Origin of the sequence: Levilactobacillus angrenensis, assembly GCF_003946085.1 — a bacterium.
Lineage (GTDB): Bacteria > Bacillota > Bacilli > Lactobacillales > Lactobacillaceae > Levilactobacillus > Levilactobacillus angrenensis.
Map to the genome: position 1 here is coordinate 57,672 of NZ_RHOB01000010.1, position 57,671 is coordinate 115,342.

Genomic DNA, 57,671 nt, shown 5'->3' on the forward strand with positions numbered 1-57,671 from the left:
CCGCCGGAGGCAGCCAGAGATGGAGCCAGCTGTGTCGACGGTGTTGGCTGAGGTTCTTTCTCAGCCTACAGCGTGGGACGACTTGAGAGCCTGGCGAACTTTGTCAGGTTCTTAAGCGAACCGGAAGACCGCTTCTCAGGCTGGAGGTGTTCCCCAGAGCAGGCGGAATCTCTGGCTGACGCAGGCTTTGGTTTAGCACGTTTTACCGGTCAGTACGCACCACAACAGAAAAAGCCGCTCACCAGAAGGCAAGCGGCCGAAGATTTTTAGATTAAAGGGGGTTACTCGGCGGCATAAGTCCAGTCATAGGACAAGAGCTGGTGGAACCGTTCACCGATGGGCACCCACAGCTTAGCTTTCGCGATGTTGCGAATGGATTCCCAGAACAGTGGGTCCTGGCGCTCCTTGTCGCTCAGGTTAATGTTGACGTAACTCCCGGCTTCCGTTTTCGCGATTACGTAGGGATAGAACACCTTGGTAATTTGTGCGGGAGTGATGCTCTTAATTTTCGGGTTGTCATCAATCAGCATAAGCACGCTTCCTTTCACTTGATGAATTCAGTATACCGGTAAAAGGTAGCGATAACCACCAAGTTTCTTTAAAGATTTCCTGAGAATTTCTTAGTTTTTTCGGTGAGCTGCTTAACGGCTGATGATGAGCAATTCTTTTGCTTCAAACGTTCGCGCAACGGCAGGCGGACAGCCTAGTGCATCAGACCAGCTATTTCGCTGCCGTGGCGTTTTGCAATGTCACCGTGAAGCAGGCGCCGTGGGGGTCGTTGTCCGTGATGGTGATGTGCCCGTGGTTCAGTTGAACCAATTGTGACACGATGGCTAGCCCCAGGCCGCTACCGGCAATCTTAGTCGACCGGGAAGCGTCCATGCGGTAGAAACGTTCAAAAATGTGCTCGCGGTCGGCTATCGGAATGCCGGGACCGTGGTCAGCGACCGTCACGGTACTGGTCGTCGCCGTTTGCTTGACGATGACGTGAATCTGTTGGTCGGATGGTGAATATTTATGCGCGTTATCCAGTAACGCAATCAAGATTTGGTGAAGCATGTCCGCATCGGCGTTGACCATGACAGGCTGGTCCGAACTGGCAAAGGTCACGCGTTGACTGACTAGTGGCTGGTAGTGGGTGACCACGGCTTGCGCTAATTTGGCCAGGTCTAGCGGTTTGAGGTCCACTTCGGCGCGGTCCGCCCGGGACAAATGCAAGAGGTTTTCAATCAGATGTTGCATGCGCAGGGATTCTTGGTCGATGAACCCGAGTGATTCGGGGATGACCTCGGGATGTTGCTGGCCACGGCGTTCAATCAATTTCAGATTTCCACGGATCGTCGCGATGGGCGTCCGGAGCTCGTGGGAGGCGTCGGAAATAAATTGGCGTTCGCGCTCCAGTCGCCCATTTTGTGCCGCCAGTAACTGGTTGAAATCCCGCGCCAATTGGGCGACCTCGACGGGTTCTTGTGGTTGGGGCAGTTCAGGTTGACTGACGTCGGGATTAGCCGCGGCTTGTTGGGCGGCGGTCGCCAGCGAAATGGTCGGCGCACTCAGACTTTTGGCCAAGCGGCGGACGTACAACAGTCCAACCAGCAGGCTCAAGCCAATTGCGATGATCAGGACGGAAATCAAGACGTGCAGGTTGCCGACCAACACATGCATGCCAATGAAGAGATAATACGTGTGGCTGCCGGTCTGTAGCGTTTCCGAGAAATACAGCCCCCAGCCCTTGATGTAGACCAAGTGGGTAAAGGGAATCGACCAGTTGCTGGCCTTGACCAGCTCTGAGCCGTGCGGCAGTAAGGACGTGGTCGACCCGTCGTTATTTTTGATCAGCACAAACGTATTGTGTGAGTTCAGGCCACTACTACGATTGACCGTCAGCCAGTCCTTGAAATTACTGACCTGCGTGGTTTGTAAGCTGGCGCTGAGCCGTTCTGCTTGGTCCTGGGCGCGCAACAGCTGGTCGACGGTCAACGTGATACTGACCGTCAGCACGATGATGAGGCCAATCGTGATCAGTAGGCTGGTAAATGAGTGGCGAATGATATCCGCGTAGGTGCGCGGTGTGCGGTTAGTGCTCATCGGGATCATCTTCCTTTAGACTGTAGCCGACACCGCGAATCGTGTGGAAAAGGTGCGGGGCATCGGCCATGTCGATTTTATTGCGCAGGTAGCCGATGTACACGTCGACCACGTTTTGCTGGCCCAGAAAATCCACGCCCCAGACGTTGTCGAGCAATTCGTCGCGGGTGAAGACCTGGCCGGGATGTTGCATGAGAAATAGTAGTAAATCATATTCGCGTTGTGTCAGTTGAATCGTTTCGCCAGCACGGTCGACTTGTCGAGTCTTGGTGACCAGGGTCAAGTCGCCCAGCCGATACGTTTGGTCCAAGCCGCTTTGATGAGCCGTACGGCGTTGAATCACCCGAATGCGGGCGAGCAGCTCTTCGATTTCAAAGGGTTTGGTGATGTAGTCGTCGGCGCCGTTGTCCAGGCCAGTGACCTTGTCGCCCAGGTAATCACGGGCGGTCATCATGATGACGGGCAGTTCGTCGTGCTTGCGGATGCGGCGCAGCACCTCCATGCCGTCCATCTTCGGCAGCATCCAGTCGAGTAAGACCAACAGTAGCTTGTCTTTTTCGCGCTGGTAGGTCTCCCAAGCGGCTTCACCGTCCGCAGCGGTCAGGACATCGAAGTCCTCGAAGGTCAGCTCCTTAGCCACGTAACTGGCCAGGCCTTCCTCGTCTTCTACAAGTAAAATGGTATTTTTCATGATTAGTCAAACTCCTTAATCGGCATGGGTTGTCAACAGTGTACCAAAACAAGTGAAATAAAATCTAAGAAATTCATAGATTAAGCTTAACTGGCCTTAAAGATTTCGTCGCGCTCAGCATGGTATAACTAAGACATTAATTAAATGGGCAACGAAAAATTTGAGGAGTGGTTTAAATGACAAATGTAAAAACGATGATGACTAAAATTTTACTGGGTGCCATGACCCTGGCCACGGTGAGCGCAACGTCAGCAGGCGCAGCCGCCGCAACGAATCCCGGCATGGCGGTGGCCGCGCCCAAGATTGAGCGGACCACGATTACGTTACAGCCACGGCCCAATACTGAGGTCCAGGTCATTAAGATTCGACTGAAGAAGCCCACCACGACCAAGCAACTGTCAAAGCAGGTCCAAACCAACGTGGACGCCAGCGCCTTGAACCTAGACCAGAAGCACACGGATAGCCAACTCAAATAAGCATACTAAACGAAGCTTAACGTGGTATTTGAAAAAGAGTGTGACAACGGGCGATTAACTGATGAGCATTAGCAGTACCGGGCAGCCAGTACGCGCAATCAATATGTACGGCAGACTCGTCAAAAGCACGATGGCGAGTCACAATTATTTTAGCATAACGGGTTAGTCTTGGTGGTAGTCGCTGGTATTCAAAATCGCGAAAAATTCAGATCTAAAGGTTGAAAGTAGCACTAACGTGGTAATTCCCGGAACGGCAATGTTCTGTCCACTAAAATTAGTGAAACTAGGAGCCTGCGTCAGCCAGGGTTCCGCCTGCTATGGGGGAACCTCCAGCCTGAGAAACGGGCTTCCGGCTCGCTTTGAAGCCTGACAAAACCAGTCAGTCTCCAAAGTCGCCCCACGCTGTAGGCTGAGACAAGACCTCAGCCAACACCGTCGACACAGCTGGGGTCATCTCTGTCTGCTTCCGGTGGGTTGGCGATTATCAGCAACGCTGTGTTAGAGACTAGACGCTAGCTCAACTGTCACCTGGGGCTAAGCCGATTGTTATTGGTACGCACTCTTGTAGCCGAGAGTTCGCCAAATATGGGTTCAGCCGTGGGAGTTTACTTAGCGGTGCGATTCTCACCGCTTAGAAAATTGGCGTCTTTGAGACGCGACCTTCGGCTCAAAGCGAGGCCGAGACCGCTTTTCAGGCTCGGTCCGGTCCGCCCACCGCGTTCCAACCCATAGTTGGCGGACGGTAGGCGGCCAGTCCACACTAGGATGCTATAAACGACTAATTTTTTGCCATCAGTTGCGCTGATAGCTATCTTTCAACCTTCAGTTCAGATAGCTAAAGCAAAAGGAGCGTCGGGACAAAGTTGTCAGACGCTCCTTTTTAATTCAATAAGTCAGGGATTAAACGCTTTGGACCGCGTCGACCACTGGCACGTCGCCATTGACCAGTTCAATGATCTTGCCAGGGAGAGGATGCTGCACGACGGCCACGACCGTTGCGGCCACGTCCGCCCGTGTGATAGCACTGGTGTCGCTGTTGGCTGGGTCCAAGGTAATCTTACCAGTGGGGTCATCGTTGGTCAGCATGCCGGGGCGTAAGATGGTGTAGGCCAAGTTCGTCCGGTGGCGTAACCATTGATCGGCATAGTATTTGGCTACGTAATAAGGCCGAATGCCGGATTTTTCCCAGAAGGACCGGTCGTCGGTCCCCAGGGCACTGACCATGATAAAGCGCTTGATGCCAGCCTTTTCGGTAGCCAGCATCGCCTTAATAGCGCCATCCAAGTCGATGTTTAAGGTCATGTCATCACCAGTACTGCCGCCAGAACCAGCGGAGAAGATGACCGTATCGATGCCATTCATGGCGGGAACCATGGCGTCAGCGGTGCCCATCAAATCAAACATCCGCGGCTGGCCACCGAGGCTCTTGATCGTATCGGCCTGTTGGGCGTTGCGAATCCCACCATAGACGGTTTCACCAGTAGCGGCAAGTTGTTTGACGATGTGTTGACCGACGTGGCCATGCGCACCAATAATTAAAGTTGTCATGAAATTCCTCCTAGTTTTGCGATTGACTTAACTAAAGTCTACTTTAACGGTTTCACCCGTAAATTTCAGCTAAAACGACTTCTGAGTCACGCGTAAACGCTTTAGCGAAGGGTCAGTTGGGCGGTAGCGAAAAAGGCGGACGACTAATCTCAGTTCCAGGAGGCAAATTGGTGGCAGAAAATGGTGATTCTCGGTATAATTTTTAGTAATTAGCAGCGGCAGTTTGTCAGGTGGAAAACCGTTTAAACATTGACGTAACGGCGATTGAATTGTGTGTGATTAATTGTGAAAAAGATTACGATTGTTTCAAGCTGGTTTTTCACCTGATAAGCCGTATAATAGAGATAAATCATCCCTGACAGTTAGAACACCCACTGATTTCCAAATGGGGGGAGTAGTGGTCACTGGTTAAAATGTAACCGTTTTAACCATCGGAAATGTTAACGACTGGCTGCGTTCGGGGAGAACTTCTAAAACAGAAAAGGGGTCGTTTCATTATGGCAACGATTTTAGTTCTAGGTGGCGGGTACGCCGGTATGCGGGCCATCAAGTTCTTACAACGCGAGGTTCCTAGCGAAGATCAGATTGTGCTGGTCGATAAGACGGGGACGCACACGGAAAAAACCAACTTACATGAGGTTGCGGCGGGGACCATCGCGCCGGAACGGATTACTTATGAGATCAACGATGTGATCGGTAGTCGGGTCAACTTTATCCGCGACACGGTCACCAACGTTGACGTCGACCAAAAGCAGGTCACGTTGGAAAATCATGCGCCATTGACCTATGACTATCTGGTCTTGGCACTGGGCTTCCAGTCCGAAACGTTCGGGCTGAAGGGGGCGGCTGAAAACGCCTTACCAATGGATGACTTGGCCACGTCCGAAGCCGTTTATCGCCATATCGAAGACAAAGCTAAGAATTACGCGCAAACGCAAGACGAAAACGACTTGACGATTGCCGTTTGTGGCGCCGGCTTTACGGGAATCGAATTGCTGGGTGAACTCAGTCAATCCTTGCCAAAGCTGCAGACACGCTACAACACACCGGCCTTCAAGGTCGTTTGCTTAGAAATGGGCAAGAGCATCCTGCCAATGTTCGACAAGTCACTGGCTGACTACGCCTTAGCCTTCATGTCCAAACATCACATTGAAATGAAGCTGGGGGCAGCGATTACTGAAATCAAGCCGGGCGCGGTCGTTTACCAAGATAAGAACAGCGATGACGAAGCGGAACACGAAGTCAAAGCTAACACGATCGTTTGGACCGTGGGGGTCAGCGGCTCACAAGTCATTGCGGACTCTGGCTTTGAACAACGGCGGAACCGGGTCGTCGTCAAGGATGACTTGAGTTTGGAAGGTCACCCTGAGGTCTACATCGTGGGGGATGTCTCCGCGGTCATGGATCCCGACAGCGGCCGGCCGTACCCCACGACAGCGCAAATCGCGTTGGCTTGTGGCTCACATGCCGCTAAGAACATTGGCTTGGCCTTACGTGGTCACGAGACGCGGCCGTTCGTCTACAAGTCCAGTGGGACCGTGGCTTCCTTGAGTGACCGCGACGGTATTGGCGAAATCTTCAGTAGTAAGAAGAAGATTCATGGCTACGTGGCCTCGGCCATGAAGAAGATTATCACCGACCGTTCCTTAATGGAAAGTGCCCATTTGAGTACCACGTTGGCCAAGGGTCGGTTTGATTTATACCACTAAAATTCAGCTAAATAAATCAGCGAGTGGGCAAATTAGCCCGCTCGCTTTTTTAATGGTAAAATAAGACAAAAAGGTGGAATCGCCATGCTACAAAAGCAGCTCAACACGCCGTTGGGGCCGATGACAGCCCTGTCAGACGGCTTGTCATTAAACGGTCTGTGGTTTGTGGATCAGAAATATTACGGGAGTACGTTGCCCAAGCTGACCTTGCTGGGGCAACGACCAATTTTTACCAAAGTGCAGGCGTGGCTGGACGCCTACTTCGCTGGTGAAGATCCGACCGTTGATTTTCCGGTCCAACCCGCGGGCACGCCCTTTCGACAGGCGGTGTGGACGCAGCTACGGCAGATTCCTTATGGTGAGGTGACGACGTACGGGACGCTGGCTACGGTGGTCGGTGACCAACTGGGGCACTTGGTTGGGGCCCAGGCGATTGGTGGGGCGGTCGGCCATAATCCGATCAGCCTTGTGATTCCGTGTCATCGGGTGGTTGCCGGTGATGGGAATTTGACCGGCTACGCTGGCGGCTTGGCGCGTAAACAAGCGCTTTTGCGGCTAGAGGGTCAGCTAAAAACGAACGAAGATCACGTTAATTTCCCAGGAACCCCCTGAATTTCCAAAAAATAGCGTGCGATTTACTCGTTGTACACAAAACTATCGCACAATCAGTCCGGAGATATGCTATAATCAATCCTGTTCAATTACTTTAGAGCAAGATTATTAATGGACATAATCGGTTGATAAAATTAACGGATTTTTCACGAAAGGGGTTTCTTCTGCCGTGAGAACGCGTATAATTTTAATCAGCTTAGGACGCGAGTTCAGGTTACTAGTTTCCGGGGGGGATTGCTAGTAACGCTTGATACTTAAATATAGATAGTGTGTAAATGATTGGAGGTATCACGATGGCTGCATCAGAAACTAAGGAGCGAATTGCGGAGGCCTTGGCTTCGTTGTTGAACCACAATACGTTTGATAAGATCACGGTCCGTGAGATTGCGGACGAGGCGGAAGTCCACCGGAAAACGTTCTATTACTATTTCGCGGATAAATATGAGTTATTAGCATTTGTGTACGAGCACTTCATCGTTGAAGCGCCGCGGCACGAACAACCGATGACTTTGACCTTAGAGAACTGGCGACCAGCAGTGATTCAACTGTTGGAACGCATCGCTGACCATTCGAAGATTTTCTTAAATGCTTACCCGTATGATGACGGGGTTTGGCGTCAATCGATGAATGAATTTGTGGCATCACGATTGTCAATTTTGCTTCACGCAATGCCCGAGTACCGGTACTTAAAAGAAGATGTCATTGATACGTCCGCAGAGTTCATTGCTGCCGGGGCGTTAGGCATCATCAATAAATGGGCTGGCGACAACTTCACGGCGAATCCGCGGACTGTCTTAGACCAAATTACGACGGCTAACCGGCTGTTCAACGGGATTTTGGATCGTTGGAAGTTGAGTTAGGCATCTCATAATTGTATGCAGCATTTGTGGGGGACCTGGAAAATTTTCCGGGTCTTTTTTGGTGCCAGTCAACTTGTCAAATTTGCCGGTTGGTTAAGGGCCAAGATTACCGCTGATTTGGTAGACCAATTTTGTAAAATGCAACCGGTTGAAAGTGGATAAGCTGGGCAAATTCACAAACAATTTGCTGGAAAACTCACAAACAAAAGGCTGGTATTGCAGTGATGACACGGGTATAGTAGTTCTCGTAAGGGGTTACATTGTGAATGACGGAGAACCCCATAAGGAGGAAATAAGATGGCCTACCAAACTACCAATCCCTATACCAATGAAGTTGTTAAAACTTATGAAAACGCGACACCAGAATACGTTGAAGAAAGCCTCGCCAAGGCCCAAAAACTGTACAAGCAATGGCGCAACGACCCGGTCTTTACTCGGACGCCGGTATTACACAAGCTGGCGCAAATTTTCCGTGATGAAACGGATAGCCTGGCTAAGGTCTTGACGACTGAAATGGGTAAACTCTACATCGAAGCAAAGGGTGAAGTGATTCTGTGTGCGATGATTGCCGACTACTATGCCGACCACGCCGCAGAACTCTTGACACCACGGAAGATTGACACGATTGCCGGGGAAGCACAGCTGGAAAATCACCCACTGGGCGTCCTGCTGGCCGTAGAACCGTGGAATTTCCCTTACTACCAAATGATGCGGATCTTCGCCCCTAACTTTGCTGTGGGTGACCCAATCGTTTACAAGCACGCGGCCATCACCCCGGCTTCAGCGTTGGCCTTTGAAGACGCTGTTCGCCGTGCTGGGGCCCCAGACGGTGCGTTGACGAACCTTTTCCTGTCCTATGACCAAGTGTCTGACGTGGTCGCTGACAAGCGGATTCAAGGGGTTGCACTGACGGGTTCCGAACGTGGGGGTACCGCGGTCGCTGAAGTGGCCGGTAAGTATTTGAAGAAGAATACCATGGAACTCGGTGGGGTCGATGCCTTTATCGTGGCGCATGACGCGAATATGGCCGACGTGAAGGCCATCGCACCACGGGCGCGGTTGTACAATGCGGGCCAAGTCTGCACGTCATCCAAGCGTTTCATCGTGACGGCTAACCACTACGATGAATTCCTGGAATCCTTGAAAGCCGCCTTCTCCGCAGTTAAAATGGGTGACCCGATGGACCCAGAAACGACGCTGGCACCAATGAACTCCAAGAAAGCCAAGGATAAGTTGCAAGCACAAGTCAATGAAGCCATCGCTGGCGGCGCAACGGCTTACTACGTTCACGAACCCATCGACGATGACGGTCAATTCTTCATGCCAACCATCTTGACGGACATCGACAAGAATAACCCGGCATACGGCAAGGAAATGTTTGGCCCTGTCGCGCAAGTCTACAAGGTCGCCGATGATGACGCCGCCGTAGAACTGGCCAATGACGCAGATTACGGCCTGGGCGGTATCGTCTTCGCCGGCAGTCAAGAAGCAGGGGCCGAGTTGGCTTCTCGGATTGAAACGGGAATGGTCTTCGTCAACACCTTCTTCAGCTCATTGCCAGAACTAGAATTCGGTGGGGTCAAGAAGTCCGGCTTCGGCCGTGAATTAGGCCAAACCGGGATTTCCAGCTTCGTCAACCAAGAACTGGTCGTTAAGCGCGACCACCCGAATGATGATGAGACTGGTGGATTGATTTTGCCGCATAAGTTTTAGGGAAACGGCATTGTAATCCTGATTAATTAGGCGATTTTTCACTATAAAATAAACGACGTAGCATCGAGGGGCTGGTCATCAGCCCCTTTTATAGTGCCTTCAAACTCTATCAATCACCCTTAATCATTAAGTATCGCAACATAATGTGCAAAGAAGCCATCATTAGGCAAAATTATTGTAAAAATCAAATAAGATGTGATAGTCTGAACAAGTACAAAAAGCTGAAAGGGTGATTGATGATGACAGATCGTTTAAAAGGGAAAGTCGCAATTATTACGGGCGGTGTAGCCGGAATTGGCTTAGGTATCGCGAATTGCTACGTCCGTGAAGGGGCCAAGGTCGTGCTAACGGCCAACCACAACGTTGATGGGGGCCATGCCGCTGTCGCCAAATTTGGTGAAGATGTGAGCCTATTCGTGCAACAGGATGTGGCGCAGGAAGCCGACTGGCAAAAGGTGATCGATGCCACGGTGGCCAAGTTTGGTCGCGTCGACATTCTGGTCAACAATGCCGGTATCGGTGGCGTGAATGGTGCCATCGAGGACCTTTCTTTGGCTGACTGGCAGAAGGTCATTGACGTTAATTTGACGGCGAACTTCTTAGGCGAAAAGGCGGCCATTCATGCCATGAAAGACACCGCCGACGCCAAGGGTTCCATCATCAACGTGTCTTCCGTTGCTGGGTTGGTAGGCCTGCCATTTGCCCCCGCTTACTCCGCTAGCAAGGGTGGCACACGCCTGTTGACGCACGCGACGGCCCTGAACCTGGCCCAACGGAAGATTGACATTCGAGTCAACTCCGTCCATCCTGGCTGGATCGACACCGCCATCGTTCCTGAAGCGGCGCGCAAACAAATCATTGCCGGCATCCCCGTCGGCCACATGGGCGAACCCGAAGATATCGGTGAAGTCTGCGTTTACTTGGGCAATGACGAGTCCAAATTTGCCAACGGCGCCGAATTCACAGTCGACGGTGGCCAACGCGCTTAGCATTTTTAGTTGAAAATAAAGACGTAAAAGAGGTCTGTGACCGTTGCTGTCACAGACCTCTTTGTCATGTCGTTGTTAGTGTTCAGTCGCCAATTTTGAATAGACCGCCGCGTCGGTAAAGCCCGTGGCAGTGGGGATGTGCTGACGCAAGACGCCGTCCAAATGATAGTGGTTACGCTCGGCGACCTGGCGGCTGGGGTGATTGCCGGTGGCCGCGAGGATTTCTAATTTGACCAGATTAAGTTGGTCAAAACCGACCGCTTCCACTTGGGCCAAACTGTCGCTAACAATCCCGCGCCCACGGAAATCACGACCGAGCCAATAGCCCACGTCGGCGTGACGGTCCTGCAAGTTGTGCAGGTCAATCATGCCAGCGGGGTGTTGATCGACCCAGATGACGGCCAACCAGAGCTGTTTATCGGCGATGCGTCCCTGGCAATAGCGCAGAAAGATGCGCTCGTCTGCCACTGAATTCGTCGTTGCCGCCCAGGGTAGCCAGCGAGCGAGGGTGGCTTGGTCTTGTTGAATCAGGGCAAATAGGGCGGGGGCGTCCGCCACGTTGGGCGAGCGCAGTTCAATTTTTGCTTGAGTCATTGGCACACCTCCTGAACCTTTGCTCTCGTTATACACGCTGCTAGGCGGAAAGTCAACGCTACCTGATAAAGGGCGGGGCACGCGCGTTGTGGCTAATCTGGCGTTGGGACGACAGGTGTATTCTGACAATAAAAAAACGGCCGGGAACGCGTCCCAGCCGTTGCGAAGCGAGCTACTTGACGATGCCCACCGTATTTAAAATCAGGTAAATGTTTAAAATAATCAGGATGACCGCGATGATCCAGCCGAGAATCTTACTCCAAGTCCGGTTGGCGAATTCGCCCATCAGCTTCTTACTACTGGTGAAGATGACCAGTGGAATCATGGCAAATGGTAACGCGATACTCAAGAAGACTTGGGAGAACGTCAGTAAGTTTTCAATCTTGGCTTCATTACCGTGGTAAATGATGGCAAAGATGATGACTGGCGTCACGGAGAGTAACCGGGTAATCAGCCGTTGTGCCCAGAGTGGCATCTTCAGGTTGATGAACCCTTCCATGATGATCTGCCCAGCCAGCGTCCCGGTGATGGTTGAACTTTGCCCGGATGATAAGAGGGCTAAGGCAAACAGCATACTCAGGATTGGACTGGCAATGGCACCGACGATTTGGCTATCGCTCAAAGCGTTGAACAAGTCCACGAAGCGCCCCAGGTCACTGTTGGTACCGAAGAACAAAGCGGCACCCAAGATCAGCAACAGACTGTTGACGACGAAGGCCAAGGTCAATTGAATGTTGGAATCGATCGTGGTGAACTTAATGGCTTGGGCCACACTCTTGCGGTCCTTGCGGTCAAAGCTCCGCGTCTGCGAAATTGATGACCCCAGGTACAAGTCATGGGGCATCACGGTCGCCCCGACGATCCCTAAGGAAAGATAGAGCATCCCGTTGTTGGTAACGACCTTGCTAGAAGGCAAGTAGCCGGCCAACACTTCGTTCATGTGCGGTTGCGCCAAGATGACTTCGTACAAGAAGACGAAGAGGATAACGGCCACTAAGGTCGCCACGATGGCTTCGATCTTTCTGAAACCTAATTTCATCAAGACCAACAGGACCAAGACGTCCAAGGCGGTGATGATGATCCCGACAATCAGTGGGAAGCCGAATAACAGCTTCAAGGCGATGGCCGACCCAATGATTTCGGCGATATCGGTCGCCATAATGGCTAATTCAGTGATGATCCACAGGACAAACCCGGTTCGTCGCCCAGTATGTTCCCGGGTCAACTGGGCCAAGTCTTTACCAGTCACGATCCCGAGTCGGGCCGACATGGCTTGCAGCAACATGGCCACCAAACTAGACAGTAAGACCACGGTCAGCAGCGTGTACTTGTACTGCGCCCCACCGGCGATCGACGTGATCCAGTTCCCGGGGTCCATGTACCCCACGGCGATTAACGCCCCGGGGCCGGTATAGGCCATCAACGTTCGCCAGAAGCCCGCGTTTTGCGGGACTTCCACCGTTCCGTTGACTTCGTCCAGGCTCTTTTGGTTACTCCCGGTTGACTCGATCATATGGTGCTTCTTCTCGTTGGTTTCATGATTCTTCATAAAATCCCTCTTTTCTATTGGCTTAGAAATTCAGGTAGTCGATTGACTTTCTGCTTTTCCTGGTAAACGCGATTCAGCGTCAGCGTGGCGAAAATGGTGCGAATAATGGCAAAATTTACGAAACTAACGTTAATGACGCGCTTTAATTCCACCCGTAAGTATAGGCTATTTAGCCGTAAAGTCAACCGTGCTAGAGATAATTTTTGGTGGGCCAAAAAAGTTTTTATATCCGAGTGATTAACTTTTTTAAATCGCAAACCGGTGGGCCGATAACGACAGCAATTATTTTGGTGCCGTTTCCATGCGGTCTCTAGCGACTCGTGTGAAGTTTGCACAAATTTTGTAGGCACCGGTTGGCCGGCAGAAACTAGTGGACCGGTCTAATTATAGGATTAGGTGTCGCTTAATTTATGGGTAAAAAACTTTTTTCATTGAAATGGTGTGGACCCTAGCAGATTGTTTCTGTAACCAGGTGAAAAAGCAAATAATGCGATTGGTTTCGGCACGTTTGGAACTAATTTCAGATGACCTAGTTTTCAAAACTAGATGATTGCGATATAATAGCAGTTATTATCGAAACGTGAAACTAGCAGAAATGAGGGTAACTCTTATGCAACCAGAAAAAATCGCCATTTTAGTGGATTCATGTTCAGACGTCCCGGCAGAAATTCTGAAGGCTGCCGACATGGCGCTGATGCCGATGAACGTGATTTTCCGTGACCGGGTCTACGAAGACCGGTTAACCATCACGCCAGCCGAATTTTACCGGCGGCAGGCCACCGAGCCAGCGACGACCGCCAGTCCCACGGGGAAAATGATCGTGGATGCCCTCGACCGGATTCAGGCGTCGGGCTACACCCACGTGATTGCCGTTTGCATTTCCGCTGCGCTATCGGGGACCTTTCAGGAGACACAGTTATTGGCGGCTGATTCGCCGCTGACGGTCCATGTCATTAATACCCGTAGTGTCGGTATCGGCAGTGGCTTTGCGGCCATTTACGCGGCCCAATTACGCGATGCCGGCCACAGCTTTGATGAAATCGTCCAGGAAGTGGAACGCGTGACGGCCCAGACCAAGGTTTTCTTCTACGTGCCCAGTCTGAAATACTTGCAAGCGGGCGGCCGTATCGGTAAGGTGGCCGGCATGGCAGGGACCCTGTTGAACGTTAAGCCGATTATTTCCTGTGATGACGAGGGGGTCTACTATCCTATTGCCAAGGTGCGCGGGGAAAAACGCACGATTACCAAATTGTTGTCGCTGATCGATGCGGCTGTGGGTGACGCCAAGCGGGTGAACATTGCCGTTTGTGATGGGGTCAATCCGGCGTTGCGGCAAAGCGTGCTGGCCCAACTCCAGGCCAAGTATCCGCAGGTTGAGCAGTGGTATTCGGGTGACGTGTCGCCCGCGCTGGGGGTGCACACGGGTCCCGGCCTCATCGGTGTCGGCGTCCAAGTCTTGGACTAACTTAAAGATGACTGCGTAACGCAACGGTTGATGAGAGCTGTCGCCTACCGTTCGCCAAATATGGGCTGGAACGCGGTGGGCGGACGGGTCGAGCCAAAGCCCGGTCTCGACACCTCGCTTTGAGCCGCAACCCACGTCTCAAAGACGCCAGTTGCCTAACCGGTCCAACCCACCGCTAAGGCAACTCCCACGGCTGAGCCCATATTTGGCGAAGTCTCGGCTGTGGTGGGTTGGTCCAGAAACACTGGTTAAGTTAGACCAATTCATCGGTCCGATTGCTGTTGACCAAGTCGGTGACTGGTGAAGGGGCACTAGCTTCTGCCAAGCAACGGGCAGACGGCTTGAAAAGTTGGCGAGTCCTGCCAGAGCTTCAAAGGAATCGGCGTACCTGCCAGGTTCAAGCAGAATGTAATCTGAAGATAAAAAAAGCCACGATAAAGGTCGTGGCTTGAGGGGGGATACGAGCAGGCTTAGATACTTTGGGGGAGTGCTAATTACTGCTCGTAAAGAGTATTAAGATTTGGTACGACTTCGTTAGTAACTCTCGTTGTTACTAACTTGATTGTAGTGTAACGCCAATGGCAATTAGGTGCAATTGATTGGTTTCATAAATTTATTAATAACGACGTTGGCTGTCAATCGTTGGTAAATTGAATAGTGGTTTCCACCTGATAAGGCCATTTTTCTGCGTGGTCGGGTGAATGCTAAAAGTGACAGTAAGCCCTTGGTGACGGGGATACTGTCGCTTTTTATTGAGTTGGGTCTAATCAAAATTTTAGAAATTACTGACAAACTTATTTTTGGCCGTATAATAGGAATAGTCAATTGAGTAGCGTTAGTCACTGGCGACACTTTGCCTGAAATGCGGCTAGTTATCCGACGAAAACAGATTTATTCGAAACCGTTTACTTAAAGGAAAAATCATCAGCTAAGTGAATTTGGTGGTTAATGTGAATTTTTATAAAAAATGTGATAACCGAGACCCGTTAACCGTTCACAGTACTATAAAGGACTTTGCCAGTGGTGGCAAGGGTTGCGGGCACTGAGAAAAATAAGGGAGGCAATGGCGTGAGCAGCATAACGATGATCTGGGATGTCATTTGGCATCCCCTCACAGTGCTGGTGCCGCTGACCAATCAGTTGGGGACCGGAATCTATCCAGTACTGTTCTTTTTGATTTTTTTGGAATCGGGAATGCTGATTTTCTCATTCATTCCCGGTCAATCCCTCTTATTCATGGTGGGGTCGATTGCGGCCAATCCGCATTCCGAGCTAAATATTTGGTGGCTGGTGTTGATGTTTACGCTGGCCGCGACGGCGGGGTCGGCGGTCAAGTATTTCACGACGCGCAAGTGGGGCGACCTGCAAGATAAGTTGATCGACCGGTTGCCCGCGGAAAAGGTCGCCCAGGCGACGGCAGTCTTCACCCGCAACCAGGACCAGACGCTGTTGATTGGGCGCTTCATCCCGTTTGTGGGGTTGTTCGTGCCCATCATTGCGGGGACCACGGACATGAATTGGCGGCAATTTCGCCTGTTCAATCTCTTGGGCAGCTTCATCTGGGTCGTGAGTTGTTCGGCGGTGGGCTATTTCTTTGGGAACACGCCGTTCATCCAGCAGAACTTCACGTGGCTGTTCATCGGCCTGCTAGCGGTGCCATTTCTGGCACGCCAGGGCTGGCAGTATTACCGGCAGACGCGCTCGACGACTAGCCGAAATTAGACCAAAAGAAAGGACCCTAGACAACATGCGGATTGTCTAGGGCCACTATTTAGGAATCTGTTAATAAATCACTTGTTTTGGGGGGAGTGCATCTATAGACAGTGATTCCTATCATCTATCACAGTGCTTAAGGTCAGAACGTATCACGAACCAACTACCCGTATCATAGTGATTTTAAAGTGAGTTAGCAAGCTAATTGTAACTTATCCTGAGGAATGGCTAAAAACAGGCGTGCACGAGTGATTGGCTCAATTAGCGGGTGATTAGTGAAAGCTGAACAGACCGGCCTTTCAGTCATACCTGGGGCGTCCCTTATCGACGACATGCCATGTGTGGGGTGGATTTACCAGCGGAGTATACGGGTTACGGTATAGACGTTCGCAAAGAAAGTTAACAAACTTTGTGTGACAGGACCAGTTGGGCAGGAATCAGTGGTCGTTATTTTAACGCTTTCTCGTTTATAAAATTGCTTATGGAAGAATAACAATTTTACAAATATAAAGAGTGCACAATGCACATTCACTCACCATTTTCCTATAAGTGTGAGGTTTTTGCCGGAAACAACGGGTTTTTCGAGACGAAGTCATTTATCTTTCGCTAACTTTCAAGTAGACTAGCTTTAGAATTGTTTTTCATGTAGGAGGGTAAACATGAAAGTCATCATTGTTGGTAGTACACACGCTGGAACCAATGCAGCGCTACAAATTTTGCGTGATCATCCAGAAACAGATGTGACCATTTACGAACGACACACGAACGTTTCTTTCTTATCTTGTGGGATTTCTTTGTTCCTTGATGGGCAAGTCAAGCATCTTGAGGACATGTTCTATTCTTCACCTGAACAACTTGCGGAAGCCGGCGCCAAGGTTTTGACCCGGCACAACGTGATTAAGATCGACTCCGAAAATAAGTCGGTCGAAGTCGTTGATATGGAGTCTGGGGACGTTTCAACGGACACTTATGACAAGCTGATCATGGCAACGGGGTCTACCGTGACGGTACCACCAATCTTTGGTATCGATGAAGATAAGGTCATGTTATGTAAGAACTATGAGCAAGCGGTCGCCATTGATAAGGCCGCTGCCGGTAACAAACGCATCGCAATCGTCGGGGCCGGGTACATTGGGACGGAATTAGCTGAAAGTTATGCACGGACTGGCCATGAGGTTCAGCTGATGCAGTCTCGCGATATCATTTTGAACCACTACGTCGACAAGGGTATGTCCGATCACATCGTCAACCTGTTGGAAGACCATGGGGTCAAGGTCCTGTTGAACCGGCGTGTCACGTCCTTTACGGGAAATGACAACGGCGAACTGGTCATCGAAACCACGAACGGTGATTTCACGGCTGACTTAGCGGTGGTCTGCACCGGGTTCGTGCCCAACACGGAACTGTTGCGTGGCCAAGTCGACATGGATCGGCACGGCGCCATCATCATCAACGACTACGTGCAAACGTCTAATCCAGACATCTTTGCCTGCGGGGATGCCAGTGTGGTTAACTTCAACCCAACTGGCAAGCCAGCCTACACGCCATTGGCGACCAATGCGGTACGTCAAGGGATGCTGGCCGGCATCAACGTTTTCGGCAATATTCAAAAATACATGGGCACCCAAGCCACTTCTGCCATGCAAATCTTTGGCCGGACCTTGGCTTCAACTGGGCTGACCATCGATCATGCGGTCAATGCTGGCTTCGATGCTGACATGGTTACCTTTGAAGGGACCTGGCGGCCAGGGTACATGCCATCTACGGATGATTTGACCATCAACTTGGTCTACAACCGGGAAAACCGGCGTATTCTGGGGGCTCAGCTCTTCAGTAAGCATGAAGTTGCCCAATCGGCCAACGCTATCTCCATTGCGATTCAAAACCGCAACACGATTGATGATTTGGCCTTCGTGGACATGCTGTTCAACCCGAACTTTGACGACCCATTCAACTACTTGAACTTGGTCGCCCAACAGGCCGTGGAAAAGGAAACTAAGCGCGGCAACAACAAGCCACGGTTGACGGCCGGTGTGGACGCTGATCCCGAATTTACGGATAGCAAAAAATAAACTTTAGAGTAGGAAAGACGCCTTGCCGATTGGGAGGGCGCCTTTTTGTTTGGAGTGATAGGCCAGAATTGGGCCGGCGAGGATCACCCCCACACCTGTGGGGAACACACAAGAAGAGTAGCACCAGAGTTCGATTTACCGGGATCACCCCCCACACCTGTGGGGAACACCCTAAACAAATCCCGTCACACCTGCATTATATTTTTCACAAATCCAGTATTTTGTTTAACTTGCTAAAGCCATCATACAGGGTTCAGCGGATTTGTACAACCAAGAAATTGCGTCTAATTTGCCAAGAATTCCATGAGAAACTGGCTCGTATTTGAGCGGATAACGGCAAGCGTAAGCATTTTCCTTGGCAACTTCATACCCCTTGGGGTATACTACAATCATTGATTAAATTTGAGGAGGAAATTTTCGCATGCAAGCAATTACGAGCAAGGACTTTGAACATATTGGGGACGACACGGCGGTCACGGTCGTTGATTTTTGGGCGACCTGGTGTGGTCCATGTAAGATGCAAACGCCCGTCTTGGAAAAGCTGGACGAAGAGTATGGTGATCGGGTGAAATTTGCTTCCCTCGATGTTGACCAAAATCAAGAACTGGCGCAATCCCTGGGCATCATGAGCATCCCCTCACTGGTAGTCTTTAAGAATGGGATGCCGACGGAAAAGGTCGTTGGCTTTCACCCCAAGGCGGCCCTCAAGAAGTACATCGATGAAAAGCTGACTGAGGTGAGCGCTTAGTGGTACAGACGACAGCGACTCAGCTAAAGAATCGCTTGCGCCGCGCCGATGGCCAACTACAAGGCATCTTGAAGATGGTGGAAGAGGGCCGCGATTGTCAAGACGTCTTGACTCAGCTGGCGGCTGTGCGTTCCGGGGTCGACCGGATGATGGGCGTGGTCGTTGCGGAAAACGTCAAGCAGTGTGTGGCCGATGGGCAGCTGGATGACGACCAACAAGCCAAGCTACAAGCAGCGTTAGATTTAGTCGTTAAAACGCATTGATTATGCAAAAGTCGCCGAAATGGCGGCTTTTTTGGTATAATGGGAAAATACTTTTTCGGGGGAGGCTGTGACTTGGCGAACGTATTTTCAATCATGATTTTTGCTTTTATCGGTGGCAGTGGTCGATACCTGCTGGGGCAAGCGATACCCGTGACAACGGGATTTCCCTGGATGACGCTGTGCATTAATTTAGCTGGTAGCGGTGGCTTAGCTTGGCTATCACATGCCAAACGTCTCACCGCAACTTGGCCCACTGCCCTGACCGTGGGGCTAGGGGTCGGTGGTTGTGGCGCTTTTACGACCTTTTCGACGTTTGGCGTGGAGACCGTGCGGCTAGTGGTTGCCCATCAGTGGGGTATTGCCGCGACTTACGTGGTGGTGACCTTGCTCGGCGGCGTGCTTTGTAGCGCAGTCGGCGTGGGTATCGCTCGGCGGTGGGGAACCTTCCGTCTGGAGGAACAGTGATGGCGGGGCTGGCCGGCCTGGGTGCCGCGCTGGGCGCATTAGGCCGGTACGGAACCACCCGCTGGCTCCAAAAGGTTTCTGGCAATTGGCCCGTGGCCACGCTGCTCATCAACTGGGTGGGGTGCGCGCTGCTGGGCCTGCTAACGGGCTGGCAAATTGCCCATCTCTGGTTGGTCTTGCTGGGGACCGGTGTTTTAGGCGGCTTCACGACCTACTCGACCTTTAGTCATGAGGTCGTCATGTTGCTGGACCAACGCCGTTTCGCTGCCGCTGCCGGGTACCTCAGCTTGTGTATTGGCGGCGGTCTCTTGCTGGCGGCCGGTGGCTTGTGGCTGGGATGGCAGCTGACTTAGTCGTAAAACTAGTGGCATTTCGCCACCAACTTCCTTATCATAGGATAGGAAAGTTAACCTTGAGAGGAGTGGCCAAATTGGCGAACCGCTTAACGATTGCGGAACAGAATCAAGAATTACGCGAACAATTATCGCCGGAAAATCAAGCGTACTGGGACGAACTCGTCACCGCACTGCAGCAACAGCCCCGCTTTGCGGATGAGGGCAAACGCCAACGTTACTTGCGTGAGCAGTTGCCGCAACTCTTAGTCGCCCAATCGAATGGTCAAACGGCGGCAGAATTTTACGGTGCCGACCCCCAGACAGCGGCCGCTAAAATGGGCAGTACTGCGCGGAAACGACCGACGTGGTGGACCTGGGATCTGCTGGTTCCCGTCCTGATTTTCGTGCTGGGAGTGATCTTACCCGCCGCCATTTTACCGGCCGTGCCACTACAGGGGCTGTTGATTGCGATTCAGTTTGGGCTATTTATCATTGCCATGGCGCTGGGCATCTGGTTGTCGCAACGGGTAGCGCCGCAGGGCCAGGTGATTGGCTGGTTAGTCATTGTCGTTGGCCTGGTGTTGGCCATGTGGGTGGCCGCGCGGACCGTTCCGGCGGCTGGCCTGCTTTACTTGACGCGGGTCGGTGGCAGCGTGGCGTTGCTCATCTTTGCCGTTGCCATTACCCTTTTGACTTGGTGGCATCACTGGCGTCATGCGGATTCCTGGTTCCCCGCCATCTTGGGGAGTCTGTGGATCACAACGTTGTTGGCCTTGCTGGCCCGGTTCCCGTTGACGTCAGGCCTGATGGTCACCGCCTCGGGTAATTTCTTGATTGCCGTGGGCACAGTCCTGGCCGACGCCAGCATCCTGATTATCGGCTGGCACATTTGGCAGGTGCGTCAGAATAAGAAGTAAGTGAAAAAGTCTGGACCACGTGTTGTGGCTCAGACTTTTTTGGTGGCATGCAAACGGTGAGTAGTGACATCAGAGCTTGCATCAGCCAGAAATTCTGCCTGCTCTGAGGAACACTTCCCGTCCACCACGTCCCACCCCATCGGCGGCGACTAGTTCACGTTACAAGGCGGTAAACCAGCCATCTTGCTAGAACCCGGCAGGCTCCAGCGCATCTGTTTCAAACGCATTGACCGCTGGCAACCCCAGCTCTTGTCGCAGTTGATTGGCGACCGCGGTGATTTCGCTTTGGGGGGCGATTTGGTAATCGATGCCATTAATGGTGGCTGGTTCGCCCTGTAGCGTAGCGGACTTGATGTGGCGGCTAGTGTGGCCATCTTTGGTCCGCAACCACATCAGGTCGTTAAAGGTCAAGTTGGTCTGCAAGTTGTGCGACAGCGATTTGAGGACCGTTTGGTAGCGAACCAGTGAGCTGAGACTGGCTTCCTTGAGGACCAAGGCCTTAATGATTTGGCGTTGGCGCGCTTGGCGGCCGTAGTCGCCCAGCGGATCTTGGTCGCGCATCCGCGAGTAGGCCAAAGCGCTGGCCCCGTTCAAGTGGATCTTGGTGCCCTTGGTGACGTCGGCCTGTTCGTAGTGGAAGGTGAGCAGCGGGTCGACCGTGACGCCGCCGACCGCGTTGATCATTTTTTCCAGACCGCCCATGTTCAGTAAGACGTAGTAGTGAATCGGCACGTTGACCAGGTGCGACACGGTCTTGAGCGTGGTCGTGGCGCCATACAGCGGATAAGCCGCGTTGATTTTTTCATCGTCTTGCTGGCTGCCGTAAATATCGACTAAAGTATCACGGGGGATGCTAGTCAGTGTGGCCGTCTGCTGCTTGGGATTGATGGTCGCCACGATCATGGTATCCGTGCGGCCGACCTGATGCCGCCCCAGTGCACCGGTGTCAGTCCCCAAGAGTAGGATGGCAAATGGTTTACCACTCGTGAGCGCCGTATCGCTGGGGCGTCCCGCCGCGTGGTACGTTTGTGAAAAGGTTTGTTGGGCTGCATGCCAAGCGCGCCACCCCCAGACGCCGCCGACTAGCAGCAGGCAACTCAACACCGCTAAGAACACGTGTAACCGCCGATGACGCCGGGGGGCAAATGTCCGCCGCCGTGGTGGTAATGGTGTATTTTGCATGATAGATCCCTCCCCAATTACGTGGCCCATTATAGTCAAAGTGGTTGGCTGTGATAATCAAAGCGACCGGAATCTTCAGCATTTTGGCAATTTCTTAACCAAGTGATTGGTTGGTTAAATTCATAACGGAAATTATTGGTCGAAGCGCTACCATTTGGTGTACAGTAGAAGAGTACCGAAACCTAACAATGAAAAGGGAGTTGGCAAATAATGGCAAAAGTTGAAAGCTTTACTTTGGATCATACGGCCGTTAAGGCACCTTACGTACGGCTGATTACACGGGAAACGGGCACGAAGGGTGACGTTATTTCTAACTTTGATTTACGGTTAGTTCAACCTAATGAAAACGCAATCCCAACGGCGGGTCTACATACCATCGAACACTTATTAGCAGGTTACCTGCGTGATGAAATGAGTGGGGTCATTGACTGCTCACCATTTGGCTGCCGGACAGGCTTCCACCTGATTACCTGGGGGGAACAATCCACTGAAGAAGTTGCCAAAGCATTGAAGGCTGCATTACACCGCATCGCATTTGATACGGAATGGAAAGACGTGCAAGGCACGGACAAGTACAGTTGTGGCAATTACCGCGACCACAGCCTGTTCTCCGCTAAGGAATGGAGCAAGGACATCCTGGACAAGGGCATCTCAAAGGATCCATTTACCCGCGAAGTCGTTTAGATTATCCGTTTTGGCTGACCGCTGTCGTTAATGGCCGGGTCAGCAGAAACTGACTGCCCAGAGACATTGGGCAATTGAACCGCGTCATGAAAGCGTACCTGAAGGAGCCTGAATCCCGGGCTCCTTTTTTAGCGCGCTCTGTTAGGTGAGCTTGTTATGCGGCCGCGATTACCGGTGGTGGGGGCACCACACGGCTGAGCGTGGCGTGTAAACTAAGTAGTAAGTAAGCCAGTTGATGAAAAAATCTAGTATCCGTTAAAGTGGGGGATGAATGAACCGTGAAAAAATTAAACTGGTGGCTGGTGCTTCTGGCGACGTTAGGATGGGGCCTAACCGACAGCACGACCGTCCAGGCGTACCACACGTATCACCAAAAAACGTCGGCCTTGAGCGTGGGTTCGCGGCGCACCGTTAACGATAGCCACGTCCACTACGTCAAGGCCCCTAAGAATTATCACCATGCCAAGAATACGCATGGGCACAACGTTATCAAGCATACCCGGGGGTCGGCGATAACCTTTAAAACCAAATACCTCTTGCCGCTACCGGGCTATCACAAGCAGGCCTGGGGCAATCCGCAGGGGATGACGACGAACGGCCGTTATCTGTACGTGCTGTACACTCCGACGGCTTGGCACAACCGCGGTCGTATCGTGCGCTACGATATGCATAAACTGAATAAACTAGGCCTGACGCCCCGTCAATTACAGACGGCGTATGTCAGTCACGCCAAGGCCCAGAGAGCTGCTCACGCGGCCATCAAGGTCGGCAAGCCCTTTGAGACCGGCCACGGCCAGTCGTTGGCTTACAACTGGAAGAACCACCACCTCTACATGTGGTGTGACCGAGAAAAATCGGCGGCCACGCCCGTCAATCAATACGGCTACATCAAGCAGATCAAGGCCAGTAGTCTGACGCCGCGCTATCAAATTCGGTTCCGGCTAAAGCATCACCACTTTGCCGCTCCCGGTGGCCACGTCTTGACGTTTGACAAGCAAGGGCGGGCCTACTTCTGGAGTCGGCCGACGACGCATACGACTTACATTTACCGTGGTAGCATTTCGCGGCATCACGTGAAATTTCACCTGACCCATCAGGTGCTCAAGCACGGGCCAGGAACGCACGTCCAGAGTATGGCTTACAATCCGCATACGAAACGCCTCTACTTGGTGGCGGACGACTCGATTGCCAGTCTGCCCGTCAGCAAGCTCGCTGGCAAAGGCCATCTGACCAAACACAACGTGAAATGGACCAAGTTCGGCTCCAAGCGGGAGTTTGAAGGTCTGACCTTTACCAAGAGCGGGCACGCTTATCTGTTGAGCAATCACAATCCGGAAATTCTGCGGGGCAACCGCGTCAGTTGGTAAGTTTAGCAAGTTGAAAAAGTCTTTTGTCGCCCAGGTTTTGGTCGGTAGTTTTATACTGACTGAAAACATTGGGGGATGAGGGATTATGAGAAGAATCAATTTACTGGGGGCATTAATTCTGAGCTTCGGCATGGTCGCAACACCGGTGACCGCTAACGCTATGGTTCAGGTGCGGCAATCTTCCGCCGCGCTGGCAACGCCCAAAAACTTAACGTCGATCGATGATAGTCAGGTTCATTTCGTCCCGGTACCCAGCTCATATGCCCAGGCAGCCAATCCACACGGCACCAATACGATTGCTAGCAATCAAGGCAGCCCGGTGACCTTTACCACGAAATACCAACTGCCGATTCCCGGCTACCAACACCAGGCCTGGGGTGATCCCCAAAGCTCGGCCGTCGTTGGCCAATACCTGTACGTGGTCTACTGCCCAACGGCGTGGCACAACCGCGGTCGGATCGTGCGCTTTGATATGGCGGCGCTCAACAATCTGCAGGCCACTCCCCGGCAGGTCCAACGGGTCTACACGGATGCCGCGGCCCAGTCGCCACAGGAACAAAAAATTCGTGCGGCGATTAAAGTGGGACCGGCCTTCACCACGGGTCACGGCCAGTCCTTGGCCTACGACTGGGCGACCGGTAAGTTCTACATGTGGTGTGACCGCGAGTCGGCCCCACGGGTCAATTTGAGCAAATACGGTGTCTTGCAGCAAATCAGTGCCAGTTCACTGAAGCCGGTCCATCAAGTTCGTTTCCGGCTGAAGTCCAAGTCATTAGCGGTTCCTGGCGGCCACGTGCTGGCTTTTGACCGGACGGGCCACGCCTACTTCTGGACGCGCCCTGATCCGGTGAATGTCTACGTTTACCAAGGCACGGTTCACCGCAACAACGTGCATTTCCGCTTGACCAAGCAAATTTTGGAACATGGCCCGGGCACCTGTGTGCAAAGCATGGCGTACAACCCCCACAACAACCGGTTATACTTGGTCGCCGACGACTCCATTGCGAGTCTGCCAGTCGCCAAGCTTGCGGGCAACGGTTCATTGACGGCGGCCGACGTGACCTGGACGGGCTTCGCTTCCACCCGGGAATTCGAGGGCTTAACGTTTGGCAACGATGGGCAAGCCTACCTGATGAGCAATCACAATCCAGAGATTTTGGTGGGAAATTCGTTGAATTGGTAGGCAGTGAAAAGTCACTAGGAGAGTTTGGGCAAATCGCTCAGACTCTTTTTTCTTTGCCAAAAGGGTAGCCAGCAGTGAAATTGGAATGGGCGTTTGCCAGCTTTTAGTGTATGCTTAATGATATGCGGGGCGGGTAATTAAGGAGACGGATTATCCGGCCGTTAATGACTTGTGGCGAATAAATGCTGGCGAAATCAAACGTCAATCGGGGGAAATAGTCAGCCCATGATTAACGGGTCTAAGCAGCATACTTCGTGAAAAAAGTGGTCACTAAACCGCCAGACTAGTTTAGGCTAGAGATAACTAAAAAATTTGCGGAGGGTGAGTGCAATGGAAGCGGACAAGCAGGATTGGCAGGTCATTTATCAGGAGTTGGCAGACTTAATTGGCGAGGAGAACACGCTCAAAATTTTCCGCGACTTTCGTGGTAGTACGGTCAGCTTTCCGATGCGGTTAATGCGGCGAGAAGCCCTGCTGAGCCATGTACAAAATGACTATTTGGCCGGTATGTCGATCCATGAGCTCAGTGCGCACTACCAACTGGCTGAACGCACAGTCTGTAAGTATATTCACAAGTAATCGTGCAAGCAATTTAGCGGGCAAACCCGCGTGCATGACCAAGGTGTCGCAGTGATTTTCACCTGCCAGCAGAATTTGCTATCTTAAAGATATAATCTTGGCAGCAAATGGAGGGGATTAGGGATATGGGCGTTGATACGCAGGCATTACAAGGTATTTATAAGAAGTTAAATGAATTGTTGGGTACAGAAGAAATGATGAAGTTTTACCAGGAATTTCGCGGTACACAGCTAAATTTACCCATGAAATTGTATGGTCGGGATGGCACTGTGGCGGCAATCAAGGAAAAATATCCCCAGATGACGGAAAAGGAATTGGCTGACCGCTATGGATATTCGCAGCGTTGGGTCAAGCGCGTCATTAGCGAGGCCGAAAAGCAGCAGTCAGCGGGGGAATAAAGAAGGGTGTAGCAATGAGCAGTCTTAAACGGTTTGGATTATTGTGCGTATTGATAGGTGGCCTGATTGGCGGGTGGCCGGCAGTGACGGCCCAGGCGCAGTCAACGGCCCATCCCGCGGCCATCAAGCGGTTGGCTAAACGTGATTTTCACGCGGTCCACGGGCGTTGGTCGGTCAAAGTCACCCGCTTGGGAAAGCATCCCGTGAACGTGACCACCGGCAATCGCCACGTCCAAGCACAGCGGTCTGCCAGTACCATCAAAGTCTACGTGATGCTCACGGTTTTCCAGCGGGCGCAGGCCCACCACCTGAAGCTGACGCGGACGGTCAAAGGCAACCTCAAGCGTATGATTTATTATTCTGATAATACGGCGACCAATGCCTTGATCCGGCAGCTAGGTGGGTTCAAGCGGGTCAATCAAACGGCCAAGCGGTTTGGCTTCAAGCAGACCCATCTGCGCCGCTACATGTTAGACACCGCTGCGTTGCGCAGAGGCCATGACAACTACACGTCAGTCCACGACCTCACGCGGTTTTTGACCCGCACCTATCAGCATCGGTTGCTAGGCAAGACCTACGACCGGAAGATGCTGGCGCTGTTGCATCACTGCCGCAATCACAGTAAGCTCCCCAAGCTGGTGACTCACGCGAAGATTTACAATAAGACCGGTGAGTTCCCGTTGAAAGGGGTGCAAAATGATGCGGCGCTCTTCAAGACCAAGCGGGGCGTCTACACCATCGTGGTCATGGCCCAACAAGGTCAGCAGTTCGCGCAGTATCAGGCGATGAATCGTCTGGGGCGGGATACGGTGCGCTATTTAAATGCGCATGCTGAGTAGCAGAGTAAGCGGAACCGACCGTCTGCTGGCACACGGTTCGGCCATTTAAAGGAAATACACACGAGCCTGGGCGGGGTTGTCCTAGGCTCGTTTTGTTATCCGCTCAATTATTAAGAAAATAGTGTTTTCATTATTACAAAATTTTTATGTAAATGTTGTGTAAAGCCCCTGTACGCCGGGCTTTTTCTCCGGTAAGATGGGAGTTAATCATTAGCGACTGGGGTGATGGTTCGGGGCCACTCTCCAACGAATCGCGAAGACGAAGTGACAGTAACCGCCAAGAACCTGGGGAGGAATTTTGATGGACGCAACGAGCTATCCTTACTTTCGTAAAAAATTAAAACACTACATGAAAACCGTCACCAACAATCAAGAACCGTTAATGATCACGCGCAAAAATAAGCGTAACGTGGTCTTAATTTCGGTGGAGGAGTACAGCACGCTTTTGGAAAACCAGTTTATTTTGAGTCACCTGGAAAGTCGTGCTTGGCTCCAAACCGCTGAACACGTCACCCCTACGCCAGAAGTGGTCGCTGAATCCATGGCGGAATCAGCCGCTGCTGAAGTCGAAGAACCTTAAGGAAGAAGTCTGGGATCAAAACGCCCAGGCTTTTTTAGACAGGTCATCACTTAGAAATGGGGGATGGACGTGACGAGTAGAATCGTGTACCTGGAACAAAAGGCACCGGACAACGCACCCGCTCAGACGCATAATCTGTTTTTGGTCGGCTATGCGATTTTTCAAGTGGAACAGGGAACGACGCTGCGACCGGCGTTAAACAGTTGGGGCAAGGTCCAAACGATTATCGTGGACCACAAGGATCGTTTTCGGATTACCTTTAATTCGGGCCGTATCTTTGTGCTCAGCCAAAAGAAGGTGCTGACTTACGAAACGGACCGAGACGAGTTGACGTTGACGGAACGCCTGCAGGATCATGGACTCAAACTGCCGGAGACGACGCCCCTGCCGACAGCCCAAACGCCTAATTATTTAAAACGCGTGTGGCCCCAAGTCCGCCGTTTGACGAGCATCCCCCGAAGCTACGTGGTTATTGACTGTGAGTTCGGTGTCTTATTTAAGACGCAGCGGACCGGCGACGATATTACCATGACGCGGACCACGATTGCGGGAGAAAAGGCGGGCATCTTTCAGTTGGCGGCACTGGGCTATCAGGACGCCCAACCATTGGATATTTTCTTTAACCGCTATTTAGACAACCCCCATTTTTCGGCGAACATGAAATTACGGGGACTGAAGGAGACCGGGCTAACGTTGCCACAATTTGAGCAACAGGCCCAGCCACTGGCCGTCGTCCGTGCCTTCATCCAACAGGTCTTGCAACGACGGTTACCGCTGGTCTTTTGGGACCAGGGCAATGATTTTCGGCTACTACAAAATACGCTAGCACTGTACTATGAACAGTTGACCGCAGCCGAGCGCACCGTGTTACAGGCGCCACTCACTGTCTTTGATGGTAGTCTGTACACCAATGAGGTCATCAATCGCAGCAATCATCAGCATGATAGTCGCCATTTCTTGCCGCTAAACGGGGTGGCGGGACTCCTAAATATCTTTAATCCCCACCAGCACGATGCGTTGTGGGATGCGCAGACCACCCATTACGTGGTCAATGCCTTGGCTCGCTTTAAACGGACGACGCCGCTGATCTTGACGGCCCCACAACCAGCCGTGCCACTACAACTGCCAGCCCCTAAGTCAGCGCCAGTCGCGCAATCGGCGGATCCAGTCAATTTGACGAGGCTACGGGCACTGCGCGCGGCTGGGCAGACCTACCGAGAGATTGCCGGTCAGCTCGGGATGAGTCCCAGCACGGTTTGGCGAGCAGTGAAGCGGCATCAAGAACGTTAGGCTTGATAATTAAATTTATAAGACGTTTAGTACGAACCTCACCTGGAAACTCGTATAATAAAGAGTAATCAATGGGTGTAGGGGGTAAGTGTCAATGACGGGAAAACGTGTACCGCTGCGGGGATTGTGGCGGCTTAATCAGCGAATTGAACAGTGGCGGGCCATCCGCGCCATCAAGGAAGCGCTGCGCGTCGCGTATCCGTTCATCTTAGTCATGACCTTGATCGACGTGGTCGGGCAAGGGGTACTGACGAAGAGCGGCTTCTTCTTTCAGATTTATCACGTAGGCAGTTGGCTACCCGGATTAGAAATCTGGCGGCAACTGTTTCAGGTCATTAGTCTGGTCATCAACGGGATTGTTGCCGTCATGGTGGCCTTTACCACGGGACACTATCTGGCGCGTACCTACCGGGGGGATGCCCTAGCCGTTGGCGTGATGAGCGCGCTGGCCTTTCTCACGCTAAACGTGAATTATGACGCGCTAAATGTGCCCATGCGGGGCAACGGCGAGGATATCCCGCAATTCATGGAAAATAACTTGGGTCCTCAGGGGATTTTCCTGGCCATTGTTGTGGGGCTTCTGGTCGGTTGGTTTGGCTGTCATCTGATGAATTGGCTGGGCAAATGGGCTTTGAAACACCCCCACTGGGGCCAATTGTCCTGGACCAGTCGCGTTGCCTGGCCGCTGGTGGTCATTTTGACGATCACGGTCGGTATCGGCTATGGCCTGAGTTGGTTGAATGACGGTGGGCTAAACGGGCTGGTTTATCAGGGGCTAAGCGCTATGGTCACCAATCCGGGACACCGGGGGCTGATGATCTTAGCGGTGACTGCCATTAATAATGGCCTCTGGTGGCTGGGGCTGATTGGTCCCGTTTCACTGGCCGGCAATAGTTCCGTGACGTCGTTGCAGAATTTGGCGTACGCGGTGCAACACGGTTCGGGCTGGAACGCGCCTAATCCAATTACGTTACATACACTGGGCGATGCCTACGCCAACTTTGGTGGGGCGGGGATGACCCTAGCGTTGTTGCTGGCGATTTGGATTGGTTCGAAGCAAGCCAGTTACCGTCGAGTGGCCAATCAGACTTTCTTACCCAATCTAGTCAATTTGAATGAACCCACCTTACTGGGCTTGCCGCTGCTCTACAACCCGCTCTTGTTGATTCCGTTTATCGTGGCACCGGCCGTGAACATCGTGGTGGCCTGGTGTGCGATTACTTGGAAATTAGTGCCGCCCATTGTCTACCCGGTCCCGCGTACGACGCCGGGGCCGTTGATCGCGTATTTGGGAACTGGCGGCGACTGGCGCGCGTTATTGTTGAGCCTGGTCTGCCTGGCGTTGTCCGTGGCTATTTACCTGCCATTCGTGCGGCTCGCTAATCTAGCGGGGGGTGATGAGCATGCGGCGTAATTGGTGGCGCTGGGTAGTCGGTGTGTTGGTCGTGTTAGCCATCTTCTTTCCTAGCACGGCGTGGATGCATCAACGTATTACCCAATACAAATCAAATTATAAAACCCCACTGAACCCGACCATCATGGTGCCGGGCTCCAGTGCCAGTCAAAATCGTTTCGACAGCCTGATCACGCAACTGCGCCAGGAGACCAAGGTGGCCCACAGTGTGCTAAAGGTCAAGGTCGCCGAGAACGGTCAGTTGTCCTATACCGGGTCCATTCGTCGCGGTGATAACCAGCCATTCATCGTAATTGCCTTTGAAAATAATCGGGACGGCTATGAAAATATCAATAAGCAGGCCCGCTGGCTGAACGTGGCGTTTAAGGACCTGGTCAAGACGTATCACTTCAACCATTTCTCGGCATTAGGTCATTCTAATGGTGGCCTGATTTTGAGCCTATTTTTGGAAAAATACTTTGCCCAGACACCGCGGGTGGACATCGACCGGTTGATGACGATTGCGACGCCGTACAACATGGAATCTAATAGTACGACTGAACAAACAGCCATCTTAAAGGAACTGATTGCTGGTCGGCGCCAATTGCCGAAGAAGCTGACCGTGTATTCGGTCGCTGGCACTGAAAATTATTCAAGTGACGGCACGGTGCCCGCTAACAGCGTGAATCAGGGGAAGTACGTCTTCCAAAATCAGGTGGCCCACTACACGCAGATCACAGTGACTGGGGATAATACGACCCACTCCGATCTGCCGCAAAATAGACAGATTGTCCTGTTGATTCGGCAATATCTCTTGCAAGAAAATCTTCCTGCCAAGGAACGGGCCCAGAACCAAGCCGATACCAAACGCCGCTCGATTACCGGCGAGACCGGCCTGCCATAAGTATTCTGGTATAATAAGAAAAAATGGTGGGAGGCTTTCACGTGAATTTTCGGCAATTGGAGTACTTTTTAGCGGTGGCGAATGCTGGTCAGATTACGGCCGCAGCCCAACAACTGCACATGGCTCAGCCGCCCTTGAGTTATCAACTCAAGCAATTGGAAGCAGAGCTGGGCGTGACGCTTTTGAATCGCTCGGCAACTGGCACGACCCTCACGCCGGCCGGCCAATTGTTGCGCGACTATGCCCAGCAATTGCTGGACTTGCGGGAACGGGCCGACAGTCAGGTTCGGTCGCTAGGTCAAGGCTTAGCCGGAGTGTTGTCAGTTGGCGTCATCTCCTCATCTATCGGTGCCACGCCTAACGCCAAGCTACGGACCCTGACGCGACACTATCCCAAGGTGCAAATTCGCTTGTTTGAAGACAACACCTATGGGCTGATTGATCGGTTGGCGAAGCGCTTGATTGATGTGGCCATCGTACGGACGCCGTTTACCGCGCCGGGACTGGCTAGTAAGGAATTGGCGACGGAATCCATGGTCGCGGTGGTTCCCAAAAAATACGACCATTTTGCGGCCGCGACACTGAAGGTCGAGGATCTGGCTAACGTGCCGCTGATTATCTATCGCCGGTTTGAACACCTCTTCCAGACGACCTTTGAATCCAAACAGATGGCACCGTTCATTGCCTGTACTTGCGACGATGCTCGTACCGCTGTTCAATGGGCAGAGTCACGGATGGGAGTGGCCGTGGTGCCCCAGTCAGTCGCGGAGCAGACCAGTGGGGCCCAAACGGCTGTCCGGTTGATTCGCTACCAACCGTGGCGAACCACCTTGAAACTAGTCTGGCCGGAACAAATTACGCCCAGCCCACTATTGCAGCGATTCATTGATAGTTATTAAATATATGCTAAATACAAAATAAGCCACCCAGCCATATTTATTTTATATGGCTAGGTGGCTTTGTGGTGAAAGCGATTCACCGCTAGTGAGGTGGCTGCTACTCATGGCTGGTCACGTGCAGTGGGTAAGGGGTAGTCAAAAACCTTATTTGGTATTTAGTACACAAACAATAAGAAATATCCTCAAAACTGCTGGAATATCAGGATGAACAATAGTGAACATAATCACAATAAAATCAAAAACAGCAAGTTGGCAAACTTGCCGCCAGCCCAGCAAAGGTTGATAATCAATTAAGTAATTTGGATTGATTAGGAGGGACAGCACACTTATGATTCATACAGCTATTATTATGTTGGCCGTGGGTATCTTCGCCGGAATCGCCGGGGCCATTCTCGGAATTGGTGGGGGCATGATCATCACGCCAATTCTGACCCTGGGGATGGGATTAGATATTAAATATGCCATTGGGGCCAGCATCATTGCCGTGATTGCGACCAGTTCCGGGTCGACGATTGCTTATTTGCGCGACAACGTCCTTAATTTACGGGTCGCGATGTTCTTGGAAATCGCGACGACCATCGGGGCCATTGTCGGCGCCCTGTTGACGGGGGTCTTGGACCCGAAGTACCTGTACTTACTCTTCGGTTGCCTGTTGGTCTTCTCAGGGTGGAACATGTACCGCAAGCTGCGGCGGGGCCAGGAAGTCTTACAACGGGTCGAACCCGATAAGATTGCGGCCAAGCTCAAGCTAAACGGCACCTACTTTGACAAGGCGGAAATGAAAGACGTCGATTACCAAGTAGAAAACGTCCCCGCCGGCTTTTCCGTGATGTTTGGGGCCGGGGTTGCCAGTGGCCTGTTGGGCATTGGCTCCGGGGCCTTCAAGGTGATGGCCTTGGATACCTTCATGAAAATGCCGTTGAAGCCTTCTAGCTCAACGTCGAACCTGATGATGGGAGTTACTGCGGCCGCTAGTGCAACGGTGTACTTCTTCAACGGTGCCATCTTGCCAGGAATCGCGGTGCCGATGGCCTTGGGAATCTTGGTGGGGGCTGTGATTGGCTCACGCATCATGCAAGTCTTACCTGCGCGGTGGATTCGCATCGCTTTCATCCCCATCATTTTGTACATTGGGTTTGAAATGCTATTTAAAGGATTGGGGGTTCACTTCTAATGGAGGAAAAACCAGCAACGGCCAGAGAAATGGCCCAGGTCGAAACAATTATTGGCCGCATCTTACAAGTCGGCGTTATCTTCTCAGCTATCGTGATGTTGATTGGCCTGGCCCTCTTCTTGATTACGGGCTATTCAGGCTACGCGGGTGATTTTGTGCCCCGACAAATGGGGATGATTCTCGCCGGCACTTGGCAACTGAAACCTTACGCCATCATGATGTTGGGCGTGTATTGCCTGATTTTAACACCGGTCTTACGGGTCGTCGTGTCAATTTATGCCTTTTACAAAGAAAAGGATCATTTATACGTGGCCATCACCACTTTGGTTTTAATTATTTTATTAATTGCCTTAGTGATTGGGGTCAAGGGTTAACCACAGAATAGAAGCGTGTCATAGAGTTTGGGACAAAGCCTCCCAAACTCTTTTTTGTGCATCAACTTTTAATGGCCGAAACCTGCGAACTGCCTTTTGGCTCACGCTATTTTGTTGATCAAATTACTTGATTCTGACGGCGGTATGCTAAACTATTAGTAATGAGATTACGAGAGAGGCGACGAGCGTGGGGACACGAAAAACGGAACAGTGGCGGCGAAATTTAGCGGTATTGTGGCTGGGAACTTTTATTGCCGGGATGGGGTTCAGCGAAATCATGCCCTTCATCTCGCTATACGTGGATGATCTGGGGACTTTTACCCGGGGGCAACTGACCATGTACAGTGGGGTGACCTATGCGGCGACCTTCCTGGTGATTGCGGTAGTTTCCCCGTTGTGGGGTAAATTAGCGGACCGTAAAGGCCGGAAATTGATGCTGCTACGGTCCTCGTTGGGGATGGCCATCGTGATTGGAATGATGGGCTTTGTCAGCAATGTGTGGGAACTGATTGGTCTGCGGTTTCTGCAGGGCTTTTTTGCCGGCTACATTCCCAATGCCAGCGCGCTGATTGCGGCGGAAACGCCCAAGGCCAAGAGTGGTAATGCGCTGGGCATCCTGACCACGGGGTATGTGAGTGGCAACTTGATTGGACCGGTGCTCGGCGGGATCCTGGCGCAGGTCTTCTCGATTCGCTGGACGTTTATTTTGACCGGGATCTTCTTGATCATTGTGTTCTTCTTAAGCGCCACGCTGGTTCACGAACATTTCACGCCTGTCAGCAAGGAGAAGCAGGCCCAGGCTGGCTTTTGGCTGAAACAGGTCAAGAACCCGACATTGATCGTGGTCCTGCTGGTCTCAACGATGTTTATTCAGATGGGCAACAACTCCATCACGCCCATCATCAGTCTGTACGTGCGGGAACTCATGCACCACACCGGCCCCATCACGCTGGTCGCCGGGATCATTGCGGCACTGCCCGGGATTTCGACGCTGCTAGCGGCACCTAAATTAGGTGAGTACGGTGACCGTCACGGGACCCAGCGCGTGCTGATCTTCGGCTACATCTTTGCCGTGATTATGTACTTCCCTCAGGGTTTCGTTACCAGTATTTGGCTACTGGGCATCCTGCGTTTCATGATTGGGGTTTCCGACGGGGCCTTGTTCCCCGCAGTGCAAACGATGTTGACCAAGAACGCGCCGCAGTCGTTGACTGGGACCGTTTTCAGTTGGAACCAATCCTTTCAAGCCCTCGGCAGTATGCTGGGCGCGATGCTCGGTGGGGTCGTGGCCAACTGGTTCGATTACAGCGGGGTCTTCACGTTTACCGCGATTACCCTGTTATTAAATTTCTTATTACTGTGGTGGCTCGTCCCCGAAATTCGGCAGTGGCACGGTTCATCCACTTCAAGGAGCAATGCGCATGACTAATCAAAATTTACCGGTACAATTTCCCAATGACCCGACCTCGTTAAAGGCGCTGGACAATTTCCGGACGCTGATGCTGAATTACCGCAGTGCCGTGCAGGTCGTGGAGACTAAGATTCATTACCTGGACCAGGAGTATCAAATCCAACATGGCCACACGCTGGTCGATAGCCTGCAGTCGCGCATCAAGTCGCCCGAAAGTATTTTGGAAAAGGCGCAGCGTAAGCATTTGGACTTCAACTTTGAGTCGTTGCCGCAACAGATGCATGACATCGCGGGTATCCGCATCATCGTGCGGTTTGAAGACGATATTTTAGCGATGGAGCGTCGACTGGAAAAGCAACCGGACATCAAGGTGCTGAAACGCAAGGATTACGTGGCCAAACCTAAAGCCAACGGGTACCGCAGCCTGCATTTGATTTTGGCCATCCCGGTCTATCTGGCGGCTGGCGTGCAGGCGGTCACGGTCGAGGTTCAGATTCGCACGATTGCGATGAATTTCTGGGCGTCGTTGGAACATGAGCTAAGTTATAAAAAGAACGTACAGCACCAGGACGAGCTACGGCGAGAATTGATTGCCAAGGCGGAATTGGTCCATCAATTGGACCAGGACATGAATGGCATCAAGAACCAGATTCGGGCCCAAGAGAATCAGTAGGTTCGTTCGTAATGAAAGCTTGCAAACAGGTTCACAAATAATACTGACCACCCTTAACCAGTGATACGATAAAAACTGGAGGGAGTGGCAAGCTATGTTGAATCGAAAAGTATGGATGACATTCGCCGTTGCGGCACTGAGCCTGGGTGCAGGGGTATTCTTGACCCAACCCCAACCAGTGGTCGCACAAGGCGTGACTGCACAAATTCCGCAAGCTTATCGGGGGCATTGGCGGTTAGCTCATTGTAATTGGTACTTAGCCAAGGGGACTAAGCTGACGATTGGTGCCCGGTCGTTCAAGAGTAAATTTGGCACGTATCAAGGCGACCAACTGGGCGTGGACATTGCGCCCCAAGCTATCGGGGTCTTTCAAGCGGCCAATGGCATGCAAGTCAGCCCGGAGAACACGTTACAGCTTACACATTATCAGCAGCACGTGGCGTTGAAATGGACCTACAACACCGGGGTCGCTTACTATATCAAGTAGCTGCGGCTGTGATTTCACTAATTTAAGTAGCTAAAAAGAGGCGTCACGCAATTTGCGCGGCACCTCTATTTTTTCTGGTTATTATCTGAGGGTGAAAGGTAATCAGTCAGCCGGTCGGATCTTTGAGCGGTCCACATCGTGCCGGTGCACGCGGTCCATGGTCCACCGCAATAGGAACGGTGCCAGTAGCGTGGCAACGATGATGGCGGCGACGATGGCCGAGTAGCGCACCGGTGACATCAATTTAGCTTGATACCCAATCTGGGCGATGATCAGGGCCATTTCACCCCGGGAGACCATCCCCGCACCAACAGCGGTGGCACTGCCCCAGCTGAAACCAGCTAGTTTGGCACCACTGCCGGCGCCGACTAATTTGGTCAAGACGGCGACAATCGTTAAGACGACGATGAACCCCAGCTGTTTGCCCAGGCCATTGAAGTCCATGTTCAAGCCAATGCTGACGAAGAAGACCGGGATGAACAGCGCGTAGCCCACGGGTTCAATGTGTCGGTCGACCGTTGAGCGGGCTGACGTTTGCGAAATAGCGATACCGGCGAAGAAGGCGCCCACCACGTCACTCAAGCCGACCAGTTCGGCCACGTAAGCCATGCCGAAACACAGGATGATGGCCATCAACGTTGGCCCCATCGGAATCATCAGCCGCTCGCCAATCTTGGCCATGTAAGGGGCCAGCCAGCGAACGACAAAGTAGATGGCCGCAAAATAAATGACCTGCTCAATCGTCGTCAACAGTAGGCTACTGGACTGTGCAGCGCTTTCGCCGACCGCCGTACCCGTCGTACTGACCAGCACACTCAGAATAATCACGGCCAGGACGTCGTCGACCACGGCCGCTCCAAGGATGGTGGTGCCTTCCTGGCTGTTCAACGCGTTCATTTCCTTGAGGACTTCTACGGAAATGGAGACCGACGTTGCGGCGAAAATCACACTGATGAACAGACTTTCCGTCGTGCCCAAATTGTACAGCATCCCCACGGCATAGGTCCCAATCACGGGGATCAAGACCCCCATCAAAGCCACCAGTACGCTGGGCTTCAGGTAGCGTTTCAACAGCTGCAAGTCACTTTCCAACCCGGCGATAAACATTAAAATAATCACGCCGATTTCCGCAAAGCTCTCCAGCGAATGGGATAGGGTGATCCAGCCCAATAACGCCGGTCCGACCAGCACACCGACCAACAGCTGACCAATCACGGCCGGAATCCCAATGCGGGTACAATAATGGCCGACCACGGTCGTTGCCAATAAAATTAAGGTTAAGTCTTTTAATAATTCCACAAGTTGCCTCCCTTTGCACGAAAAAAGCGCCCGCCAAAACGGTCCCCCCAACCCAAGGAGGACACCGTTCTTGAAAGCAGCCGCTTCAACCATCTCATTTTCAGTTAGTCATAGTATACTTGAATTCCCGTCACCCCGCAACCCAGACGCATTCCGAGGAGAAATTTCTGGAGCAAGCAAAACTTAACTACCCGCTCAGCCGTTAATCGTGGTAAACTAATAACGATTGTGAGGTGACACGTGTGAAGTGGCTTGAATCTAATTTAGTCGTGATCTTTTGGTCCGTTATCTTCGGCGAAGTTATGGGTTACATCGGTGGTACGTTGGAACAAATGACTTGGGAACCCATGAAAATTGGGATCTGGATGGCAGTTATCGCCGTGATCGCGGTCAACGGGATCACGCTACTTAGCCGTGACGACCAAGCTTCCAGTGAAAAATAATTCACGTTAAGCATGATCGATAAACCGAGCCTTGGCGAATGCTGAGGCTTTTTATTTTGGGCAAAAATCCAATTCCAATTGGGACAGTAAGTATGCTACACTGCGATTGTAAGAGCTTTCAATACAGATAGGAGTGCCCCTCATGTTGCAGACCATCCTGACCGCCATCATGCTATATACCGCTACCGCCGTGGATTTACTGGTTATCTTGCTGATTTATTTTGCCCGAGTGACCGACCAACGGCAGATTCGAGACATTTATCTGGGCCAATACCTGGGGTCGCTGACGCTGATTGCGGTGAGCCTGTTCTTTGCCTTTGTCTTACATTACGTGCCTGAGAAATGGCTGCTGGGCTTGCTGGGATTGATTCCCATCTACTTCGGGATTCGGGTCTGGTTCGTGGCAGACACTGGCGAAGAGCGGGCGGAATCACGCTTGAACAACAAGGGCCTCAGCAAATTGACGGAGACCGTTGCCATCGTGACGATTGGAAGCTGTGGGGCCGATAATTTGGGACTGTTCGTTCCGTACTTCGTGACCCTCGACCATGCCCAGCTGGCGGTGACACTACTGACGTTTGTGGTCATGATTTATCTGCTGGTTTTCAGCGCCCAGAAAATTTCCTGCCTACCGCGAATCGGCGAGTTCATCGAGCGCTACAATCGGTGGGTGATTTCGGCCATTTACATTGGACTGGGGCTTTTTATCATTCTGGACAACGGCACGATTACGCAGTTGCTGCGGTTCTTACGAACGATAAACTAGCAGCCGGCAGCGGCCAGTATAATTTTTAACTGAAGGTTGAAAGAAGAAAATCAGCTAGAAGCATTGTCACCACACGATTCATGGCGTAAGAATTAGTCGTTTACAGCTTCGTAGTTTGAGCTGGCCGCCTACCGTCCGCCAACTATGGGTTGGAACGCGGCGGACCGGACCGAGCCTGAAAAGCGGTCTCGGCCTCGCTTTGAGCCGGAAACCCACGTCTCAAAGACGCCAGTTGTCTAAGCGGCATGAAGCACACCGCTAAGACAACTTCCACGGCTGAACCCATATTTGGCAACTCTCGGCTACAAGTGTGCTTGCTAGTAACAGTTGGTTTAGCCACAGGTAGCGGCTGATTTAACAACTAGTCTTTAACTAAGACAAGATTGCAGGCTTCTGGTTTCACTAGTTCTGGTGGACAAAACGCTGTTGATTCGGGAGTCAAGACATTAATTCAACTTTCAACCTTTAGTTTTTAAATAATGATAACGCAAAAAACAGCCACCGCAAGAAAATCGCGGTGGCTGTTTTAACCTTAAAATTTACGTGACTCTGCGTGACGCGCGCGGTTAACGGTTTCCTCATGGTGCTTGAGGGGCCGGCGCCATTCGGCTGTGAACCACAGGAAGGCGAAGATGACGAAGCTGGTCAGACTGACGATGATGCCCAGCTTGAGGCCCGGCGTGGTGTAGGTCAGCGTGACGTGGTTCTTGCCGACCTTTAGTGGCACGCCGATCATGCCCTTGTAGTTTTGGCGAACGGGAATCAGCGATTGTGCGTGCATCACGGAGCGAATCGCCACGGGGCGGCCGTTGACCTTAGCCGTCCAGCCCGGTGTATCCGGTACGGCCAGGTACAGTAGGGACCGTTGCGGCGTGCCGGTCACGTCGCCATCCAGCCAGGTCACACCGCTCTTGTTTCGCAGCTTGAACCGTTGTTGCTTCAGGCTGGTGACCAATTTTTCGTAGCGTTGCTGGTTGAGTGTGGCAAATTGGTTGCCGTAGCCCTGAAGCGGACCTTGGGTGACGTAGCTGATTTTGAGCACCTCGCCCTTGGTGCGATGGCCGAGGTTGATCAGGTAGCGGTAGCCATCAGCGTTGATGGCCGGTTTCAGCGATTTGCCATTGACCTTGATGCTGGAGTACACGATGGTGTTGGCCGGCGAATACCCGTGCAGCAGGCCCGTCGCGTTGACTTGAACGGTAAAGGTTTGGACGAAACGTTGGTTCGGCAACTCAGTCGTCCGTGACACGTGCTTAAGGTCGCGAGAAACAGCTCGGTGCGTTCTGACATTTAACACAGTCACGGGCGCTAAGGTATTCGGTGCGGCGCCCAATGCAGTCAGGACGCGCTCCTGATTGATCATGGCGTTCTGGTCGTCGAGTTGGAGACTGGCCAGGCGGTTCGGCACGGCAAAACCAATGCCAGCGTATGAATTCAGCTGGTTGACCACCGGATGTTTCGTCGGGTTCAGTCGGTATTTAACACCCATGAGCGTGTCAGACAGGTGCGTGAAGCCCTGCGTACTGATGCGCCGAACGTTGGGACTGAAGTAGCCCAAGTCGTGTTGGAAGACCCGCGCCTGTTCGATCAGCGTGGAGCTATAGGAGCTCACGCCGGGATAGTTGTACATGACGGGGTCGTTGTAGTGGTTATAGGCACCTTGATAGGACTTGCCAATTTCGGCGTGCGCGAAGTCCACGCGGTGCAGATTAGGCTTGGCCTTGGCCGCCGAGATTTTCGCTAGTGTTTTAGTGTCGCGACGGAAGTATTTTTCAAATTTCGGCTGTGAGCCAAATTCCATGCTGCGGGTGGCCAGGAGAAAATTACCGCCCAATTCGGTGAACAGCAGTAAGGCCAACAAGCCGATGCGGACCGGCCGCCATTCACTGATGAATAGTAACATGGTGTTGAGGAGCAACAGGCCCAGCGCTGGCCAGACCAGGTGAAACGCCGGTTGGCTCAACACGTAGAGGTCGTGGTTGTAGTTGGGCAACAGGTGGTCCCAAACGACGGGGATGACTTGTGCGCTCAGAAAGCCAATGACTAACAAGCCCGCTCCCCAGACCAGGGCGAGGACCTTTTGCGGGTCGTTCATCGATTGGGCGGGGTGCGTTTGCCAAGCTCGGTAGGCGGTGACCAATGCCAGGAACGTAAAGAAGTACACGTTACGGTACGGGAAGCCAGCTGGTTGTTGGAACATGTGCCAAGCCGTATTCAACAAGGTCACGAACAGCCCCAAGCCCATCACAATCAAGAGCCACATGGTTCGGTTCTTTTCGACGGCCTTGACCTGAGGTGAGACGAAGAAGACGATTAGTAGCAAAAACATCAGCGTGCCCATGAAGAGCGACGGTGCGTGGTACAAATGCGACACGTAGCTACTGGTGCCCGGGGCGAATTGTGCCAGGACTTCCGGGCCAAACATCGGCGTGGGCAGGTAGTTGTTCAAGAAGAAGTTACTCTTCCCGGTCAGCAACATGCCTTGCGCCGTAGGAATCAAGACGACCATCGACATGCCACCAGCCAGTAGCGACCCCAGCGTGAATTGCCGAATCGCCGGCCAGTGCATGTGCCAAACGTCCTTGAACGGCGTCGGCGTCGGTTGATGTTCAATGATCAGGTAAATGAAGTACATGACTGAGAATAAGCAGGTCATATAACCCATATAATAATTGCAAATAATCGTCGCGGTCAGACTGACGGTGTACAGCCCGTAATGGTGCAGGCTGACCAAACGATGCAGCCCCAAGGCCACTAACGGCAGCCAAATCAAGGCGTCCAGCCACATCATGTCATAGAAGTACATGCTGACAAAGCCGCTCAGACTAAAGGCCGTGGTGAACAGCAGCATTGACCAGCCGCTACGTAAAAACGTATGCCGAATGAAAAAAGCCATGGTCAGCCCAATCGTGCTGATTTTTAAAATGATGATCCAGGTGACCGCTATCGGTAATTTGGTCGCCGAGAACGCAAAAATCAGCAGGTTAAACGGGCTGATGACGTAGTAGGCCAGTAGGGGGATGATGCCGCTACCAGACCCCAGTGAAAAGGAAAAGAGATGAAATTGGCCGTGCAACAGCGTCGACCGTAAATTTTCTAAGATGGGCACATATTGCGTCCCCATGTCACTAAATAATAGGTTTCGTGGGCCAAACGGCGTAATCTTAAGTTGCCAGAAAATCACGCACAGAATGGCGAACGGAATCAGAAATGCTCCCCCATACACCCAGCGGCTAACACGCAATGCCGTGAGGGTGTGCCGTTGTTGTTTCATGAATACCCCTCCGTTAATCAGTCAAAAATAAGTGATTTAAATGGTGCCAGACGGCGTTGACAATCAGTCAGCGCTAGGTTGATTGTGGACCGTAGCAATTAGTCTCCTCAATAGTCGTTGGACACAACGAACTTACCCGCAACGTCTGCTTATATAAGAATACCATAGCAAGTTGCCCTGACAAAAGTCTACCGCAAATTGCTGATAGTTCCGTGAGGGAGACGTTAAACTTCGCAAAAACTTAGCCTTTGGTAAGGCCAGTAACTTAAGGTTCTGTTATTGTTAATGGTGTAGGGTATAATTTTACTGACCCGCAATGTGGTAAACTTTAGCCAGCGCTGGTGGCGAACTGCCGCCTAGCCGTTGCGCGAAAGCTAGGCTGGAACGCTGGGGGAGGACGCCCCGAGCCAAAGTTCGGTCTCGGCGCTTGCTTTGAGCCACAAAGGACCTGTGTCTCAAAGTCACCAATTTACCAGCGAAAACCGCTGCTAAATTCCCCGGCTGAGCCTAGTTTCGCTCCACTCTCGGCTAACATTGTGAGGTGTTGTCACGACTGATTAGGCGTAACGCTTAATGTTATCAAGAACCCCTACCATAGTCGAGAATCCGTCAAATCCGAACTCAGCCGTGGGAGTTTGTGGTACATGTCATTTAGGTAACTGGCGTCTTTGAGACGTGGGTTATCGGCTCGCCCTGTCCGCCACGTTCCAGCCTAGCTTTCGCGGAACGGTAAGGCGGTCAGTAAGAGAAGAAAGCCGTTAAAGAAAATAAAAGTATACTAAAGAAGATAGTTCAAGGAGGAATGCCCGTTGGGTACTACTGCGAAGGTATTAGTTGTTGAAGATGAAAAGGAACTGGCAGCCGATATTGTCGAATTGATTGCGCCAATTTGTGAGACCACCACGGCCTACGATGGCGAGCAAGGTGAGTTTCTCGCGAGCCAAGACGTGTTTGATGCCATTATCCTCGACCTGATGTTACCGGGGGAAAGCGGGCTGGACCTGTTACTGCACATCCGCAACAAGGGCGTGAAGACCCCCGTATTGATTTTGACCGCTAAAGATACGATTGCTGATAAATTGCGGGGCTTTAATGATGGCGCTGATGACTATGTCACCAAGCCATTCCATCGCGAAGAACTGCTGGCTCGGATGAAGGCTTTATTGAAGCGGACAGGCCATTTGAATAGTAGCGATGTCATTACGCTGGGGCAGCTGGAAATCAACACCAGCAAGCACCTAGCCACGTTTAACGACGCGCCACTGACGTTGAAGGGCCGCGAGTTTGACTTGCTGGCTTATTTGGCCGCCAATCCCGGAACCATCATCACCAAAGAACAGATTTTCAATCGCCTGTGGGGCTTTGATTCCGAGACCAGTCTGTCCGTGGTCGAGGTCTACATGAGCAATTTGCGTAAGGAGTTGAAGAATGCCGGTAGCGACCTGTCGTTGCGGACTATCCGCAATGCGGGGTACATCGTGGAGGCCCCTGATGAGCAATAAAGTCAATCGCGCCCAGCAGTGGCGGTTGTTTTGGAGTAGTTTCATTGGTTTCACGATTATTTTCGTCTTGTTGGGCGTCATCGTGTTCGTGCTCTTTCGCCGCACGATTCTGACTAGCGTGGATCAGACGCTGCGAGTCGAACGTAGCGCCCGGCTAGCTGGGCCGCCGCGGCAGACGACGGCTCAGCGACCCTTTGGTCAAAATAACCACCAAAGCCTGCAACAACAGCACAAGGCCATCCACCCGTTCATGACGACGACCCTGATTTTCAACCGCAACGGGAAGATCCTCAATCAAGGCCAGCTGGGATCGCGCTACGAAACGCTGAAAAATATTACGCTGGACACCAGTCAAAAGGGTCAGCTGCACACGATTACGGTTAATGGCAAATACAATTTCCGAACGTTACTCGTCAAGGTGCCAGCCACTAACGCTGACCGAACCGTGGCCGGGCGCTACCTGTTGATTTTAGAAAATATCGACCCGCAGAAGGCCGCCATGCGGACGTTTACCAAAGTCATGTTAATTACCATGGGTGTCTTCTGGCTATTGTCGATTTTGATGAGCGTTTGGATGTCACGGTTAACGATGCGGCCGATTCTGCGCTCGTGGGGCCGGCAGACTGAGTTCGTGGGCAATGCGGCCCATGAGTTGCGGACGCCACTGACGATTATTCAAAATAAGTTAGAGCTCCTGCTGACCAAACCGAACGATAAAATTATTGATCAGGCTGAAAATATTGCGATTGCTAGCAGTGAAAGCCAACGCCTGCAGAAGTTGACGCAGGATTTGCTGGCGTTGGCTCGGTCAGATTCCAATACGCTACAGACGAACTTTGAGAAGACCCAGGTGGCTAGCTTTTTGGATCACACGGTGGAACCCTACACGGAGATTGCTGCCAGTCAGGGCAAAAAGCTAGTCCTGGCACCCGTCCCCGAGTTTGTGGTGACCCTGGACCAAAATTTGATTCACCAGTTAATGAATATTTTAATTGATAACGCGATGAAATACTCGCCGCAGGGCAGTACCATCACCGTTTCTGCGAAACCCCTTGGGCGTAAATGGCAGTTGGTGGTCGCCGACCAAGGTATCGGTATCAAGAGCGCCGACCGGCAACGAATCTTTGATCGGTTTTACCGTGTTGATTCGTCACGAAGCCGCAAGACTGGGGGCAATGGGCTCGGCCTGTCGATTGCTAATTGGATTGTCAGCCTGCACCACGGCACGATTGTCGCCAAGGAAAATCAGCCACACGGTACCCAGTTCGTAACCACGCTGCCCGTGACGCCCAACAGCAGTCTGGGCAGTCGCCGCGAGAAGAAAGGTTAGCGCGGGACGCGGGTTTCGGAGGTTTATCGCAACTACTCTTCTTAATTGAAAGTTGAAAGATAAATATCAGCTAGAAACATTGTCACCGCGCGACTAATGGCGAAAAATTAGTCGTTGATGGTATCGTAGTGTGGACTGGCCGCCTACCGTCCGCCAAATATGGGTTGGAACGCGGTGGGCGGACCGGACCGAGCCTGAGAAACGGTCTCGGCCTCACTTTGAGCCGAAGCCCGCGTCTCAAAGACGCTTGCCAGTAAAAATCGATTTAATCCCAGGTAGCAGCTAATTTGGCAACCAGTCCTTGACTAACACAATGGTGTTGATAATCACTAACCCGCCGGAGGCAGCCAGAGGTGAAGCCAGCTGTGGCGACGGCGTTGGCTGAGGCTTTTTCTCAGCCTACAGCGTGGGACGACTTGAGAGACTGGCGAACTTTGTCAGGCTTTCAAGCGAACCGGAAGCCCGTTTCTTAGGCTGGAGGTGTTCCCCATAGCAGGCGGAATCTCTGGTTGACGCAGGCTTCTGGTTTCACTGAGTTTAGTGGACAGCATACTGCTGTTCCGGGAATTACCTTCAACCTTCACTGCTTAACAAAAACAGTCCCCACGGGTGTCTTTCCACGGGAACTGTTTTTGTGCAGTTGGACCAGCAATTGTTGCGGCAATGGTTATCAGCGTTGACTGTAGACTATTGCGATATTGGCTGCCACGGTAAGCGGCCAGTAAACCACAATCACTGCTACGTCGCCGCAAGTAAACCGGGAAAGAGTTTCAATGCCTCCGGTTCTATGGTAAGGTGGTTCTATGATAACTGCCACAAGGAGTATGCGAGAAAAATGTTAACTATCCGCGACATTGCGGCGAAGGCTGGTGTGTCTGTTTCCACGGCTTCGCGCGCGTTAAACAATAACCCCCGTATCAGTCAGGCGACCAGGGAACGCATCCAGGCCTTGGCTGAAGCGGAAGGGTACTTACCCAATTACAATGCGAAAAATCTAACGGCGGGCGAGGCCAACGCCGTGGGGGTCGTTTTTCCCACGGCCGACCACAGCCAGCCCGAGAACCCGTTTTACATCGACCTGTTGCGCGGTATCAATAGTCAATTGATGCAGCGCCATTATGTGTTGTCGGTAGCCATCAGTAAGACGGCCGATGAGTTGTTGGAAAACGTCAAATCAATGGTTGCCCAGGGGAAAATCAAACGGTTCGTCCTGATGTATGCGCATCACGATGACCCCATCGCGGCCTTTTTGCGAAAGCAACAGCTGCGGTTCGTCACGATTGGCCAGCCCGATGACAATCCCGATGATTATTTTGTGGACAACGATAACCTGGAAGCCGGCATCGGTGGGGCGACCTACCTGTTAGACCAGCTCCACGTCAAGCATCCGGTGTTCGTGGAGTCCGGTCATGATTGGGCCTACGAACAGCAGCGGCGTCAGGGTTACGAGCGCGTGGCGGCTACCTTTAACGTGGAGCCACTGACGTGCAAATTGGGCGAGCTGAATCGGGTACGTTTGTTCATCAAACAACACCCAGAAATTGACGGCATCATGGCTACGGATGATTTTAATGCGATTGAATTTTACCGTTTAGTTCGTGAACAGTCCGCGGCCCGCCATTTTCCCATCGTCAGCTTTAACCACTCGCTACCGGAGGGATTGACGGATGCCAACCTGCATTCCATCAACCTTTTCCCGGAAAAAATGGGTTCGGCGACCGTCGCGTTGTTGTTCAGTGACCGGGAGCCACTGGCCACACCAACGCCGGGGAGAATTAAAATTCCATACGAAATTAAATAGTTTTTTGAGGTTCGTTCAACTGGCGCTGAAGCCCGTGGGCGAGCCTTTTTTAATTGTCAGTTGGGTTTTTGAGTGCTAATTGATCAGCAAAAAACTTTGCGCAAACGGTTGCATTAAAACTAAAGCGGTGCCATAATAACTCATGTAATCGTTTTCAGCAATTATTATTTGTTAGTTTGAGGAGGTATTTTCACATGTCAGATGTTGCTTCTGCAAAGGCACCAACAGCTGAAGCCAAGCCGAAAAGTGGCTTGCCTAAACTGTCTGCCAGTACCATTTGGATGATCAACTTTGGTTTCTTGGGGGTCCAGACCGCCTTCACGTTACAAAGTTCCCAAATGAGTCGGATCTTCCAAACCATTGGGGCCGACCCGAACAGTCTTGGGTGGTTCTTCATCTTGCCACCACTGGCTGGATTGATCGTTCAACCAATCGTGGGTTATTATTCTGACCGGACCTGGGCACCTAAATTAGGTGGTCGCCGGTTGCCATACCTGTTGTTAGGGACTATCGTCGCGGTCATCGTGATGTGTCTGTTGCCGAACTCCGGGAGTATGGGCTTTGGCTATGCATCACTCGCAGCCCTGTTATTCGGGGCCATCACCGTGGCCTTCCTGGACTTGTCATCTAACGTGGCGATGCAACCATTCAAGATGATGGTCGGGGACATGGTCAACGATGACCAGAAGAGTTACGCGTACGGGATTCAAAGTTTCTTATCCAACACGGGTGCCGTGTTAGCGGCTATCTTGCCATTCTTGTTCGCGGCCATTGGGATTGCCAACACGGCTTCCAAAGGGGTCGTGCCCGCAACAGTTAAGGTTGCTTTCTATGTTGGGGCGATTCTGTTAGTCGTCACCAGCCTCTTCACCATCTTCCGGGTCCACGAATACGACCCAGATACCTATGCCAAATACCATGGGATCACCAAGGAAGATAACGCTGAAGGTGGGAACTGGTGGACGTTACTGAAGTCCGCACCAAAGGTCTTCTGGACCGTTACCTTGGTTCAATTCTTCTGCTGGGTGGCTTTCCAATACCTGTGGACTTACTCCGCTGGGGCTATCGCTGCCAACGTTTGGCACACGACGAACGCCGCTTCTGCTGGTTACCAGGCTGCTGGGAACTGGTACGGGGTCTTGGCTGCCGTGCAATCCATCGCTGCCGTGGTTTGGTCTTACGTCTTAGCTAAATTACCTAACCGGGTCCACAAATTGGGCTACGCTGGTAGTTTAGGCTTAGGGGCCATTGGGTTCTTATCCGTCTTCTTCCTGCACAGTCAATACGCTTTGATCGTTTCATTCATCTTAGTTGGGATTGCCTGGGCGGCGATGAACACCTACCCACTGACCATGGTTACCAATGCGTTGTCTGGTGCTCACATGGGGACTTACCTGGGCTTGTTCAACGGGTCCATCTGCTTGCCACAAATCGTGGCTTCCCTGGCCAGCTTCGCCTTATTCCCATTATTGGGTGGTGCCCAAGCCAACATGTTCTTGTTAGCCGGTGTCATCATGGCTATCGGGGCTGTTTCCGTTGGTGCCATCAAGGAAACGTACAAGGCTTAATCGTTTAGAATTGCTGGATTAACGTTTAAACTTAAGAAAATTAATGAAATTAACTTCGGTCGGCGGTCACGCTGTCTGCCGGGTGAGCGGCCTAGCGGCTTAACCGAAACTGGGTCATGGATGTCCATGATGCAGGAGGCTGACCACCAGCGTCGCTCTTTTCTGTGACGGAACTGTTTGACCGATTGATCTAAATAAAGGAGATATGTTAACCATGAAACGTATTTTTGAGGTACAACCATGGAACGTCATCACCCATACTTTTGACCCCAAAGACAAGCGCCTGCAAGAATCCATGACTAGCTTGGGTAACGGCTACATGGGCATGCGTGGTGACTTTGAAGAAGGCTACAGTGGCGACTCACTGCAAGGCATCTACTTAGGTGGTGTCTGGTACCCAGATAAGACGCGGGTCGGCTGGTGGAAGAACGGCTACCCCAAGTACTTTGGAAAAGTGGTCAACGCGGTCAACTTCATTAAGTTGCCAATCGAAATCAATGGGCAAGCGATTGATTTGGCCAAGGATAAATTCAGCGACTTCACGTTGGATTTGGACATGCAACAAGGCGTGCTGAACCGGTCATTTACCATCGAACGGGGCGACGTCAAGGTAGCCTTGACCTTCCAACGTTTCTTGAGTGTGGCCCAACAAGAACTTTCTGTCCAAAAGGTTACGGTCAAGAACTTAAGCGCTGACAGCGTGGACGTGACCATCAAGCCAAGTATCGACGCCGACGTCAAGAACGAAGAAGCCAACTACGACGAACGCTTCTGGGACGTCTTAGCCGCCGAACAAGGCCAAGACAGCGGCAGCATCATTGCCAAGACCACGCCTAACCCATTTGGCACGCCACAATTCACTTCTGGTATGGAAATGCGGACGGTCACGGACTTAAAGAACGTGGCAGTCACGCAGCCGAATGACAAGGAAGTTGTGAACGCCTACACCGGGAAGTTAGCGCCACAGGCTGAAACTAGTCTGGAAAAGCGGGTCATCGTGGTTACCTCACGGGATTACGACAGCCAAGATAAGCTGACTGCGGCAATGCATCAGCTCAGTGACCAAGTCGCCAAGTCTTCCTATGCAGACCTCTTGGCAGCGCACACCGCTGTTTGGGCTAAGCGTTGGGAAAAGTCTGACGTTGTGATCAACGGCGACGACGAATCACAACAAGGGATTCGTTTCAATCTGTTCCAACTCTTCTCCACGTACTACGGCGAAGATTCTCGCTTGAACATTGGGCCTAAGGGCTTCACTGGCGAGAAGTATGGTGGTGCCACTTACTGGGATACCGAAGCCTTTGCCGTTCCTGTTTACCTGGGGATTACGAACCCAGAAGTAACGCGCAACCTGTTGATGTACCGTTACAAGCAATTGGACGGGGCTTACGTCAACGCCAAGGAACAAGGCTTAGACGGAGCGCTCTTTCCAATGGTGACCTTCGACGGGATCGAATGCCACAACGAATGGGAAATCACCTTCGAAGAAATTCACCGGAACGGCGATATTGCCTTTGCCATTTACAATTACACCCGTTACACGGGCGATACCAGCTACGTCTTGCATGAAGGGGCCAAGGTCCTCACCGAAATTTCTAAGTTCTGGGCCGACCGGGTTCACTTCAGCAAGCGTAACAATCAGTACATGATCCACGGGGTCACGGGTCCTGATGAATACGAAAACAACGTTGACAACAACTGGTACACTAACATGTTGGCGCAATGGACCTTGAAGTACACGCTGGAAATCTTGGGCAAAGTTGACAAAGATACGGCGAAGAAGCTGGACATTTCCGCCGACGAAAAGGCCAAGTGGCAAGATATCGTGGACCGGATGTACCTGCCTTACGACAAGGACTTGAACATCTTCGTCCAACACGACGGCTTCTTGGACAAGGACATCGAACCAGTCAGTGCCATTCCAGAAGGTCAACGCCCAATCAACCAGAACTGGTCGTGGGATAAGATCTTGCGGTCGCCTTACATCAAGCAAGGGGATGTCTTGCAAGGTATCTGGGACTTCATTGATGACTACACGCCAGAACAAAAGAAGTCTAACTTTGACTTCTACGAACCACTGACGGTGCACGAATCCAGTCTGTCACCAGCTATCCACTCCGTCTTGGCGGCTGACTTGCACTACGAAGACAAGGCCGTTGAGCTTTACAACCGGACGGCACGGTTGGATTTGGATAACTACAACAACGACACGGTCGATGGCTTACACATCACGGCCATGACCGGTGGTTGGATTGCCGTTGTTCAAGGCTTCGCTGGCATGCGGGTGCGTGATGGTCAATTGCACTACGCCCCATTCCTGCCAAAGCAATGGCAGAGCTACAGCTTCCGGCAAGTCTTCCGTGGTCGCCTGATCGAAGTCAGCGTCCACGCCGACGGGCCCCACTTCAAGTTGATCAGTGGGGAACCATTGACGATTGACGTGGCTGGCGAAAAGGTCGAATTGAGTAGCGCGGTTACTGAATAATTGATGATATGAAAGCGGCGTTCACCTAAGGTTGGTGGACGTCGTTTTTTTTTTGCTGGAATTGGATGAGTGTTCTTAGGTACCTAATACCCGCCCCCCAAGGTATAATTAGTCCGACCACGTATCGTTACATTAAGCAGCAGGCTGGCTGGCATTAAGTGGTGTTCTGAAAGAGACGTTTACTATGAGGTGAAAATGATGGCAAAAGAAAAAATTGTAGTTTATCCAGCTGTCTTTATTAAAGATGCAGAGATGGCGACATTTACGGTGGTTTTCCCTGATATTTCTGGTGCGATTAGTCAGGCTGACTCGCTTGGCGAAGCAATAGTTAACGCCGAAGAAGTTCTGGGGTTGATGTTGTATGATGAACCAAATCTGCCAGAAGCATCTTCCTTGGCAGAGGTTCAGCAAGCGAACCCTAAAGACATAGTTCAATGGATTGCTGTTGATTTGGTCAAGGCGGCCAAAGGGATCACCAAACCATTGGTTAAAAAGAATACAACGATTCCGGCAACGTTAGCGCATGAGGCCAGTGAACGTGGCATTAATTTTAGTGCTGTGTTAACCCAGGCGTTGAAAGCAGAGCTGGGGAAATCCTAACAGAAAATATTTTCGTTTAGCTTTCAACCTTTACTTAGAAACAAATCGCAGCAATGAAAAACGCCTACCCACAACTGGGATAGGCGTTTTGTATTAGAAATCTTTCGGTAAGTTGGTGCGTTGCTGTTCTTTGGCGCGGACCAGGGGTGCCTCGTCTTGCCAGTAGGTCAGCCACTCGCCGCTGGTGGTCAGACTTTCGAGTTCCAACTGTTCAGGCACGAGCAAGTCCTGTTCTAGCCGGTCCTTGAAGGTGACGATGAGCCGTTGAATGACGTCAAGATTTTCTGCTAAATCAGGGCCGCCCAAGGTGTTCAGTTGCGTTTGAAATTGTGCGCGGATGGCCTTTTCAATGTCACGGAGTTTACGTTCATTAGCCCGAGCCAGCTTGGGCTGGTTGTGCACGTCAAACGCGACAGCCGGGGCTACGCCGACAAATTGGGCGTTGATCTTGGGGGTGTCGATGCCATAAGGGGAGGCGTCGCCGTTGCCGAAGACGTCGAATTCTTGTAGGATGGTGAGAACTTCTGCCATGTTTTAAATTGCTCCTTCGCTTTTGCGTATTGGCCTTAGTTTACGGCATAGAAAAACCCACGTCAAACGGGGCGCGGGCGGTCAATGTGCGATGACTATTTAGAAGGGAAAATTTAACGACAATAGTTAGGTCATTCGTCGTTTTAGAAAACATTTCACGTTAGTATTTTCTCGATTGATGTAATGGTATCTGCAGCAAATTCCACCTCTAATCAGCAATGATTAGGGGTGGAATTTGCTAAAAATATTTGGGACTTTTAAGGTTTGAATATGACACTTTACATGCCAGAAAGGCATTTTTTACCAGCTAGCCTTACGAACCCCAGGAATCTGGCCTTTGTGGGCGAGTTCACGGAAGTTCAGACGAGAAAGCCCAAACTGGCGCATGTAGGCGTGAGGCCGGCCATCTAAATGGTCGCGGTGGTGCATCCGAGTGGGCGATGCGTCGCGGGGTAACAGGGCCAGTGCCGCGTAGTCACCAGCCGCCTTCAATTCGGCCCGCCGTTCAGCGTAGCGTGCAACGGTCGCTTCAATCCGTTTTGCTTTTGCAATCTTTGACTTCTTTGCCATGAATCAGTGATGCTCCTTTATGATTAGAATAGTAATAATTACGTTTTACCAATCTATCATAGGGTCAAGTTCGCTGTCAACGGAAACGACCTGAAAAAGCGTAGAAAATAGCCACCAGCAATCCTGAGTGAGTTTCAGATTACTAGTGGCTATTATTAGTGACTAAAGGTTGAAAGCTGAATTAATGTTTTGACTCCCGGAGCGACAGCGTTTTGTCCGCTAAAACTAGTGAAACCAGGGCCTGCGTCAGCCAGGGTTCCGCCTGCTATGGCGGACACCTCCAGCCTGAGGAGCGGGCTTCCGGTTCGCTTTGAAGCCTGGAAAAACCCGCCAGTCTCCAAAATCGCCGCACGCTGTAGACTGAGAAAGAACCTCAGCCAACACCGTCGACACAGCTGGCTCCACCCTGGCTGCCTCCGGCGAAGAGTGATGATCATCAGCAATACTGTGTTAGTCAAAAACTAGTTGCCAAAACAGCCGCTACTTGGGGCTAAGCCGCTTGTTACTGGTACGCGTTTTTGTAGCCGAGAGTCCGCCAGTGACAGCGCCAAGCTTAGTAAGTCAGATCATAAGTGATTTCGTATTGCTTGGTCTCGCCGGGAGCCAGTTTGACGTCGCCGAATTCAGGGAAGTTCTGCGAATCCGGTAAGGTCTGTGCTTCCAAAGCCACACCCATGTAAGGCTGGCCTGCACCGGCGGCTAACTTCATGTTAGAGGTGAAGGAGTTGGCGGTGAAGACGACTAAAGCGTTGCGCTTGGACTTAATGGTGACGGCGCGGCCGGATTGTGGGTCGGACAACTTGGCAATCGTGTCATCGGTGCCCGGCGTGACGTGGTAAACGTCATCGAAGCCTTTTTCGGGGATGTCTTGCAGACCGCGGATGGCTTTGCCCAGGTTTTGCCCGTCGGCGAAGTCGTAAGGCGTGCCGGCATTGGCGACCATCTTACCCGTTGGTAATTTTTCGCCGTCTAGGTCCAAATGTTCCTGGCTGTTGATCTGCAGCGTTTGGCCAGAAATCAGTTGGTCATCGCCGACGTTGAAGTAGACGTGCAACGTTGGGTTGAACAACGTCAAGGCGGTACTATTGCCTTCAAAGGTCAGCGTTACTCGGTCGTGGTTATCCAGCGTGTAGATCATCTTAGCGGTCAGGTCGCCGGGGTAGGAGTCGTCCGTGCCCTTGAAGGTGTGGGTCAAGATAATCCGCGCCTGGTTGGGGTCAGTCGTGTCCAGGTCGCCAGCCCAGTTGACCGTGTTGAAGCCGTGAGGGCCACCGTGAAGCGTATTTTGGCCTTCATTAGGGTCGACGTGGACCGTTTGGCCATCGAGGTCAAAGGTGCCGCGGGTGATTCGGCCGGCAGTTCGGCCAATTCCCATGCAAACATAGAACGGATTATCTAAATAATCGGCCATCTTGTGGTAAGATAGCACCAGATTCTTATCACCCTTGTCAGTCGGTACCGTTAACTTGTGTAAAGTGGCGCCCCAGCTCAAGATAGCAAGCTTCACACCATGATCATTTTCAATTGTATATTCTGTGACAGCTTCGTTTTGGTAAGTATCCCAATGTTTTGTAGCAGTTTGCATAGCAAGTCCTCGATTCTATTTTTCTGAAGCGTTTTCATTTTAACCCTATCATATATTTTTATCCGGACAATTGTCAAATGCATTTTTTCGTTAAATGCATTCTTGACAGCATAGTCAGATGAAAATAACTGTTAGGAGGCGATTTGATTACCGAAATTGACTTATGCGGACGAATTTTTGAACAATTGGTTAACATAAGTGATTGTTTTTCTGAACGAATTTTCACTTGTACGCAATGGAAAGAACTGTCATAATGGATAAGTTCAAGGAGGGTTGCGGTATGGCTAGTAAATTACATGCGCTACCAATCGTTTTAGGGGCTGGCTGGTTTGGCTTTCGCTGGGCTAGTCGCCGGGGAACACCGGCTGAACCATTGGCCCGGCGGCGTTTAGACTGGCCATATGCCGTGACACCGACCCTCTTTGTTCCCGGCTGGGGTGGCAACGCGTGGACCTACAATGGGCTCTTGCGTTGGCTGGCTCGGCAGGGATTGGGGCATAAGATCATGACCGTTCGGGTCGATCGGCGCGGGGGCCTGCATTTTAGTGGTCACTGGGAAAATACCGCTAGTAACCCACTGATTCAGGTGTTGTTTGACCACACCTTTACGGCGGACTATCAGCAGCAGATCACCTGGATCACGGCCATTTTGCGGGCGCTAAAAAGCCGCTACCAAGTCACGACCTATAATCTGGTCGCGCATTCTTGGGGCGGCAGTGCGGCGGTTAGTAGTTTGGTATTACACGGTTCGGCGGCAGATATGCCACGGTTGAATCGGATGGTGTTGTTGGGCGCGCCGGTCGATGAACATGACCGGACGCAACCGGTAGATGCGGCTTTTGAGCGTCTTAGAGCCGCACAAGGCCAGCTGGGTAACCTAGGTCCAGGAACCATTCACAACGTCTATGGCACGCTTTCAGGCCGGTTGACGGACGGCTCCGTACCAGTCTACCAGATTACGGCGCTGCGATCGGTCGTTGCTGGCAGTCCGTTGACCTATCAGGAACACCATGTTCCCGGTGTTGGTCACGGTCGGCTACACGCTTCGCCCACAATGTGGCGGTTGATTGCCCGGTTGTTATGGGCGACCGATCAGCTAGCGGCTAAGTAAATCAATCCGCGAATGGTTTAGCTGCTTTTAAACTTCGCCAGCTAAAATGGCATCAATGACGTTAAGCACGCCGTCGTGATTGTTATCCGTCGGCGTGATAAGGTCCGCGACGTTCTTGACGCTAGCGGTGCCATTTTGCATGGCGACGCCTAAACCAACGTGGGCCAGCATGTCACGGTCATTGTCGTTGTCGCCAAAGGCAGCGATTTCGGCCGGGGTAATCCCCCAGCTTTGCGCCAGTTCGGTCAGGCCAATCGCCTTATTCATATGGGCCGCGACGATGTCGATGCTCCCAAAGCCACTGGCCATCGCATTGATCTGCCCGGGAAAACGGGCGTTGAGTTGGGCTGCCAAGGTCCGGATGGTCTCATTGGGCCACTCACCATTGATTTTGTAAATGGTGTCGTTGACCTGGGTGAGGTCGTCGACCCGGACGATGTTGTTGAAGAAGTAGGACTGCGCAGCCGCGTCATTGGGCTGGTCGTCTTGCGGGATGTAGGTGCCGTGTGCACCGGACAGGCGTAAGACTTGTGGCCGTAATTGGGGGTCAGCCAAAATGGCGGTAATCACTTCGTGGACTAAGGGTAAGGGCAGGGCCGTTTCCAACCGGGTCTGACCATGGTCCACGATTTGGGCGCCGTTTTCGGCGACGAAGGTCTGGACACGGGGAGTCGGGGCAAAGACCCGTTGAAGGTGGCCCAAGTGGTTACCACTAGCCACGACGAAGCGAATGCCGGCGGCGGCCATCCGGGTCAGTTGTTGGTCGAAACGGTCATGATTGTATTGTCGTTGTTGATTGAGGAACGTCCCATCGACGTCAGTTGCAATCAGTTTAATCTGTGTCATCAGTATTCTCCTTGATGTTTTTAAGAATTTCTAATTTTAATCATAAAGGCTTCAAGTGGGGAATTCAATGGTGTAGGTTAACTGAAGAGTAGAAAAAGGGTTCTAATTACTAGTGTTTTTAACCAATATGCTATAAACTATTAATGAATCAGTAACATAAAGACTGAAAATAAGGGCTATAATAAATGGTTAGCGGGTCAGATGAACAGCTGCCCCCCTAATTTGCAATGCAGAAAGGAAGAAAGATTAAATGACGCAAACGAACGATTTAAACCAATCCTTGGAATGGTTCTCTCAACTCCAAAAGATCATGCGGCCAGTAACCACAATCAAGACGGAGGAAATTACGATCTCGTTGGAACAATTTAACCTGTTACACGCCATCACGAACCAAAAGGATGAGTTCACCCCAACGAAGTTCGCGGGTCAAATCGGGGTTTCTAAGTCCATGATCTCCGGTCAAATCTCACGGTTACTGCGGGCTGGTTTAATCGAAAGTATCGCTTCTCAAGTTGACCGGCGCCAACACAACTTGAAGTTAACGCCAGATGGTGTCAAAGTTTACACGCAAGTTCGTGGCCAAGTTGTTGAACGTTTGACTGGGTTACACGACGACATTGCCAAGTTAATGTAAGGTAATCACCTTTCTTAAATAATTGAAAATAAGTCCCCTTTACGACTGGAATCTTTCAATCGTGTGACAATTTGGTTAAGATGACCCAACGCTTTCATGTCTTAGCTTATAATGGAACATGTGGAAAGAATTTTGGAACTGGAGGGGATTTTTTGAATCTGAGGAAAAAACTAGGCCTACTGGTAGTCGTTGCGACGGGGGCAACGCTGTTGGGTCTAAGTCCGGTAGGTGCATTACCGGGGCAAACTAGTGGGACCACCGTTGCACAAGCGGCAACCACGATTAATGCCAAGCACCAGGGGATGGTCGGCAACGCCAAGACGACAAACAATGACGCCTTGCAAGCCATGATTGATAAATGGAGTGGGAGTGTTACGATTCACGTGCCTAAGGGGACTTACCTCTTTGACAAGGGTGCCATCAAACTTCATTCGAACATCACGTTTAAATTTGACAAGGGTGCCGTTTTCCGGATTACGGATGGTAATCGGGTAAACTTTGCTTACCCGAGTCCGGAAGCCGGTTACGATGGTGGGATTAGTAATGTCACCTGGAAGGGCGCGACGTTCCAAGGTGATAACACCGCGGAAGGCCAAAGTGTCTTCACCCAAAGCATTCATCATGCCACTAACGTCAATTTTGATAAATGTGTCTTTGATAACGCCGAATCACCGACTGGCCACTACATCGATATTGATGGGAGCCACAACGTGAATATCACGAACTCTGTGTTTACTGGGTTCAACGGCTCACAAGATTTCAAGGAAGCCATTCAAGTGGACTACTCCAACAAGAAGGCCATGTCTTACAAGAACAAGGGCGACCAATACGATAACTTACCAAGTTATGACGTGACGGTCGACAACAACCAGTTCTTACCAGTTTCCAAGAAGTCCGGGCAAGTCTCTTCTTACGCACCGAACCCCATCGGTGAACACGCCGTCTATGGTCACGGGAAAGCCGGCATCATTCATGATGTCCACTTCACCAATAACACGGTCGTTGACCCGAAGCCATTGATGGATGATGGTGTTGCGACGATTCACTTCAAGGGCATTTCCAACCTGTGGATCACCGGCAACCAGTTCATCAACCAACACGT

At 51.7% G+C, this 57,671-nt stretch carries 54 protein-coding genes (1 of these 54 only partly in view); 41 read left to right on the plus strand and 13 right to left on the minus strand.

From position 1 onward, the window contains the following. Positions 1-281: 281 nt before the first annotated feature. The 3 genes from EKM83_RS07610 to EKM83_RS07620 form a co-directional block, all read right to left on the minus strand. Complete coding sequence (locus tag EKM83_RS07610) at positions 282-530, minus strand: hypothetical protein (RefSeq protein WP_125576076.1); 249 nt, start codon at positions 528-530, stop codon at positions 282-284. A 190-nt stretch (positions 531-720) separates the two neighbouring features. Continuing rightward, the gene (locus EKM83_RS07615; protein ID WP_225418646.1) at positions 721-2,088 is read right to left on the minus strand and encodes a sensor histidine kinase; all 1,368 of its coding nucleotides are present in this window, start codon (positions 2,086-2,088) and stop codon (positions 721-723) included. Then, entirely contained in the window at positions 2,078-2,779 is a 702-nt protein-coding gene (locus EKM83_RS07620) for a response regulator transcription factor (RefSeq protein WP_125576079.1), read from the minus strand. The genes EKM83_RS07615 and EKM83_RS07620 overlap by 11 nt, the downstream gene beginning before the upstream one ends. A gap of 176 nt (positions 2,780-2,955) precedes the next feature. Between EKM83_RS07620 and EKM83_RS07625 the strand changes: the two genes are divergently transcribed. Beyond that, a complete protein-coding gene (locus EKM83_RS07625) occupies positions 2,956-3,255 on the plus strand; it encodes a hypothetical protein (protein ID WP_125576082.1) in 300 nt (99 codons plus the stop codon). Between the two features lie 900 nt (positions 3,256-4,155). On the opposite strand, the gene EKM83_RS07630 is transcribed toward EKM83_RS07625, so the two are convergent. After that, positions 4,156-4,803, minus strand: coding sequence for an SDR family oxidoreductase (locus tag EKM83_RS07630; protein ID WP_125576084.1), 648 nt, complete (start codon positions 4,801-4,803; stop codon positions 4,156-4,158). 497 nt (positions 4,804-5,300) lie between these two features. Between EKM83_RS07630 and EKM83_RS07635 the strand changes: the two genes are divergently transcribed. The 5 genes from EKM83_RS07635 (at position 5,301) to EKM83_RS07655 (ending at position 10,686) form a co-directional block, all read left to right on the plus strand. Next, positions 5,301-6,512 (plus strand): NAD(P)/FAD-dependent oxidoreductase, encoded by a 1,212-nt coding sequence (locus tag EKM83_RS07635; protein WP_125576086.1) that lies wholly within the window; start codon positions 5,301-5,303, stop codon positions 6,510-6,512. Positions 6,513-6,596: 84 nt separating this feature from the next. Further along, positions 6,597-7,124, plus strand: coding sequence for a methylated-DNA--[protein]-cysteine S-methyltransferase (locus EKM83_RS07640; protein WP_125576088.1), 528 nt, complete (start codon positions 6,597-6,599; stop codon positions 7,122-7,124). Positions 7,125-7,417: 293 nt separating this feature from the next. Continuing rightward, complete coding sequence (locus EKM83_RS07645; protein ID WP_125576090.1) at positions 7,418-7,984, plus strand: TetR/AcrR family transcriptional regulator; 567 nt, start codon at positions 7,418-7,420, stop codon at positions 7,982-7,984. A 297-nt stretch (positions 7,985-8,281) separates the two neighbouring features. Next, a complete protein-coding gene (locus EKM83_RS07650) occupies positions 8,282-9,697 on the plus strand; it encodes an NAD-dependent succinate-semialdehyde dehydrogenase (RefSeq protein ID WP_125576092.1) in 1,416 nt (471 codons plus the stop codon). Positions 9,698-9,936: 239 nt separating this feature from the next. After that, positions 9,937-10,686, plus strand: coding sequence for a glucose 1-dehydrogenase (locus EKM83_RS07655; RefSeq protein ID WP_125576094.1), 750 nt, complete (start codon positions 9,937-9,939; stop codon positions 10,684-10,686). Between the two features lie 75 nt (positions 10,687-10,761). Here the strand turns inward: EKM83_RS07655 and EKM83_RS07660 are convergent, their stop codons facing one another. Beyond that, positions 10,762-11,280, minus strand: a complete 519-nt coding sequence (locus tag EKM83_RS07660) for a GNAT family N-acetyltransferase (protein WP_125576096.1) — start codon at positions 11,278-11,280, stop codon at positions 10,762-10,764. 172 nt (positions 11,281-11,452) lie between these two features. Beyond that, positions 11,453-12,829 (minus strand): Nramp family divalent metal transporter, encoded by a 1,377-nt coding sequence (locus EKM83_RS07665; RefSeq protein ID WP_125576098.1) that lies wholly within the window; start codon positions 12,827-12,829, stop codon positions 11,453-11,455. A 610-nt stretch (positions 12,830-13,439) separates the two neighbouring features. Between EKM83_RS07665 and EKM83_RS07670 the strand changes: the two genes are divergently transcribed. The 8 genes from EKM83_RS07670 (at position 13,440) to EKM83_RS07705 (ending at position 20,807) form a co-directional block, all read left to right on the plus strand. After that, complete coding sequence (locus EKM83_RS07670; RefSeq protein ID WP_125576100.1) at positions 13,440-14,294, plus strand: DegV family protein; 855 nt, start codon at positions 13,440-13,442, stop codon at positions 14,292-14,294. Positions 14,295-15,362: 1,068 nt separating this feature from the next. Continuing rightward, entirely contained in the window at positions 15,363-16,016 is a 654-nt protein-coding gene (locus tag EKM83_RS07675; RefSeq protein WP_125576102.1) for a VTT domain-containing protein, read from the plus strand. 650 nt (positions 16,017-16,666) lie between these two features. Further along, positions 16,667-18,079, plus strand: coding sequence for an FAD-dependent oxidoreductase (locus EKM83_RS07680; RefSeq protein ID WP_125576105.1), 1,413 nt, complete (start codon positions 16,667-16,669; stop codon positions 18,077-18,079). A gap of 421 nt (positions 18,080-18,500) precedes the next feature. Beyond that, the gene (trxA, locus tag EKM83_RS07685) at positions 18,501-18,827 is read left to right on the plus strand and encodes a thioredoxin (protein WP_125576107.1); all 327 of its coding nucleotides are present in this window, start codon (positions 18,501-18,503) and stop codon (positions 18,825-18,827) included. After that, positions 18,827-19,090 (plus strand): metal-sensitive transcriptional regulator, encoded by a 264-nt coding sequence (locus EKM83_RS07690; protein WP_125576109.1) that lies wholly within the window; start codon positions 18,827-18,829, stop codon positions 19,088-19,090. The genes trxA and EKM83_RS07690 overlap by 1 nt, the downstream gene beginning before the upstream one ends. A 72-nt stretch (positions 19,091-19,162) precedes the next feature. After that, positions 19,163-19,555 carry a fluoride efflux transporter FluC gene (locus EKM83_RS07695; RefSeq protein ID WP_125576111.1) on the plus strand — a complete coding sequence of 131 codons (393 nt, stop codon included), beginning with the start codon at positions 19,163-19,165 and terminating at the stop codon, positions 19,553-19,555. Continuing rightward, on the plus strand, positions 19,555-19,908 hold the full coding sequence (locus tag EKM83_RS07700; protein WP_125576113.1) for a fluoride efflux transporter FluC: 354 nt from the start codon (positions 19,555-19,557) through the stop codon (positions 19,906-19,908). Before EKM83_RS07695 ends, EKM83_RS07700 begins: the two co-directional genes overlap by 1 nt. Positions 19,909-19,976: 68 nt before the next feature. Continuing rightward, positions 19,977-20,807 carry a DUF1129 domain-containing protein gene (locus EKM83_RS07705; RefSeq protein WP_382337732.1) on the plus strand — a complete coding sequence of 277 codons (831 nt, stop codon included), beginning with the start codon at positions 19,977-19,979 and terminating at the stop codon, positions 20,805-20,807. A gap of 186 nt (positions 20,808-20,993) precedes the next feature. Here the strand turns inward: EKM83_RS07705 and EKM83_RS07710 are convergent, their stop codons facing one another. Further along, positions 20,994-21,989, minus strand: a complete 996-nt coding sequence (locus EKM83_RS07710) for an LCP family glycopolymer transferase (protein ID WP_125576117.1) — start codon at positions 21,987-21,989, stop codon at positions 20,994-20,996. 210 nt (positions 21,990-22,199) lie between these two features. Here EKM83_RS07710 and EKM83_RS07715 point away from each other — a divergent pair, with 210 nt between their 5' ends. The 16 genes from EKM83_RS07715 (at position 22,200) to EKM83_RS07790 (ending at position 36,224) form a co-directional block, all read left to right on the plus strand. Further along, a complete protein-coding gene (locus tag EKM83_RS07715) occupies positions 22,200-22,673 on the plus strand; it encodes an S-ribosylhomocysteine lyase (RefSeq protein ID WP_125576119.1) in 474 nt (157 codons plus the stop codon). Positions 22,674-22,951: 278 nt separating this feature from the next. Then, positions 22,952-24,040: a hypothetical protein gene (locus EKM83_RS07720; protein ID WP_125576121.1), complete on the plus strand. Its 1,089-nt coding sequence runs from the start codon at positions 22,952-22,954 to the stop codon at positions 24,038-24,040. Between the two features lie 85 nt (positions 24,041-24,125). Then, the gene (locus tag EKM83_RS07725) at positions 24,126-25,223 is read left to right on the plus strand and encodes an SdiA-regulated/phytase-like domain-containing protein (protein ID WP_125576123.1); all 1,098 of its coding nucleotides are present in this window, start codon (positions 24,126-24,128) and stop codon (positions 25,221-25,223) included. A 330-nt stretch (positions 25,224-25,553) separates the two neighbouring features. After that, positions 25,554-25,802: a hypothetical protein gene (locus tag EKM83_RS07730; protein WP_125576125.1), complete on the plus strand. Its 249-nt coding sequence runs from the start codon at positions 25,554-25,556 to the stop codon at positions 25,800-25,802. Between the two features lie 125 nt (positions 25,803-25,927). Then, positions 25,928-26,200: a Mor transcription activator family protein gene (locus tag EKM83_RS07735; RefSeq protein WP_125576127.1), complete on the plus strand. Its 273-nt coding sequence runs from the start codon at positions 25,928-25,930 to the stop codon at positions 26,198-26,200. Positions 26,201-26,214: 14 nt separating this feature from the next. Beyond that, positions 26,215-27,039, plus strand: coding sequence for a serine hydrolase (locus tag EKM83_RS07740; protein ID WP_125576129.1), 825 nt, complete (start codon positions 26,215-26,217; stop codon positions 27,037-27,039). Between the two features lie 301 nt (positions 27,040-27,340). Beyond that, entirely contained in the window at positions 27,341-27,619 is a 279-nt protein-coding gene (locus EKM83_RS07745) for a type II toxin-antitoxin system Phd/YefM family antitoxin (RefSeq protein ID WP_125576131.1), read from the plus strand. 69 nt (positions 27,620-27,688) lie between these two features. Beyond that, a complete protein-coding gene (locus tag EKM83_RS07750; RefSeq protein ID WP_164505625.1) occupies positions 27,689-28,909 on the plus strand; it encodes a helix-turn-helix domain-containing protein in 1,221 nt (406 codons plus the stop codon). A gap of 94 nt (positions 28,910-29,003) precedes the next feature. After that, positions 29,004-30,323 carry a PTS transporter subunit EIIC gene (locus tag EKM83_RS07755; RefSeq protein ID WP_125576135.1) on the plus strand — a complete coding sequence of 440 codons (1,320 nt, stop codon included), beginning with the start codon at positions 29,004-29,006 and terminating at the stop codon, positions 30,321-30,323. Next, positions 30,313-31,206 (plus strand): alpha/beta hydrolase, encoded by an 894-nt coding sequence (locus tag EKM83_RS07760; RefSeq protein WP_125576137.1) that lies wholly within the window; start codon positions 30,313-30,315, stop codon positions 31,204-31,206. Before EKM83_RS07755 ends, EKM83_RS07760 begins: the two co-directional genes overlap by 11 nt. A gap of 41 nt (positions 31,207-31,247) precedes the next feature. After that, complete coding sequence (locus EKM83_RS07765; protein WP_125576139.1) at positions 31,248-32,105, plus strand: LysR family transcriptional regulator; 858 nt, start codon at positions 31,248-31,250, stop codon at positions 32,103-32,105. 328 nt (positions 32,106-32,433) lie between these two features. After that, positions 32,434-33,279: a sulfite exporter TauE/SafE family protein gene (locus EKM83_RS07770; protein ID WP_125576142.1), complete on the plus strand. Its 846-nt coding sequence runs from the start codon at positions 32,434-32,436 to the stop codon at positions 33,277-33,279. Beyond that, a complete protein-coding gene (locus tag EKM83_RS07775; RefSeq protein ID WP_125576144.1) occupies positions 33,279-33,653 on the plus strand; it encodes a DUF1634 domain-containing protein in 375 nt (124 codons plus the stop codon). Before EKM83_RS07770 ends, EKM83_RS07775 begins: the two co-directional genes overlap by 1 nt. Before the next feature lie 187 nt (positions 33,654-33,840). After that, positions 33,841-35,082, plus strand: coding sequence for a multidrug efflux MFS transporter (locus EKM83_RS07780; protein WP_125576146.1), 1,242 nt, complete (start codon positions 33,841-33,843; stop codon positions 35,080-35,082). Continuing rightward, the gene (locus tag EKM83_RS07785; RefSeq protein ID WP_125576148.1) at positions 35,075-35,737 is read left to right on the plus strand and encodes a GTP pyrophosphokinase; all 663 of its coding nucleotides are present in this window, start codon (positions 35,075-35,077) and stop codon (positions 35,735-35,737) included. Before EKM83_RS07780 ends, EKM83_RS07785 begins: the two co-directional genes overlap by 8 nt. A 94-nt stretch (positions 35,738-35,831) precedes the next feature. Next, entirely contained in the window at positions 35,832-36,224 is a 393-nt protein-coding gene (locus EKM83_RS07790) for a hypothetical protein (protein WP_125576150.1), read from the plus strand. A 102-nt stretch (positions 36,225-36,326) separates the two neighbouring features. Here the strand turns inward: EKM83_RS07790 and EKM83_RS07795 are convergent, their stop codons facing one another. Then, complete coding sequence (locus EKM83_RS07795) at positions 36,327-37,523, minus strand: cation:proton antiporter (RefSeq protein WP_125576152.1); 1,197 nt, start codon at positions 37,521-37,523, stop codon at positions 36,327-36,329. A 242-nt stretch (positions 37,524-37,765) separates the two neighbouring features. Here EKM83_RS07795 and EKM83_RS07800 point away from each other — a divergent pair, with 242 nt between their 5' ends. Both EKM83_RS07800 and EKM83_RS07805 read left to right on the plus strand, forming a co-directional pair. Next, a complete protein-coding gene (locus tag EKM83_RS07800) occupies positions 37,766-37,966 on the plus strand; it encodes a YjzD family protein (protein WP_125576154.1) in 201 nt (66 codons plus the stop codon). Between the two features lie 142 nt (positions 37,967-38,108). Further along, a complete protein-coding gene (locus tag EKM83_RS07805; RefSeq protein ID WP_125576156.1) occupies positions 38,109-38,732 on the plus strand; it encodes a CadD family cadmium resistance transporter in 624 nt (207 codons plus the stop codon). 532 nt (positions 38,733-39,264) lie between these two features. Here EKM83_RS07805 and EKM83_RS07810 read toward each other — a convergent pair. Next, a complete protein-coding gene (locus EKM83_RS07810; protein ID WP_125576158.1) occupies positions 39,265-42,006 on the minus strand; it encodes a YfhO family protein in 2,742 nt (913 codons plus the stop codon). A gap of 809 nt (positions 42,007-42,815) precedes the next feature. On the opposite strand from EKM83_RS07810, the gene EKM83_RS07815 reads away from it, so the two are divergent. From EKM83_RS07815 to EKM83_RS07840, 6 genes are all read left to right on the plus strand, one after another. Next, positions 42,816-43,508 (plus strand): response regulator transcription factor, encoded by a 693-nt coding sequence (locus EKM83_RS07815; protein ID WP_125576160.1) that lies wholly within the window; start codon positions 42,816-42,818, stop codon positions 43,506-43,508. Further along, a complete protein-coding gene (locus EKM83_RS07820) occupies positions 43,498-44,838 on the plus strand; it encodes a sensor histidine kinase (protein WP_125576162.1) in 1,341 nt (446 codons plus the stop codon). The genes EKM83_RS07815 and EKM83_RS07820 overlap by 11 nt, the downstream gene beginning before the upstream one ends. Positions 44,839-45,673: 835 nt before the next feature. Beyond that, a complete protein-coding gene (locus EKM83_RS07825) occupies positions 45,674-46,639 on the plus strand; it encodes a LacI family DNA-binding transcriptional regulator (RefSeq protein ID WP_125576164.1) in 966 nt (321 codons plus the stop codon). A gap of 194 nt (positions 46,640-46,833) precedes the next feature. Beyond that, positions 46,834-48,207, plus strand: a complete 1,374-nt coding sequence (locus EKM83_RS07830; protein ID WP_125576166.1) for an SLC45 family MFS transporter — start codon at positions 46,834-46,836, stop codon at positions 48,205-48,207. 214 nt (positions 48,208-48,421) lie between these two features. Continuing rightward, on the plus strand, positions 48,422-50,692 hold the full coding sequence (locus EKM83_RS07835) for a glycoside hydrolase family 65 protein (protein WP_125576168.1): 2,271 nt from the start codon (positions 48,422-48,424) through the stop codon (positions 50,690-50,692). A gap of 198 nt (positions 50,693-50,890) precedes the next feature. Beyond that, positions 50,891-51,292 carry a type II toxin-antitoxin system HicB family antitoxin gene (locus EKM83_RS07840; RefSeq protein ID WP_125576170.1) on the plus strand — a complete coding sequence of 134 codons (402 nt, stop codon included), beginning with the start codon at positions 50,891-50,893 and terminating at the stop codon, positions 51,290-51,292. A 93-nt stretch (positions 51,293-51,385) separates the two neighbouring features. On the opposite strand, the gene EKM83_RS07845 is transcribed toward EKM83_RS07840, so the two are convergent. The 3 genes from EKM83_RS07845 to EKM83_RS07855 all read right to left on the minus strand — a co-directional run bounded on the left by EKM83_RS07845 (position 51,386) and on the right by EKM83_RS07855 (position 53,978). After that, positions 51,386-51,823 carry a hypothetical protein gene (locus tag EKM83_RS07845; RefSeq protein WP_125576172.1) on the minus strand — a complete coding sequence of 146 codons (438 nt, stop codon included), beginning with the start codon at positions 51,821-51,823 and terminating at the stop codon, positions 51,386-51,388. 300 nt (positions 51,824-52,123) lie between these two features. Continuing rightward, positions 52,124-52,393, minus strand: a complete 270-nt coding sequence (gene rpsN, locus EKM83_RS07850) for a 30S ribosomal protein S14 (RefSeq protein ID WP_125576174.1) — start codon at positions 52,391-52,393, stop codon at positions 52,124-52,126. Between the two features lie 553 nt (positions 52,394-52,946). Further along, entirely contained in the window at positions 52,947-53,978 is a 1,032-nt protein-coding gene (locus EKM83_RS07855; RefSeq protein ID WP_125576176.1) for an aldose epimerase family protein, read from the minus strand. Between the two features lie 280 nt (positions 53,979-54,258). On the opposite strand from EKM83_RS07855, the gene EKM83_RS07860 reads away from it, so the two are divergent. Further along, positions 54,259-55,089 (plus strand): alpha/beta hydrolase, encoded by an 831-nt coding sequence (locus EKM83_RS07860; RefSeq protein WP_125576178.1) that lies wholly within the window; start codon positions 54,259-54,261, stop codon positions 55,087-55,089. Between the two features lie 27 nt (positions 55,090-55,116). Here EKM83_RS07860 and EKM83_RS07865 read toward each other — a convergent pair whose 3' ends face one another. Beyond that, positions 55,117-55,935, minus strand: a complete 819-nt coding sequence (locus EKM83_RS07865) for a Cof-type HAD-IIB family hydrolase (RefSeq protein WP_125576180.1) — start codon at positions 55,933-55,935, stop codon at positions 55,117-55,119. A 250-nt stretch (positions 55,936-56,185) separates the two neighbouring features. On the opposite strand from EKM83_RS07865, the gene EKM83_RS07870 reads away from it, so the two are divergent. Next, entirely contained in the window at positions 56,186-56,569 is a 384-nt protein-coding gene (locus tag EKM83_RS07870) for a MarR family winged helix-turn-helix transcriptional regulator (protein ID WP_125576182.1), read from the plus strand. Between the two features lie 152 nt (positions 56,570-56,721). Next, positions 56,722-57,671, plus strand: the 5' portion of a protein-coding gene (locus EKM83_RS07875) for a glycoside hydrolase family protein (protein WP_125576185.1). The gene runs 907 nt beyond the window's last position; 950 of the gene's 1,857 nt are visible here — the first part of the coding sequence; its start codon is at positions 56,722-56,724; its stop codon lies beyond the right edge, outside the window.

Coding starts and splice junctions, on each gene's coding strand:
- EKM83_RS07775 (WP_125576144.1), top strand. CDS start 33,279: ATGGAGGAAAAACCAGCAACGGCCAGAGAAATGGCCCAGGTCGAAACA.
- EKM83_RS07650 (WP_125576092.1), top strand. CDS start 8,282: ATGGCCTACCAAACTACCAATCCCTATACCAATGAAGTTGTTAAAACT.
- EKM83_RS07830 (WP_125576166.1), top strand. CDS start 46,834: ATGTCAGATGTTGCTTCTGCAAAGGCACCAACAGCTGAAGCCAAGCCG.
- EKM83_RS07840 (WP_125576170.1), top strand. CDS start 50,891: ATGGCAAAAGAAAAAATTGTAGTTTATCCAGCTGTCTTTATTAAAGAT.
- EKM83_RS07760 (WP_125576137.1), top strand. CDS start 30,313: ATGCGGCGTAATTGGTGGCGCTGGGTAGTCGGTGTGTTGGTCGTGTTA.
- EKM83_RS07645 (WP_125576090.1), top strand. CDS start 7,418: ATGGCTGCATCAGAAACTAAGGAGCGAATTGCGGAGGCCTTGGCTTCG.
- EKM83_RS07835 (WP_125576168.1), top strand. CDS start 48,422: ATGAAACGTATTTTTGAGGTACAACCATGGAACGTCATCACCCATACT.
- EKM83_RS07745 (WP_125576131.1), top strand. CDS start 27,341: ATGGACGCAACGAGCTATCCTTACTTTCGTAAAAAATTAAAACACTAC.
- EKM83_RS07725 (WP_125576123.1), top strand. CDS start 24,126: ATGAGAAGAATCAATTTACTGGGGGCATTAATTCTGAGCTTCGGCATG.
- EKM83_RS07665 (WP_125576098.1), bottom strand. CDS start 12,829: ATGAAGAATCATGAAACCAACGAGAAGAAGCACCATATGATCGAGTCA.
- EKM83_RS07865 (WP_125576180.1), bottom strand. CDS start 55,935: ATGACACAGATTAAACTGATTGCAACTGACGTCGATGGGACGTTCCTC.
- EKM83_RS07615 (WP_225418646.1), bottom strand. CDS start 2,088: ATGAGCACTAACCGCACACCGCGCACCTACGCGGATATCATTCGCCAC.
- EKM83_RS07640 (WP_125576088.1), top strand. CDS start 6,597: ATGCTACAAAAGCAGCTCAACACGCCGTTGGGGCCGATGACAGCCCTG.
- EKM83_RS07820 (WP_125576162.1), top strand. CDS start 43,498: ATGAGCAATAAAGTCAATCGCGCCCAGCAGTGGCGGTTGTTTTGGAGT.
- EKM83_RS07785 (WP_125576148.1), top strand. CDS start 35,075: ATGACTAATCAAAATTTACCGGTACAATTTCCCAATGACCCGACCTCG.
- EKM83_RS07660 (WP_125576096.1), bottom strand. CDS start 11,280: ATGACTCAAGCAAAAATTGAACTGCGCTCGCCCAACGTGGCGGACGCC.
- EKM83_RS07630 (WP_125576084.1), bottom strand. CDS start 4,803: ATGACAACTTTAATTATTGGTGCGCATGGCCACGTCGGTCAACACATC.
- EKM83_RS07735 (WP_125576127.1), top strand. CDS start 25,928: ATGGGCGTTGATACGCAGGCATTACAAGGTATTTATAAGAAGTTAAAT.
- EKM83_RS07625 (WP_125576082.1), top strand. CDS start 2,956: ATGACAAATGTAAAAACGATGATGACTAAAATTTTACTGGGTGCCATG.
- EKM83_RS07680 (WP_125576105.1), top strand. CDS start 16,667: ATGAAAGTCATCATTGTTGGTAGTACACACGCTGGAACCAATGCAGCG.
- EKM83_RS07810 (WP_125576158.1), bottom strand. CDS start 42,006: ATGAAACAACAACGGCACACCCTCACGGCATTGCGTGTTAGCCGCTGG.
- EKM83_RS07700 (WP_125576113.1), top strand. CDS start 19,555: ATGGCGGGGCTGGCCGGCCTGGGTGCCGCGCTGGGCGCATTAGGCCGG.
- EKM83_RS07860 (WP_125576178.1), top strand. CDS start 54,259: ATGGCTAGTAAATTACATGCGCTACCAATCGTTTTAGGGGCTGGCTGG.
- rpsN (WP_125576174.1), bottom strand. CDS start 52,393: ATGGCAAAGAAGTCAAAGATTGCAAAAGCAAAACGGATTGAAGCGACC.
- EKM83_RS07670 (WP_125576100.1), top strand. CDS start 13,440: ATGCAACCAGAAAAAATCGCCATTTTAGTGGATTCATGTTCAGACGTC.
- trxA (WP_125576107.1), top strand. CDS start 18,501: ATGCAAGCAATTACGAGCAAGGACTTTGAACATATTGGGGACGACACG.
- EKM83_RS07755 (WP_125576135.1), top strand. CDS start 29,004: ATGACGGGAAAACGTGTACCGCTGCGGGGATTGTGGCGGCTTAATCAG.
- EKM83_RS07635 (WP_125576086.1), top strand. CDS start 5,301: ATGGCAACGATTTTAGTTCTAGGTGGCGGGTACGCCGGTATGCGGGCC.
- EKM83_RS07620 (WP_125576079.1), bottom strand. CDS start 2,779: ATGAAAAATACCATTTTACTTGTAGAAGACGAGGAAGGCCTGGCCAGT.
- EKM83_RS07610 (WP_125576076.1), bottom strand. CDS start 530: ATGCTGATTGATGACAACCCGAAAATTAAGAGCATCACTCCCGCACAA.
- EKM83_RS07805 (WP_125576156.1), top strand. CDS start 38,109: ATGTTGCAGACCATCCTGACCGCCATCATGCTATATACCGCTACCGCC.
- EKM83_RS07790 (WP_125576150.1), top strand. CDS start 35,832: ATGTTGAATCGAAAAGTATGGATGACATTCGCCGTTGCGGCACTGAGC.
- EKM83_RS07740 (WP_125576129.1), top strand. CDS start 26,215: ATGAGCAGTCTTAAACGGTTTGGATTATTGTGCGTATTGATAGGTGGC.
- EKM83_RS07770 (WP_125576142.1), top strand. CDS start 32,434: ATGATTCATACAGCTATTATTATGTTGGCCGTGGGTATCTTCGCCGGA.
- EKM83_RS07655 (WP_125576094.1), top strand. CDS start 9,937: ATGACAGATCGTTTAAAAGGGAAAGTCGCAATTATTACGGGCGGTGTA.
- EKM83_RS07710 (WP_125576117.1), bottom strand. CDS start 21,989: ATGCAAAATACACCATTACCACCACGGCGGCGGACATTTGCCCCCCGG.
- EKM83_RS07855 (WP_125576176.1), bottom strand. CDS start 53,978: ATGCAAACTGCTACAAAACATTGGGATACTTACCAAAACGAAGCTGTC.
- EKM83_RS07870 (WP_125576182.1), top strand. CDS start 56,186: ATGACGCAAACGAACGATTTAAACCAATCCTTGGAATGGTTCTCTCAA.
- EKM83_RS07825 (WP_125576164.1), top strand. CDS start 45,674: ATGTTAACTATCCGCGACATTGCGGCGAAGGCTGGTGTGTCTGTTTCC.
- EKM83_RS07715 (WP_125576119.1), top strand. CDS start 22,200: ATGGCAAAAGTTGAAAGCTTTACTTTGGATCATACGGCCGTTAAGGCA.
- EKM83_RS07845 (WP_125576172.1), bottom strand. CDS start 51,823: ATGGCAGAAGTTCTCACCATCCTACAAGAATTCGACGTCTTCGGCAAC.
- EKM83_RS07730 (WP_125576125.1), top strand. CDS start 25,554: ATGGAAGCGGACAAGCAGGATTGGCAGGTCATTTATCAGGAGTTGGCA.